General features: G+C 67.3%; 42 protein-coding genes (1 of these 42 cut by a window edge). 21 read left to right on the top strand and 21 right to left on the bottom strand.

Going from position 1 to position 50,475, the window contains the following annotated elements; all coding sequences use genetic code 11:
• Positions 1-133 precede the first annotated feature (133 nt).
• Positions 134-322 (top strand): hypothetical protein, encoded by a 189-nt coding sequence (locus ACFWP0_RS15950; protein ID WP_377843607.1) that lies wholly within the window; start codon positions 134-136, stop codon positions 320-322.
• A gap of 341 nt (positions 323-663) precedes the next feature.
• Here the strand turns inward: ACFWP0_RS15950 and gspE are convergent, their stop codons facing one another.
• Both gspE and gspD read right to left on the bottom strand, forming a co-directional pair.
• Positions 664-2,091 carry a type II secretion system ATPase GspE gene (gspE, locus tag ACFWP0_RS15945; protein ID WP_377843605.1) on the bottom strand — a complete coding sequence of 476 codons (1,428 nt, stop codon included), beginning with the start codon at positions 2,089-2,091 and terminating at the stop codon, positions 664-666.
• Positions 2,088-4,457, bottom strand: a complete 2,370-nt coding sequence (gene gspD, locus ACFWP0_RS15940; protein ID WP_377843603.1) for a type II secretion system secretin GspD — start codon at positions 4,455-4,457, stop codon at positions 2,088-2,090. The genes gspE and gspD overlap by 4 nt, the downstream gene beginning before the upstream one ends.
• A gap of 176 nt (positions 4,458-4,633) precedes the next feature.
• Between gspD and gspF the strand changes: the two genes are divergently transcribed.
• Positions 4,634-5,839, top strand: coding sequence for a type II secretion system inner membrane protein GspF (gspF, locus tag ACFWP0_RS15935; RefSeq protein WP_377843602.1), 1,206 nt, complete (start codon positions 4,634-4,636; stop codon positions 5,837-5,839).
• 67 nt (positions 5,840-5,906) lie between these two features.
• Here the strand turns inward: gspF and ACFWP0_RS15930 are convergent, their stop codons facing one another.
• The 3 genes from ACFWP0_RS15930 to ACFWP0_RS15920 all read right to left on the bottom strand — a co-directional run bounded on the left by ACFWP0_RS15930 (position 5,907) and on the right by ACFWP0_RS15920 (position 9,996).
• On the bottom strand, positions 5,907-6,245 hold the full coding sequence (locus ACFWP0_RS15930; RefSeq protein ID WP_050449738.1) for a P-II family nitrogen regulator: 339 nt from the start codon (positions 6,243-6,245) through the stop codon (positions 5,907-5,909).
• Positions 6,246-6,496: 251 nt separating this feature from the next.
• On the bottom strand, positions 6,497-8,566 hold the full coding sequence (locus tag ACFWP0_RS15925) for an NAD(+) synthase (RefSeq protein WP_377843600.1): 2,070 nt from the start codon (positions 8,564-8,566) through the stop codon (positions 6,497-6,499).
• A 62-nt stretch (positions 8,567-8,628) separates the two neighbouring features.
• A complete protein-coding gene (locus tag ACFWP0_RS15920; RefSeq protein WP_377843598.1) occupies positions 8,629-9,996 on the bottom strand; it encodes a mechanosensitive ion channel family protein in 1,368 nt (455 codons plus the stop codon).
• A 136-nt stretch (positions 9,997-10,132) separates the two neighbouring features.
• Here ACFWP0_RS15920 and argH point away from each other — a divergent pair, with 136 nt between their 5' ends.
• Positions 10,133-11,554, top strand: a complete 1,422-nt coding sequence (gene argH / locus ACFWP0_RS15915; protein WP_377843596.1) for an argininosuccinate lyase — start codon at positions 10,133-10,135, stop codon at positions 11,552-11,554.
• Positions 11,555-11,723: 169 nt separating this feature from the next.
• On the opposite strand, the gene ACFWP0_RS15910 is transcribed toward argH, so the two are convergent.
• Together ACFWP0_RS15910 and ACFWP0_RS15905 are read right to left on the bottom strand one after the other, a co-directional pair.
• On the bottom strand, positions 11,724-12,884 hold the full coding sequence (locus ACFWP0_RS15910) for a CaiB/BaiF CoA transferase family protein (protein WP_377843594.1): 1,161 nt from the start codon (positions 12,882-12,884) through the stop codon (positions 11,724-11,726).
• A gap of 117 nt (positions 12,885-13,001) precedes the next feature.
• Positions 13,002-13,904, bottom strand: a complete 903-nt coding sequence (locus tag ACFWP0_RS15905; protein ID WP_377843760.1) for a LysR family transcriptional regulator — start codon at positions 13,902-13,904, stop codon at positions 13,002-13,004.
• Between the two features lie 214 nt (positions 13,905-14,118).
• On the opposite strand from ACFWP0_RS15905, the gene ACFWP0_RS15900 reads away from it, so the two are divergent.
• Both ACFWP0_RS15900 and ACFWP0_RS15895 read left to right on the top strand, forming a co-directional pair.
• Positions 14,119-15,108 carry a tripartite tricarboxylate transporter substrate binding protein gene (locus tag ACFWP0_RS15900; protein ID WP_377843592.1) on the top strand — a complete coding sequence of 330 codons (990 nt, stop codon included), beginning with the start codon at positions 14,119-14,121 and terminating at the stop codon, positions 15,106-15,108.
• Between the two features lie 59 nt (positions 15,109-15,167).
• Positions 15,168-15,689 (top strand): MaoC family dehydratase, encoded by a 522-nt coding sequence (locus tag ACFWP0_RS15895; RefSeq protein ID WP_377843591.1) that lies wholly within the window; start codon positions 15,168-15,170, stop codon positions 15,687-15,689.
• On the opposite strand, the gene lpdA is transcribed toward ACFWP0_RS15895, so the two are convergent.
• The 5 genes from lpdA to ACFWP0_RS15870 all read right to left on the bottom strand — a co-directional run bounded on the left by lpdA (position 15,658) and on the right by ACFWP0_RS15870 (position 22,072).
• A complete protein-coding gene (gene lpdA, locus ACFWP0_RS15890; RefSeq protein ID WP_377843590.1) occupies positions 15,658-17,061 on the bottom strand; it encodes a dihydrolipoyl dehydrogenase in 1,404 nt (467 codons plus the stop codon). The genes ACFWP0_RS15895 and lpdA overlap by 32 nt on opposite strands.
• 2 nt (positions 17,062-17,063) lie before the next feature.
• Positions 17,064-18,401, bottom strand: a complete 1,338-nt coding sequence (locus ACFWP0_RS15885; RefSeq protein ID WP_377843589.1) for a dihydrolipoamide acetyltransferase family protein — start codon at positions 18,399-18,401, stop codon at positions 17,064-17,066.
• 1 nt (position 18,402) lies between these two features.
• Positions 18,403-19,446, bottom strand: coding sequence for an alpha-ketoacid dehydrogenase subunit beta (locus ACFWP0_RS15880; RefSeq protein ID WP_377843588.1), 1,044 nt, complete (start codon positions 19,444-19,446; stop codon positions 18,403-18,405).
• 2 nt (positions 19,447-19,448) lie between these two features.
• Positions 19,449-20,681, bottom strand: a complete 1,233-nt coding sequence (locus tag ACFWP0_RS15875; RefSeq protein WP_377843586.1) for a 3-methyl-2-oxobutanoate dehydrogenase (2-methylpropanoyl-transferring) subunit alpha — start codon at positions 20,679-20,681, stop codon at positions 19,449-19,451.
• A gap of 206 nt (positions 20,682-20,887) precedes the next feature.
• Positions 20,888-22,072, bottom strand: coding sequence for an acyl-CoA dehydrogenase family protein (locus ACFWP0_RS15870; RefSeq protein ID WP_377843585.1), 1,185 nt, complete (start codon positions 22,070-22,072; stop codon positions 20,888-20,890).
• Positions 22,073-22,252: 180 nt separating this feature from the next.
• Between ACFWP0_RS15870 and ACFWP0_RS15865 the strand changes: the two genes are divergently transcribed.
• The 4 genes from ACFWP0_RS15865 (at position 22,253) to ACFWP0_RS15850 (ending at position 27,463) form a co-directional block, all read left to right on the top strand.
• A complete protein-coding gene (locus ACFWP0_RS15865) occupies positions 22,253-24,025 on the top strand; it encodes a TetR family transcriptional regulator (RefSeq protein WP_377843584.1) in 1,773 nt (590 codons plus the stop codon).
• Complete coding sequence (locus ACFWP0_RS15860) at positions 24,022-25,131, top strand: hypothetical protein (RefSeq protein ID WP_377843582.1); 1,110 nt, start codon at positions 24,022-24,024, stop codon at positions 25,129-25,131. Before ACFWP0_RS15865 ends, ACFWP0_RS15860 begins: the two co-directional genes overlap by 4 nt.
• Positions 25,128-26,333, top strand: a complete 1,206-nt coding sequence (locus tag ACFWP0_RS15855; RefSeq protein WP_377843581.1) for a CaiB/BaiF CoA transferase family protein — start codon at positions 25,128-25,130, stop codon at positions 26,331-26,333. Before ACFWP0_RS15860 ends, ACFWP0_RS15855 begins: the two co-directional genes overlap by 4 nt.
• A 167-nt stretch (positions 26,334-26,500) precedes the next feature.
• The gene (locus ACFWP0_RS15850) at positions 26,501-27,463 is read left to right on the top strand and encodes a Bug family tripartite tricarboxylate transporter substrate binding protein (RefSeq protein ID WP_377843579.1); all 963 of its coding nucleotides are present in this window, start codon (positions 26,501-26,503) and stop codon (positions 27,461-27,463) included.
• A 12-nt stretch (positions 27,464-27,475) separates the two neighbouring features.
• On the opposite strand, the gene ACFWP0_RS15845 is transcribed toward ACFWP0_RS15850, so the two are convergent.
• The gene (locus ACFWP0_RS15845) at positions 27,476-28,069 is read right to left on the bottom strand and encodes a nitroreductase (protein ID WP_377843577.1); all 594 of its coding nucleotides are present in this window, start codon (positions 28,067-28,069) and stop codon (positions 27,476-27,478) included.
• Positions 28,070-28,182: 113 nt separating this feature from the next.
• Positions 28,183-28,617, bottom strand: a complete 435-nt coding sequence (gene cadR, locus ACFWP0_RS15840; protein WP_377843576.1) for a Cd(II)/Pb(II)-responsive transcriptional regulator — start codon at positions 28,615-28,617, stop codon at positions 28,183-28,185.
• A gap of 99 nt (positions 28,618-28,716) precedes the next feature.
• On the opposite strand from cadR, the gene ACFWP0_RS15835 reads away from it, so the two are divergent.
• From ACFWP0_RS15835 to ACFWP0_RS15815, 5 genes are all read left to right on the top strand, one after another.
• Positions 28,717-31,104, top strand: a complete 2,388-nt coding sequence (locus tag ACFWP0_RS15835) for a heavy metal translocating P-type ATPase (protein ID WP_377843574.1) — start codon at positions 28,717-28,719, stop codon at positions 31,102-31,104.
• A gap of 120 nt (positions 31,105-31,224) precedes the next feature.
• On the top strand, positions 31,225-32,124 hold the full coding sequence (locus ACFWP0_RS15830; RefSeq protein WP_377843573.1) for a helix-turn-helix domain-containing protein: 900 nt from the start codon (positions 31,225-31,227) through the stop codon (positions 32,122-32,124).
• A gap of 130 nt (positions 32,125-32,254) precedes the next feature.
• Positions 32,255-33,940, top strand: a complete 1,686-nt coding sequence (locus ACFWP0_RS15825; protein ID WP_377843571.1) for a thiamine pyrophosphate-binding protein — start codon at positions 32,255-32,257, stop codon at positions 33,938-33,940.
• Positions 33,941-33,994: 54 nt separating this feature from the next.
• On the top strand, positions 33,995-34,984 hold the full coding sequence (locus ACFWP0_RS15820) for a tripartite tricarboxylate transporter substrate binding protein (protein ID WP_377843570.1): 990 nt from the start codon (positions 33,995-33,997) through the stop codon (positions 34,982-34,984).
• 33 nt (positions 34,985-35,017) lie between these two features.
• Positions 35,018-35,335, top strand: a complete 318-nt coding sequence (locus ACFWP0_RS15815; protein ID WP_057286563.1) for an NIPSNAP family protein — start codon at positions 35,018-35,020, stop codon at positions 35,333-35,335.
• A gap of 3 nt (positions 35,336-35,338) precedes the next feature.
• Here ACFWP0_RS15815 and speG read toward each other — a convergent pair whose 3' ends face one another.
• Together speG and ACFWP0_RS15805 are read right to left on the bottom strand one after the other, a co-directional pair.
• Positions 35,339-35,923 (bottom strand): spermidine N1-acetyltransferase, encoded by a 585-nt coding sequence (gene speG, locus ACFWP0_RS15810; protein ID WP_377843569.1) that lies wholly within the window; start codon positions 35,921-35,923, stop codon positions 35,339-35,341.
• 20 nt (positions 35,924-35,943) lie between these two features.
• Positions 35,944-36,864 carry a LysR family transcriptional regulator gene (locus ACFWP0_RS15805; protein WP_377843567.1) on the bottom strand — a complete coding sequence of 307 codons (921 nt, stop codon included), beginning with the start codon at positions 36,862-36,864 and terminating at the stop codon, positions 35,944-35,946.
• 201 nt (positions 36,865-37,065) lie between these two features.
• Here ACFWP0_RS15805 and ACFWP0_RS15800 point away from each other — a divergent pair, with 201 nt between their 5' ends.
• Both ACFWP0_RS15800 and ACFWP0_RS15795 read left to right on the top strand, forming a co-directional pair.
• A complete protein-coding gene (locus ACFWP0_RS15800; RefSeq protein WP_377843565.1) occupies positions 37,066-38,367 on the top strand; it encodes an MFS transporter in 1,302 nt (433 codons plus the stop codon).
• Between the two features lie 23 nt (positions 38,368-38,390).
• The gene (locus tag ACFWP0_RS15795; protein ID WP_377843564.1) at positions 38,391-39,887 is read left to right on the top strand and encodes a M81 family metallopeptidase; all 1,497 of its coding nucleotides are present in this window, start codon (positions 38,391-38,393) and stop codon (positions 39,885-39,887) included.
• Positions 39,888-39,906: 19 nt separating this feature from the next.
• Here ACFWP0_RS15795 and ACFWP0_RS15790 read toward each other — a convergent pair whose 3' ends face one another.
• Positions 39,907-40,611: a riboflavin synthase subunit alpha gene (locus ACFWP0_RS15790; RefSeq protein WP_377843562.1), complete on the bottom strand. Its 705-nt coding sequence runs from the start codon at positions 40,609-40,611 to the stop codon at positions 39,907-39,909.
• A 92-nt stretch (positions 40,612-40,703) separates the two neighbouring features.
• The gene (locus tag ACFWP0_RS15785) at positions 40,704-42,140 is read right to left on the bottom strand and encodes an aldehyde dehydrogenase family protein (RefSeq protein ID WP_377843759.1); all 1,437 of its coding nucleotides are present in this window, start codon (positions 42,138-42,140) and stop codon (positions 40,704-40,706) included.
• Positions 42,141-42,433: 293 nt separating this feature from the next.
• Between ACFWP0_RS15785 and ACFWP0_RS15780 the strand changes: the two genes are divergently transcribed.
• The 3 genes from ACFWP0_RS15780 (at position 42,434) to ACFWP0_RS15770 (ending at position 45,883) form a co-directional block, all read left to right on the top strand.
• Positions 42,434-43,237: a FadR/GntR family transcriptional regulator gene (locus tag ACFWP0_RS15780; protein ID WP_377843561.1), complete on the top strand. Its 804-nt coding sequence runs from the start codon at positions 42,434-42,436 to the stop codon at positions 43,235-43,237.
• Between the two features lie 18 nt (positions 43,238-43,255).
• Positions 43,256-44,038 (top strand): 3-oxoacyl-ACP reductase, encoded by a 783-nt coding sequence (locus ACFWP0_RS15775; protein ID WP_377843559.1) that lies wholly within the window; start codon positions 43,256-43,258, stop codon positions 44,036-44,038.
• 375 nt (positions 44,039-44,413) lie between these two features.
• Positions 44,414-45,883, top strand: a complete 1,470-nt coding sequence (locus ACFWP0_RS15770) for a Na+/H+ antiporter NhaC family protein (RefSeq protein ID WP_377843558.1) — start codon at positions 44,414-44,416, stop codon at positions 45,881-45,883.
• An 84-nt stretch (positions 45,884-45,967) separates the two neighbouring features.
• Here ACFWP0_RS15770 and ACFWP0_RS15765 read toward each other — a convergent pair whose 3' ends face one another.
• On the bottom strand, positions 45,968-47,224 hold the full coding sequence (locus tag ACFWP0_RS15765; RefSeq protein ID WP_377843556.1) for an iron-containing alcohol dehydrogenase: 1,257 nt from the start codon (positions 47,222-47,224) through the stop codon (positions 45,968-45,970).
• Positions 47,221-47,955 (bottom strand): alpha/beta fold hydrolase, encoded by a 735-nt coding sequence (locus ACFWP0_RS15760; protein WP_377843555.1) that lies wholly within the window; start codon positions 47,953-47,955, stop codon positions 47,221-47,223. The genes ACFWP0_RS15765 and ACFWP0_RS15760 overlap by 4 nt, the downstream gene beginning before the upstream one ends.
• A 153-nt stretch (positions 47,956-48,108) precedes the next feature.
• Here ACFWP0_RS15760 and ACFWP0_RS15755 point away from each other — a divergent pair, with 153 nt between their 5' ends.
• Entirely contained in the window at positions 48,109-48,780 is a 672-nt protein-coding gene (locus ACFWP0_RS15755) for a GntR family transcriptional regulator (protein WP_377843757.1), read from the top strand.
• 54 nt (positions 48,781-48,834) lie between these two features.
• On the opposite strand, the gene ACFWP0_RS15750 is transcribed toward ACFWP0_RS15755, so the two are convergent.
• On the bottom strand, positions 48,835-49,644 hold the full coding sequence (locus ACFWP0_RS15750) for a sterol desaturase family protein (RefSeq protein ID WP_377843553.1): 810 nt from the start codon (positions 49,642-49,644) through the stop codon (positions 48,835-48,837).
• A 145-nt stretch (positions 49,645-49,789) separates the two neighbouring features.
• Between ACFWP0_RS15750 and ACFWP0_RS15745 the strand changes: the two genes are divergently transcribed.
• On the top strand, positions 49,790-50,475 hold the beginning of the coding sequence (locus ACFWP0_RS15745) for an MFS transporter (protein ID WP_377843552.1). The gene runs 694 nt beyond the window's last position; 686 of the gene's 1,380 nt are visible here — the first part of the coding sequence; it begins with the start codon at positions 49,790-49,792; its stop codon lies off the right edge, out of view.

Genomic DNA, 50,475 nt, shown 5'->3' with positions numbered 1-50,475 from the left:
ACGGAGAGGTGTCTGCGGAGGGAGAGGTGTCTGACACCCCTGAAACACCCGTACAGGCTGAAGACCGTCTCCCGCGGGTGTCAGACACCTGTGGCGGGTACAGGGCGGCGGCAAGGCGGGCGCGACGCTGGCCTTGAGCACGGAAAGCGGACTATTGAGCGTGACGGGCCAGGGCAGCCTGAGCAGCCGCGGCCTGAACTTCCAGGGCCAGGCCACCTACGCCGCGTCCGCCAGCGAGGCGGACCGCGCGGCCCTGGACGGCCTGCTGTCCAACCTGGGCCGCCGCTCGGACGACACCGTGACGTTCGGGACGGGGAAGTAAGGGCTGGCGGGGGGAGATGGTGTGACGGAGAGGTGTCTGCGGAGGGAGAGGTGTCTGACACCCCTGAAACACCCGTACAGGCTGAAGACCGTCTCCCGCGGGTGTCAGACACCTGTGGCGACACCGTGACGTTCGGAACGGGGCAGTAAGGGCTGGCGGGGGGTGGTGTGACGGAGAGGTGTCTGCGGAGAGGTGTCTGACACCCCTGAGACACCCGAACAGACTGAAGACCGTCTCCCACGGGTGTCAGACACCTGTGGGACACCTGTGGCACGGGTGTCTGACACCTGTGGATGGTGTGACGGAGGGGTGTCTGACACCTGTGGCGTGAATGCCGGCTGCTACGCGTCCCGCGTCACGCGCACGATTTCCTCGGGCGAGGTCTGCCCGCCGTCCACCCAGCGCTGTCCGTCCTCGCGCATGGTGCGCATGCCGGAAGCCGCCGCGGCGCGGCGCAGCTCGCGCTCGTCGCGCCCTTCGTGGATCAGCCTGCGCGCCTCGTCGTCCACCGTGAACAGTTCATGGATGCCCGAGCGGCCGCTGTAGCCCGTATGGTTGCAGGCCTCGCAGCCCACGGGGTGGAACACCTGCGCGCCGTCCAGCATGGACGGCGCCTTGCAGGCCGGGCACAGCTTGCGCACCAGCCGCTGCGCAAGCACGCCCAGCAGGGACGACGCCAGCAGGAAGGGCTCGACCCCCATGTCCGTCAGCCGGGTCACGGCGGACACGGAATCGTTGGTGTGCAGCGTGGCCAGCACCAGATGGCCGGTCAGCGACGCCTGCACCGCGATCTGCGCGGTTTCCAGGTCCCGGATTTCGCCGATCATGATCACGTCGGGGTCCTGGCGCAGGATGGCGCGCAGGGCCAGCGCGAAGCTCATGTCGATCTTGGCGTTGACCTGCGTCTGGCTGATGCCGGGCAGGTCGTACTCGATCGGGTCTTCCACCGTCAGGATGTTGCTGGTGGAGGAGTCCAGCCGGCTCAGCGCCGCGTAGAGCGTCGTGGTCTTGCCGCTGCCGGTCGGCCCCGTCACCAGCACGATGCCGTGCGGCTGGCGGATCAGCCGGTCCAGCTGGACCAGCACGCCCGGGCTCATGCCCAGCCGCTCAAGCTGCAGGCGGCCGGCCTCTTTGTCCAGCAGGCGCAGCACCGCGCGCTCGCCATGGCCGGTCGGCAAGGTGGACACGCGCACGTCGATGGGCCGCCCGCCCACGCGCAAGGCGATGCGGCCGTCCTGCGGCAGGCGCTTTTCGGCGATGTCCAGGTGCGCCATGATCTTGATGCGCGAAATCAGCGCGGCGTGCAGCGCCTTGCGCGGCGACACCACGTCGCGCAGCGTGCCGTCCACCCGGTAGCGCACCACGGAATGGGTTTCGAAGGGCTCGATGTGGATATCGCTGGCGCCGTCGCGCGCGGCTTGCGCGAACAAGGCGTTGATCATGCGGATCACGGGCGCATCGTCCTGCGCGTCCAGCAGGTCCGCCACTTCGGGCATGTCCTGCAGCAGCCGATCCAGGTCGATCTCGTTCTCGGCCACGCCCATGACCGACGCGGCGTCCTCCGAATGGCTGTAGGCCGCCGTCAGGAGCGTCTCCAGTGCCTCGTCGTCCACCTGCGCCAGCGCGATGTCGCCGTGGCAGCGCCGGATCTCGCGCACCGCCCAATCGGGCGTGCGCGGGCTGACGGTCAACTGCGCCTTCCCCCCGCGCAGCGACAGCACCGCGCGCTGCGCGCGGGCCCAGGCATAGGGCAAGGGATGCGCGCTCATTGAAGCGACTCGGGGTCCACCGCCACGGTCGTCATGAGCGGCTTGGGCGCGCGGATCGGACCCGGGCCGCGCGCCGGCGGCATGCCGGGATACTGGCGCACCGCGAAGGTCTCCACCGTCGCGGGCGGCGGGCGGCGCATCGTGGCCTCCTGCTGCTCGGGCCGCAGGTCATAGGCGTTGTTCGACACCGAAGGCGCCGAGCCCGGCTGCGGCAGCATCGGCGCCTGCATGTCTGGCAGCACCCAATGCTTGCCCGGCTGCACGGCGCCCTGCGCGCGGCGCATGTAGTCGTAGCGGTCCATGGTGACGCTGGCGCTGCGGTTCGCGTCGCGCACCACGTAGGGACGCAGGAACACCATCAGGTTGGTCTTGGTGCGCTTGCGGCTGTCGTAGCGGAACAGCGAGCCGATCACCGGAAGCGAGCCCAGGCCGGGCACGCTGTTGGAGGTGAGCGTCACATTGTCTTCCAGCAGGCCGCCCAGCACGATAATCTGGCCGTCGTCGATCAGCACGCTGGTGTCGATGGCGCGCTTGTTGGTCACGATGCCGGTGGTGGCGTTGGAGCGGCTCTCGTCGATGCTGCTGACCTCCTGGTAGATGTCCAGCTTCACCGCGCCGCCCTCGGAAATCTGCGGGCGGATATTCAGCTTCAGGCCGACGTCCTCGCGTTCGATCGTCTGGAAGGGGTTGGAACTGCCGTTGCTGCCGGAGGTCACGTACTGCCCGGTCACGAACGGCACCGTCTTGCCCACCAGGATGCTGGCCGACTGGTTGTCCAGCGTCAGCAGGTTCGGCGTGGACAGGATGTTGGCCTCGCCCGTGTTCTGCATGGCACGCGCCAGCACGCCCAGGTTGATGACCTGGTTGCCCAGCACATCGACCGTGCCCTTGACCACGCCCAGGCTCAGGCCGCCGCCCAGGGCGTCGATCGAGGTCGGGCCCGTGCCGGTGATGCCGCTGCCGCCCAGGTTCGTGCCGCCGATGAAGCTGGTGCCGTTGCCGTTGATGTTGCCCGCGCCGGTCATCCACTGGATGCCGAACTCGGCCGCCTTCTCTTCGCTCACTTCCACGATCAGGCTTTCCACCAGCACCTGCGCGCGGCGCTGGTCGAGCTGGTCGATCACTTCGCGCAGGCTGCGGTAGAGCGGCTCGGGCGCCGAGATGATCAGCGAATTGGTCGCCGGGTCCGCCTGGATGGTGGCGCCGCCCGCCGAGTACGACACCGCCTGCGAGGAATTGTCTTCGCGCGCGATGCGCTCCTGCTCGCCGGACAGCCCGCTCTTGGCCGAGCCCGACAGGTTGGACATGCCCTGCCCCGCCTGGCTCGCGGTGTTTGCCGGCGTGTTCTGCGCGCGCGCGCCGCCCTGAGCCGCGCCGGTGCTGCTGCTGGCGCCCGGGGCCGCGCCGGGCGCGGAATTGGCCTGGCCCGTCAGCAGCCCGCCCAGCACTTCGGCGATGCGCGTGGCCTGCGCGTTGCGCATGTAGACCACGTGCAGGTTGCCCGCGCGGTTCTGCTGCGCGTCCAGCTTCAGGATCAGGTCGCGGGCCAGGCGCGTGCGCGCCGGGCTGCCCGAACGCACCAGCACGCTGTTGCTGCGCGGATCGGCCACGACGGCGATGCGCTGCGTCGGGTCGCTGCTCTGCGTGTCCAGCAGTTGCGAGGCCAGGATGGCGATGTCGGTCGCGATGCCCGACTGCACCTGCACCACGTCCGTGTCGATGGAGCTGGGCACGTCGATGCGCGCGATGACCGCCGCGATCCGCTCCAGGTTGTCCGCATAGTCCGTCACGACCAGCGTGTTGTTGCCCGGATAGGCGTTGATCGGGTTGTTCGGCGGCACCATGGGGCGCAGCACCGGCACCAGGTTCGCGGCGTTCTCGTACTTCAGGGGGAACACGCGGGTCAGCATTTCGCCGCTGCTGCCTCCCGTGCCCTTGGCGAAGGCCGCCACGGGCACCGGCGCCCTGCCGGCAGCCGCCGGCGCGCCGGACGCGGGCCTGGGACCGCCCACCACCGCGCTGCCCTGAAGCTTGGCGTCGGCCTCGGGCACCACGCGCGTCACGCCGTCCACGTCGACGATGGCAAAGCCCTGCAGGCGCAACGCGCCCGTCAGCATGGCCAGCGCCTGACCGCTGTCGACGGGCCGGTCCGACACCAGCGTCAGCTTGCCCTTCACCCGGGGGTCCACCAGGAAGTTGCGCTGCGTGAACAGCGACAGCGCGCGCAACACGGCGGGGATGTCGGTGTCGACGAAATTCAGGCTGACGCGATTGTCCGCCTGTTGAGCGTGGGCCGTGCTGGCCGCCGGTCCGAGTTGGCTTGCCGCAAGCAAGACCGCTAGGCTGAATTGCGCGATGTGACGCATGACGGGTATAGGAGCCTGGAACGTGAAAGCGTGTGAAAAAACGTGAAAGCGGTCGGAGTATACGGGGTGTGACTGCAACACTACGGTCACATTCCGAAGGCAAGGTGACGGGCTGGAAACCCTTTAAATTCGGGGCTCTTGGCGGTTCAAGCCGACGCGCGCCCTTTATGACAACCATGCCTTCATTCCGCTACGAAGCCACTGACGCGCTCGGAAAAATCGTGCGGGGCACGATCGATGCCGACTCCGAACGCGGCGCCCGCAATCAGTTGCGCGGACGCGGTCTGCTGCCGCTCTCCACGTCGCTCGCGGCGCGCGCCGAAGGCTTGGGCGGGGCATTGCGCACGCGCCTGTCCGATGCCGACCTGGCATGGCTGACGCGCCAGCTCGCCAGCCTGCTGGCCGCGCGCCTGCCCCTTGACGCCGCGCTGAGCGCCACGCTGGAACAGGCCGAGAAAAAACACATCGCCGCGACCTTGGGCGGCGTGCGCGACGACGTGCGCGCCGGTCATCGCCTGTCGGCCGCGCTGGCCGCGCGGCCGCGCGACTTTCCCGAGATCTATCGCGCGCTGATCGGCGCGGGCGAGGAATCCGGCGACCTGGCGCAGGTGATGGAAAAGCTGGCGGACTACATCGAGGAACGCAACGCGCTGCGCAGCAAGGTCTTGACGGCGTTCATCTATCCGGCCGTGGTGGCCAGCGTGTCGGTGATCATCGTGATCTTCCTCTTGGGCTATGTGGTGCCGCAGGTCGTGTCCGCCTTCAGCCAGGCCAAGCAGCAGCTGCCGCTCCTGACCCGCGTCATGCTGGCCCTGTCGGACTACGTGCGCGAATGGGGCGCGGCGACCGGCGTCGCCATCGTGCTGGCGATCGTGCTGTGGCGCTACACGCTGCGCGCGCCCGCGGCGCGGCGCGCCTGGCATGCGCGCGTGCTGCGCCTGCCCCTGGCCGGGCGCTTCGTGCTGGGCGTGAACGCGGCGCGCTTCGCGTCCACGCTGGCGATTCTCTGCGGCAGCGGCGTGGCGCTCCTGACGGCGCTGGAGGCGGCGCGCCGCACGCTGGGCAATGATGTGCTGCGCCTGGCCGTGGACGAGGCGTCGGCGCGCGTGCGCGAAGGCGCGGCGCTATCGGCCTCGCTTGGCGCGCAAAAGGTGTTCCCCTCGCTGCTGGTGCATCTGATCGCCAGCGGCGAGAAGACGGGCCGCCTGCCCGAGCTGCTGGACCGGGGCGCGCAGAACCTGTCGCGCGACCTGGAGCGGCGCGCGATGGCGATGACCGCCCTGCTGGAGCCTGCGCTGATACTGCTGATGGGGGGATTTGTCCTGCTGATCGTGCTGGCGGTGATGATGCCGATCCTGGAGATGAACCAGTTGATCAGGTAGGGACGGTGGCTGGCGCGCCATGGAAACGGGCCGCGTCAGGACGCGGCCCGAAGCATGCGCAAAACGATCAGAGCGCCTCTTCGTCGCTCTCGCCCGTGCGGATGCGGATGGCCTGCTCCACCGGGCTCACGAAGATCTTGCCGTCGCCGATCTTGCCGGTGCGGGCGGCCTTGACCACGGCCTCGATGGCGGCTTCGACCTGGCTGTCGGGCAGCACGACTTCAACGCGGATCTTGGGCAGGAAGTCCACCACGTATTCGGCGCCGCGATAGAGTTCGGTGTGGCCTTTCTGGCGGCCGAAACCCTTGACTTCGGTGACCGTCAGGCCGCTGACGCCGACTTCGGCCAGCGCCTCGCGGACTTCGTCGAGCTTGAAGGGTTTGATGATGGCGGTGACTTGTTTCACGTTGGTCGTCCTGGTTTTTTGATCTGTTGCGGCGCCCCGCCCCGGCATCCGGTGCCAGGCAAGGCGCAATGAATAAGAGAATACCACCGGAGGAAGGAAGCTCCCACGCCGCGCTTGCCGCCTCGTCTTGGGTCTGCCAGGCGTCGGGACGCCCGCCGAGCGGTGTCTGACACCCGCCGCACCCGCCGAAGCTGCACGGGCGTTTCCCGGGTGTCAGACACCTTGGCCGGGCGCCCGGCAGGAAACCGCGGTCAGTCCCCCGGCGCCTCGTCCGGGATGCCGTCGGCTTCGCGCAGCCACACCACCGATTCGGAGTCGCTGGGCGCGCGCCAGTCGCCGCGCGGGGACAGCGAACCGCCCGAACCGACCTTCGGCGCATTGGGAACGCAGGTGCGCTTGAACTGGCTGAGGCGGAAGAACCGGTCCAGGAAGATCTTCAGGTTGCGCTTGATGGCGGCCAGGTCGTACTGGTTGCGCGCCACATGCCCGCCCTCCGGCCAGGCGCCGGCCTCGCGGTCGCGCCAGGCCGCCAGCGCCAGGAAGGCGACCTTGGTCGGCGCAAAGCCGTAGCGCAGCGTGTAGTACAGGTTGAAGTCCTGCAGCTCGTAGGGGCCGATGGAATCTTCGCTTTTCTGGACGGGCTTGTTGTCGTCCGCGCCGCCCGGCACCAGCTCGGGGCTGACATCCGTCCCCAGCACGTCCAGCAGCACCTCTGCCCCGTCCTCGCCCAGGCGGCCGGACTCGGCCACCCAGCGCACCAGATGCGTGATGAGCGTCTTGGGCACGCTGGCGTTGACGCTGTAGTGCGACATGTGGTCGCCCACGCCATACGTGCACCAACCCAGTGCAAGCTCGCTCAGGTCGCCCGTGCCGATGACGATGGCGTTGCTGAAATTCGCGATGCGGAACAGGTGGTTGGTGCGTTCGCCGGCCTGCACGTTCTCGAACGTGATGTCGTAGACCGGCTTGCCGTCCGCATAGGGATGGCCCAGGTCCTTGAGCATCTGCAGGCAGCTGGGCCGGATATCGATTTCGGAGGCCGTGCAGCCCACCACCGCCATCAGCCGGCGCGCCTGCTGCAGCGTGCGGGTGCTGGTGGCAAAGCCAGGCATGGTAATGGCCAGGATGTTCGAGCGCGGCAGGTCCAGGGAATCCATGGCCTTGGCGCAGACCAGCAGCGCGTGGGTGGAATCCAGCCCGCCCGAGATGCCGATGACGACCTTGGACATGCCGCTGGCCGACAGGCGCTGGGCCAGCGCCTGCACCTGGATGTTGTAGACCTCCTTGCATCGGGCGTCGCGGCGCTGCGGGTCGGCCGGCACATAGGGAAAGCGCGCCACGCGCCGCTCCAGCGGCAGCTCGGCGTCTTCCAGCGGCGGATTCACGGGGACCGCCACGTGGCGGAACTTGCGGACCTCGTCCTGGTGGCGGCGCACGGACTGGCCGAACGTGCTCTGGCGCATGCGCTCGCGCGACAGGCGTTCGATGTCCACGTCCGAGAACAGCAGGTGGGAGTGCCCGAGGAAACGCTCGGACTCGGCCAGCAGCTCCCCGTTTTCGTAGATCAGCGCCTGGCCGTCCCAGGCCATGTCCGTGGAGGACTCGCCCCGGCCGGCCGACGTGTACATATAGGCCGACAGGCAACGCGCCGACTGCTGCGAGACCAGCTGGTGGCGGTATTCGGCCTTGCCGACGACGATATTGGAGGCGGACAGGTTGACCAGCACCGTGGCCCCGGCCAGCGCCGCAAAGGACGACGGCGGGATGGGCACCCAGACGTCTTCGCAGATTTCGACATGGAACTGGAAAAGCGGCAGCTTTTCCATCTGGAACAGCAGCTCGGACCCGAAGGGCACGGTCTGGCCCAGCAGGCGGATCTCGGTGGCGGCCGCGCAATCGGCCGCGCTGAACTGGCGCGCTTCGTAGAATTCGCCGTAGTTGGGCAGGTAGCTCTTGGGCACCACGCCCAGCACGCGGCCGCCGGCCGCCACCACGGCGCAGTTGAACAGCTGGTGGGCCACGCGCAGCGGCGCGCCCACGATGATGGCGATATCCAGCCCGGCCGTGGCTTCGACCACCTGCGCCAGCGCCGCCTCGCAGGCGTCCAGCAGGGCCTTCTGGTGGAACAGGTCGTCGCAGGTGTAGGCCGACAGGCCCAGCTCGGGAAACGCCGCCAGTACGGCGCCGCCCTGGGCGGCCTGCTCGGCCAGCGCGATCGTCTGCGCCGCGTTGAACGCCGGGTCGGCGACCCGGCATTCGGGCACGCCGACCGCGACCCGGGCGAAGCCGTGGGAATACAGGTTGAAGAACGGGTTCGACATCGGGTCTATCGCCTAGGCTGCAACGGTTGGGATTATCTCACGGCCCCCGGGGCCGGCACGCCCTAGCGCGGCATCTTGCCGTCGGTCAGGCCGCGCTCGGGAGGCATGGCTGGCTCGGCCTGCAGGACGGGCCCCTGCCGGTCGCGCTCCACGGCCAGCGCCGTCTGGATGGCGTTCTCGCGCAGGTAGCCGCCCATGGCGCCGATGTCGGCGCCGGACGGCTGCTGGTACAGGCGCAGGCCCAGTTCCGGCAGGATCGCCAGCAGATGGTCGAAGACGTCGCCCTGGATGCGCTCGTACTCCACCCAGGCGGTCACGGCGGTAAAGCAGTAGACCTCGACCGGGATGCCCTCGGAGGTGGGCTCCATCATGCGGACCATCATCGCCATATCCTGGCGGATTTCCGGATTCTGCTTCAGGAACGCCAGCGCGTAGGCCCGCAAGGTGCCGATATTGGTCAGGCGGCGGCGGTTGGCCGGCACGCTGGCCAGCTCGCCCATGGTCTGGTTGGCCTGGGCGATGTCCTCGGTCTTGGCCCGCAGATAATCGTGCAGCAGGCGGAAACGCATCAGGCGCTGCGCTTCCTCGTCGGTCAGGAAACGCACGCTGGCCGCGTCGATGCGCAGGGTGCGCTTGATGCGCCGGCCGCCCGACTCGAACATGTGCCGGTAATTGCGGTAGCTTTCCGAGAACAGCTTGTACGTGGGCACGGTGGTGACGGTGTTGTCCCAGTTCTGCACCTTGACCGTATGCAGCGCGATGTCCTTGACGAAGCCGTCGGCGTTGGACTGCGGCATCTCGATCCAGTCGCCGATGCGCAGCATGTCGTTGCTGGTCAGCTGGGTGCTGGCCACGAGCGACAGCAGCGTGTCCTTGAACACCAGCAGCAGCACCGCCGACAGCGCGCCCAGGCCGGAGATCATCCACAGCGGCGACCGGTCGATCAGGATGGAAAGCACCAGGACGGTGCATATCGCCATCAGGATCAGCTTGCCGATCTGGATATAGCCCTTGATGGACCGGGTCTGCGCCCGCGTGGTGGCCGAATACGTGTCCTGCCAGGCGCTCAGCACCCCAGAGACCGCGATGAATACGCAGATCCAGGCGCCCGCATGCGCCAGCCGCCCCACGATCGAGACGGCCCGCTCGGCGTGCGGCACCAGGTCTATGCCCATCGACACCACGGCGAACGGCACCGCGTACCAGAGATTCCGGTAGGCGCGGCGGCGCTGCAGGGCCTGGTCCCAATCCCCGCGACCGCTCACCACCAGCAGCCGGTGCGCCACCAGCAGCACGATCCGGGCGACGACCCACTGCACGAACAGCGCCGTCAGGATCAGCACGCCGATCCCGATCAGCGTCTGCGCCCAGGCCTCCCGCGGCATGTGGGTGTCAAGTTGGGTGACTAGCTCTTCCCATTCCAGGGGCATAAGGTGTCTGCTCTGTCTAAGTTCTTGAAACTAACCGTGGATTATCCGACAAGTCGCGCCCGCGCGAGGTTCCGGCCCCGCAAAACCGGGGCCGGCTTCGCCCGCCGCCGCGCGAGGCCCTATAATTCCGCCCATCATGGCAAACACTCCCTCCTCCGATCAAAACCAGTTCGCCAATAAGGCGCAGGCCTGGTCCGCCCGGTTCTCGGAACCGGTTTCCGAACTCGTCAAACGCTACACGGCGTCCGTGGATTTCGACAAGCGCCTGGCGCGCCACGACATCCAGGGCTCGCTCGCGCATGCGGACATGCTGGCCGCCCAGGGCATCATCGGCGCCCAGGACCTGGCCGACATCCAGCGCGGCATGACGCAGATCCTGTCCGAAATCGATGCCGGCAGCTTCCAATGGCTGCTGGATCTGGAAGACGTCCACCTGAACATCGAAAAGCGCCTGGTGGAACTGGTGGGCGACGCGGGCAAGCGCCTGCACACCGGCCGTTCGCGCAACGACCAGGTCGCCACCGACATCCGCCTGTGGCTGCGCGATGAAATCGACAACCTGCAAGACCTGCTGCGCCAGCTGCGCCACGCGCTGGCCACGGTCGCGCTGGAAAACGCCGGCACCATCATGCCGGGCTTCACGCACCTGCAGGTCGCCCAGCCCGTCACGTTCGGCCATCACCTGCTGGCCTACGCCGAAATGTTCGGCCGCGACGCCGAGCGCCTGGCCGACTGCCGCCGCCGCGTGAACCGCCTGCCGCTGGGCGCCGCCGCCCTGGCCGGCACCTCGTTCCCGATCGACCGCGAACGCGTGGCCAAGACCCTGGGCTTTGACGGCGTGTGCCGCAATTCGCTGGACGCCGTCTCCGACCGCGACTTCGCCATCGAGTTCTGCGCCGCCGGCGCCCTGATCATGACGCACGTCTCGCGCCTGTCCGAAGAGCTGGTGCTCTGGATGAGCCCGCGCGTGGGCTTCATCGACCTGGCCGACCGCTTCTGCACCGGCAGCTCGATCATGCCGCAAAAGAAAAACCCCGACGTGCCCGAGCTGGCCCGCGGCAAGACCGGCCGCGTCAACGGCAACCTGGTCGCCCTGCTGACCCTGATGAAAGGCCAGCCCCTGGCCTACAACAAGGACAACCAGGAAGACAAGGAAGGCCTGTTCGACACGGTGGACACCGTGCGCGACACGCTGACGATCTTCGCGGACATGGCCGGCGGCATCAAGGTGAAGGCCGAGAACATGCGCGCCGCCGCCCTGCAGGGCTTTGCCACCGCCACCGACCTGGCCGACTACCTGGTCAAGCAGGGCGTGCCCTTCCGCGACGCCCACGAAGTCGTGGCCCACGCCGTGCGCGACTGCGAACAGCGCGGCTGCGACCTGGCCGACCTGTCGACCGCCGACCTCAAGGCCTACCACGCCAGCATCGGCGAAGACGTCCACCAGGTCCTCACCCTGGAAGGTTCGGTCGCCGCGCGCAAGCACGTGGGCGGCACCGCCCCCGAGCGCGTCGCTGAAGAAGCCCGCCGCATCCTGGCCGAGACGGCCGAAGGCTGATTCCGGCCCACGCCAGAAGCGCCCGTTCAAGGCCCCCGAAAGGGGGCCTTGTTGTTGCCTGCACTGCCGGAGGCGTGCGCGACGAGCCGACCGAAGGCGCCCGGCAGGTGCCGAACGACGCGCGGGTCGCGAGCCCGGCACTGCGCCGACGCAAGCCGGCAGCCGGATCTCACGCCGCCGGGTCGATGCCCAATTCGGCCAGGATCGCCCCGGTGTGCTGGCCCAGCGCCGGCACGTCGCCCATGGCCGCCTCCGTGCCCGACAGCGTGGCGGGCGGCAGCAGGGCCCGGATCGGCCCCGCAGGCGTGGCCACATCCCGCCAGCGGCTGCGCGCGGCCAATTGCGGATGCTCCCAGACCTCGTGCATGGAATTCAGCGCGGAATTGGCGATGCCTCCCTCGTCCAGCCTGCGCAGCACCTCCTCGCGCGTGAGCGGCGCAAAACACTCCGCGATCAGCGCATCCAGCGCCTGGCGATTGGCGACGCGCAGGACGTTGGATGAAAAGCGCTCGTCCCCCGCGACGGCCGGATCGCGCAGCACGTCCTCGCAGAAGCGCGCCCATTCCCGGTCGTTCTGCAATCCGAAAATGATGTCTTTGCCGTCGCCCGCCTGATACTGCCCATAGGGCGCGATGGCCGGATGCGCCACGCCGTTGCGGGCAGGCGGCGAACCGCCGTAATGGGCAAAATTCAAGGGGTAGGACATCCACTCGGCCAGCGCCTCCAGCATGGTGACCTCGACGCGCAGCCCGGCGCCCGTGCGCGCCCGCTGCAGCAGCGCGGTCAGCACGCCGGAATACGCATACATGCCCGCGGAGATATCGGCGATCGATATGCCGGTGCGCGCGGGCGCGTCGGGCGCGCCGGTCACCGAAATCAGGCCGGCCGCGGCCTGGATGAGCAGGTCGTAGGCCTTCTTCCGATGGAATGGGCCGCTGTCGCCGTAGCCGGAGATATCGCACACGATCAGCTTGGGGAACTGGGCATGCAAGGCGGGAAAGTCCAGCCCCTTGCGCTTTGCCGCCCCGGGAGCCAGGTTCTGGATGAAGACGTCGGCCCGCTCCAGCAGCCGCTGCAGCACGGCGCGCTCGGCCGGCTGCTCCAGATCCAGGCACAGGCTTTCCTTGCCCCGGTTGGCCCACACGAAAAACGAAGAGAGGCCGTGTACCGTCGCGTCATAGCCCCGCGCAAAGTCGCCCACGCCGGGGCGCTCGATCTTGATCACGCGGGCCCCCAGGTCCGCGAGCTGGCGGCTGGCAAAGGGCGCAGCCACGGCGTGTTCAAGCGCGACGACAGTGACGCCGTCCAAGGGTTTCAAAGCTGCGGTCATAGCGTCCTGGTGATCGGAGGTGGCGGCCGGCCCGGCAGGCGCCTGGCCATGAAAAATTATAGGAACGCCACCCGGACCGCGGCCAGTCGATAATTTCTAACCGCCCTTCAAGATTCTCTAATCGCTGTGTTCCTCGGGCGTCAGCTGCGTGACGTAGCCGACGAAATCGCGCGCATAGACAGGCAGCGCATCCATGCTGCGCATCACCACGCGCTGTTCGCGCACCGCCCACGCTTCCTCGATCTCAACGCATTCGACCTTGCCCTGGGCAAGCGCGCCCGCGGCGACGGAGCGCGGCACCAGCGAAATGCCCGCGCCCTCCTGGACGCAACGCAGCACCGCGTCGAAATTCGGCGCATGCACGCGCACGCGCGGCTTGATGCCCAACTGCTCGGCCATCTGCTGAAGGTAAAGAAAGTTGCTGCTCTTGCGTCCGATCGCGACCACATCGTGCGCCAGCGCGGCTTCCAGCGACACGCGCCGATGCAGGCCCAGGGGGTGGCGAGGCGGAATGATGAACAGCAATTCGTCCTTGCCGTAGGTGATGAACTCCAGTCCGCGCATTTCTATGGCCCCCGCCACCAGACCCACGTCCGCATGCCCGTCCAGCACCGCCTTGACCGTTTCGGCGCTGAGACGTTCTTCCAGGTCGACGTTGACGTTCGGGTAGGCCGCCAGGAACCGGCTCAGCGCGGCCGGCAGGCTGCTCATGGTGCTGCTGTTCGCAAATACGCGGATATGCCCCTCGATGCCGTCGGTATGGCGGCGCATCTCGCCCTGCAAGCGCTCGACATTGCCAAGTATGGTCTGCGCATAGCGCAGCACGGTCATGCCGGCCGGCGTCAGCGACATGCCTTTCTGCGTGCGCACGAACAGCGGAACGCCCATTGCCTGTTCCAGGTTCTTCAGCCGATAGCTGGCCGATGGCGCGGTCAGATGGAGGTCGGACGCGCCGCCAGTCAGGCTCTTGGCCTCGGCGATGGCCATGAAAACACGCAGGTCGGTCAGTTCGTAGCGCAACGCAATCACCCCGAAAACCCCGTCGCACCGCCCGGGGCAAGCCACTGTTAGAAAGGTTCTAAGCCGAGGAAAAAACATTCGACTGTTCGCCCCGCATCATCGTCTTTATATTTTGCCGCAGCCAGGGAGCAAACCCGGAGCCGCCCGCCGCCGCCGCAGAACAACCGCACCGCCTGACGGCAAGCGGCAGGCAAAACAATGAACGGAGACACCGATGAACAAACGATTTCCCTGGCCCGCGCTGGCGCGCAAGCTGACCGCCGCCATCTGCCTGCTGGCCGCAACTCCTCTGGCCTGGGCCGGGCCAGGTTTCCCGGAACGGCCCGTGAAACTGGTGGTGCCCTATGCGGCCGGAGGCCCCACGGATACCTTCGCGCGCGCGCTGGCCGAAAGCTGGGGCCGCCAGACGGGCGCCACGTTCATCGTGGAAAACCGCAGCGGCGCAGGCACGATGGTCGGCACGGAAATGGTTGCCAAGGCCCCGCCCGACGGCTATACGCTGCTCCTCACCACGGTGGCGCACGCGGTCAATCCGAGCATTCACGCGGCCCTGCCCTATCGCACGGTCGAGGACTTCGCGCCGGTGGGCCTGGCCGCCAAGGCGCCCCTGGTGCTCGTCGTCAACAAGTCCATGCCGGTGCAGAGCCTGCCGGAGTTCCTGGCCTACCTGAAGTCCCGCCCGGGCAAGATCAACTATGGTTCGGCCGGCATCGGCAGCGCGCCGCACCTGGGCGCCGAACTGGTCAATTACCTGGCCGGGACCCGCGCCATGCACGTGCCCTATCGCGGCAGCGCCCCCGCCATGGCCGACGTCATCGGCGGACATCTGGATTTCATGATCGACAGCGCGCCTACCGGCCTGGCCCAGGTGCATGCCGGCACGGTGCGCCTGCTGGCGACATCGATGCAGCAGCGGCTGCCGCAGACGCCGGACACGCCCGCCATCGCGGAAGCCATCCCGGGCTACGAAGCCTACACCTGGAACGCCGTGTTCGCGCCGGCCGGCACGCCGGCTCCGCTGCTCAAGACGCTGACCTCCTCCCTGCGGGCCGCGCTGCACGACGAGGCGCTGAAACGGCGGGCCTACGACATGGGCCTGGTCCTGGAAACGGAGCCCACGCCGGCCGCCCTGGCCAGCTTCCTGGATAGCGAACTGAAGAAATGGAGCGAAGTCGCCAAGGCGGCCAACATGAGCGCGAACTAAAGCCCGGACCCGGCAGGCCGGACGCGACTCAACCTGCCGCCCAAGAACAGGATCCCCGCATGATCAAGCATCAGATGTGCGCGCAGCGCTACTTCGAAGACTTCCAGATTGGCGAGATTTTCAATCTGCCGTCCCGCACCATGACCGAAGCGCTGTTCGCGGCCTTTCAACTGGCCAGCGGCGACAACCATCCCGTGCACTACGACGTGGAATACTGCCGCGCCCACGGCATGCCCCACATGCTGGCGCACGGTTTCCAGGTGGCCATCCAGACCGCCGCCGGCGCCGGCCTGTTCCCGCATATGGTGGAGGATTCGCTCAAGGCCTTCCTGGAGCAGAGCAGCCGTTTCCTCAAGCCGGTCTACGTGGGCGACACCCTGTATGCCTCCCTGCGGGTGACTGAGCTGGAACCCGGGCGCAGCACCGGCGTACTCGTCATGCGCAGCGAAGTGCGCAACCAGCAGGACGCGCTGGTGATGGACGGCATGCAGAAGTACCTACTGCGCAAGCGCCCCGGCTGCCCGGGACGCTGCGCCGGCCTCGGGCGGACTAGATGTGCAGTGCGTGCCCCAGCGCCTTGAGCGCCGCTTCCTGCACGGCTTCGCCCAGGGTGGGATGCGCATGGATGGCGCCGGCCACGTCTTCCAGCGTGGCGCCCATCTCCAGCGACTGGCCGAACGCCGTGGACAGCTCCGACACGCCGCGCCCCACCGCCTGCCATCCGACGATCAGGTGATTGTCGCGGCGGGCCACGACGCGCACGAACCCGTCGGTGGATTCCAGCGTCATGGCGCGGCCGTTGGCCGCGAACGGGAACGACGCCGTCAGGCAGTCCAGCCCCGCGCTTTCGGCCTCGAGCGGCGACAGGCCCGCCACCACGACCTCGGGGTCGGTGAAGCAGACGGCGGGTATGGAGGCCGGCTGGAAGTGGCGGCGCTTGCCCGCCACCAGTTCAGCCACCATCTCGCCCTGCGCCATTGCGCGATGCGCCAGCATGGGTTCGCCGGCGATGTCGCCGATGGCCCAGACGTCGCGCATGGACGTGCGGCACTGGTCGTCGATGCGCAGCGCGTTGCCCCTGCGATCGAGCTGCAGGCTTTCCAGCCCCCAATCCTGGGTGCGCGGTCGGCGCCCCACCGAGATCAGCACGCGGTCGGCGGGCAGCAGGGTCTCGGCGCCGCTGGCGTCCTGCACCCGCACCGCGTTGCCCGCGCCGTTCAGCCCCAGCACCTTGCGCCCCAGGTGCAGCGCCACGCCCATTTTGGCCAGGGCGGCGGCCACGGGCTTGGTGAGTTCGGCGTCGTAGGTCGGCAGGATGCGGTCCTGCGCTTCCACCACCGCCACTTCCGCGCCCAGCTTGCGGTACACGGTGCCCAGCTCCAGGCCGATGTAGCCGCCGCCGACCACCACCAGCTGCTTCGGAATGCTGGTGGGCGACAGCGCTTCGGTGGACGACACCACCATCCCGCCAAACGGCATGGACGCAAGCGGCGTGGGCTCGGAGCCGGCCGCCAGCAGCAGGTGTTCGCACTGGATGCGGATGCGGCCCGCATCGGGCGTGTCCACTTCCGCTGTCTTGCCGTCCATCAGCGTGGCCCAGCCCTGCACCACTTCCACGCCGTTCTTCTTGAGCAGCGCGCCGACGCCGCCCGTCAGCTTGCCGACGATGCCGTCCTTCCACGCCACGGTCCGCGCGATATCGATGCGGGGCGCGTCCACGGAAATGCCCAGCGCGGACTGGTCCGCATAGTGGCGCGCCTTGTCGAATTCCTCGGCCGCGTGGATCAGGGCCTTGGAGGGAATGCAGCCGATGTTCAGGCAGGTGCCGCCCAGCTGCGCGCCTTCGACCAGGATGGTCGGCACGCCCAGCTGCCCGGCGCGGATGGCGGCCACGTAGCCGCCGGGCCCGCCGCCGATCACCAGCAAGGTCGTTGTCTTTGTGATCTGGCTCATGCTTACTCCACGAAAAGCAGCGCGGGTTGTTCCAGCAGCGCGCGCACCGCCTGGATGAAGCGCGCCGCGTCCATGCCGTCCACCACGCGGTGGTCGAAGGACGACGACAGGTTCATCAGCTTGCGCGCCACCACGGCGCCGTTGCGGATGGCGGGGCGCTCGACAATGCGGTTCACGCCCACGATGCCGACCTCGGGGTGGTTGATCACCGGCGTGGTGACGATGCCGCCCAAGGGGCCCAGGCTGGTGATGGTGATGGTGGAGCCGGACAGCTCGTCGCGCCCGGCGCTGCCGCTGCGCACCGCCTGCGCCAGCCGCCCGATCTCGGCCGCCATGGACCAGAGGTCGCGCGCCTCGGCGTGGCGCAACACCGGCACCATCAGGCCGCCGTCGCTTTGCGTGGCGACGCCGATGTGCACGGCGCCGTAGCGCGTCACCACGCCGGCCTCGTCGTCGTAGCGCGCGTTGATCTGCGGGAAGTCGCGCAGCGCCACGACCATGGCGCGCGCCAGAAGCGGCAGCAGCGTCAGCTTGCCGCGCGACTCGCCCCACTTCAGGTTGAGCTGCGCGCGCAGGTCCTCCAGCTCGGTCACGTCGATTTCCTCGACGTAGCTGAAGTGCGGAATGCGGCGCTTGGATTCCGCCATCTTCTGCGCGATCTTTCTGCGCAGGCCGATGACGGGCACCGCCTCTTCGTCGTTGCGCTCGGCGTAGGCCGACGCGGCGCGCGCGCCGCTGGCCGATCCTTGCGCCTGCAGATAGGCGTCCAGGTCCTCGTGCATGATGCGCCCGGCCGGGCCGCTGCCCTGCACATAGCGCAGTTCGACCCCCAGGTCCCAGGCGCGCTTGCGCACGGCGGGCGAGGCCAGCGGCTTCTCGCCGGGCTGGCGGGCCGCGGCGGGCGCGGCGGCGCCCGCGCGCCTGGCCTGCGCCAGAGTGGCGCCCGGCGCCACCGAAGCCGCGATCTGGCCCGCGAGGCCTGCCGGCTTTTCTGTCTTCTCGGCCTTCTCCGCCTTGGCGGGCGCGGCGGCTTCGGCGGGCTCCTGCGCCTTGCGCGGCGCGGCGGGCACGGCAGCGCCCGCCTTCACGTTGCCCTCGCCTTCGACTTCCAGGCGGATCAATTCCCCGCCCACGGCCATCACCTGGCCGACGTCGCCGCCCAGCGCCACGACCTTGCCGACCACCGGAGACGGGATCTCCACCGTGGCCTTGTCGGTCATCACGTCGGCCAGCGGCTGGTCCTCGGCGACGGTGTCGCCCACCTTGACGTGCCAGCCCACCAGCTCGACCTCGGCAATGCCTTCGCCGATGTCGGGCATCTTGATGATATGAATCCCCATCTCACACCTCCATCGCGCGTTTAAACGCTTCGCCGACCCGGCGCGGGCCGGGGAAGTACGCCCATTCCTGCGCATGCGGATAGGGGGTATCCCAGCCGGTCACGCGCTCGACGGGCGCCTCCAGATGATGGAAGCAGTGTTCCTGCACCAGGGAAATCAGTTCCGCGCCGAAGCCGCAGGTGCGCGTGGCTTCATGCACCACCACGCAGCGGCCCGTCTTCTTCACCGAGTTCACGATGGCGTCCAGGTCCAGCGGCCACAGGCTGCGCAGGTCGATGATCTCGGCGTCGATGCCGGTCTCTTCGGCCGCGGTCAGGGATACGTGCACCGTGGTGCCGTAGGTCAGCACCGTCAGTTCCGAACCCGGCCGCACAATGGCCGCCGACTCCAGCGGCACGGTGTAGTAGCCGGTGGGCACGATGCTGCCCGGACGTCCGGTCCAGGGCGTCACCGGGCGGTCATGGTGGCCGTCGAACGGGCCGTTGTAGAGCCGCTTGGGCTCCAGGAAGATCACCGGATCGTCGTTCTCGATGGCGGCGATCAGCAGCCCCTTGGCGTCATACGGGTTGGACGGCATCACCGTGCGCAGCCCGCAGACCTGGGTGAACATCGCCTCGGGGCTCTGGCTGTGCGTCTGTCCGCCGTAGATGCCGCCGCCGCAAGGCATGCGGATCGTCATGGGCGCGATGAATTCGCCCACCGAGCGGTAGCGCAGGCGCGCGGCCTCGGACACGATCTGGTCGGAGGCCGGATAGAAATAGTCGGCGAACTGGATCTCGCACACGGGGCGCAGGCCATAGGCGCCCATGCCCACCGCCACGCCGACGATGCCGCCTTCGGAGATCGGGGTGTCGAACACGCGCGAGCTGCCGTACTTGGTCTGCAGGCCCTCGGTGCACCGGAACACGCCGCCGAAATAGCCGACGTCCTGCCCGAACACCACCACGTTGTTGTCGCGCTCCAGCATCACATCCATGGCCGAGCGCAAAGCCTGGATCATGGTCATCGGCGCCGAGGCCGGACCAGCGTTGTTATCGATTGCCATGGTCAGACTCCGAGCTGCTGGCGCTGCCGGCGCAGATGCTCCGGCATGTCCTTGTAGACATCTTCAAAAATGCTGGCGGCGCTGGGGACGTGGCCGTCCACCAGGGTGCCGTGGCTTTCCGCTTCCTTCTGGGCCGCCAGGATCTCGGCGTCGAGCTCTGCGCGCACGGCGTCGTGCTCGGCGTCGGACCAGATGCCCAGCAGGATCAGGTGCTTCTTGAAGCGCTCGATCGGGTCGCCCAGCGGGAAGTGGCTCCAGTCGTCGCCGGGGCGGTACTTGGTGGGATCGTCGGAGGTGGAGTGCGGACCGGCGCGGTACGTCACCCACTCGATCAGGGTCGGCCCCAGGTTGCGGCGGGCGCGCTCGGCGGCCCAGCACGACGCGGAATAGACCGCCAGGAAATCGTTGCCGTCCACCCGCAGCGACGCGATGCCGCAGCCCACGCCGCGCCCCGCGAAGGTCGCGCCCTCGCCGCCGGCGATCGCCTGGAAGGTGGAAATGGCCCACTGGTTATTGACCACGTTCAGGATGACCGGCGCGCGGTACACATGCGCGAAGGTCAGCGCGGTGTGGAAGTCCGCTTCGGCGGTGGCGCCGTCGCCGATCCAGGCCGACGCGATGCGCGTGTCGCCCTTGATGGCCGACGCCATGGCCCAGCCCACCGCCTGGATGAACTGCGTGGCCAGATTGCCGGAAATGGTGAAGAAGCCGTTCTCGCGGTCGGAGTACATCACCGGCAGCTGGCGGCCCTTGAGCGGGTCGCGCTCATTGGACATGAGCTGGCACATCATGGTCACCAGCGACACGTCGCGCGACAGCAGGATGCTCTGCTGGCGATAGGTCGGAAAACACATGTCGCCCTGCTCCAGCGCCAGCGCGTGCGCCGTGCCGATGGCTTCCTCGCCCAGGCTCTGCATGTAGAACGAGATCTTCTTCTTGCGCTGCGCGGTCAGCATGCGCCCGTCGAAGATGCGGGTCTTCAGCATGGCGCGCATGCCCGCGCGCAGCAGATCGTTGCTGATTTCCGGCGCCCAGGGCCCGACCGCGCGGCCGTCGTCGTCCAGCACCCGGACCAGGCTGTAGGCCAGTCCGCCGGTATCGACCGCGGCAACATCAATGGGGGGTTTGGGCACCTCGCCGGGCGGCGACAGATGCAGATAGGAAAAGTCGGTCTTGCAACCCGGGCGTCCTGTCGGCTCGGGGACGTGCAACTTCAGCGGCCCATATTGGCTCATGTATTGTCTCCACGCTTGATCGTGTCACGCGTTTCTTATTCAACAAGGGCGCAGCCCGAGGAGGTAACCCAAGGCATTGCCATCGTCGGCGCGGGATCGGGATGGCAGTCCCCCGCCGGTCGAACGAGATTAGCATAAGGCGGGTGCGCGCAGCTCACCCGCCGGGCTGGCGGACAGGGATACTTGGACCAGGCCGCAAGGCCGATTTACTGACGCAGCACATCCCGCGCAATGATGAGTTTCTGGACTTCGCTTGCGCCTTCGTAGATGCGCAGGGCGCGGATCTCACGGTACAGGCTTTCCATGATTCCGCCCGCCTGCAGGCCGCGCGCGCCGAACAGCTGCAGCGCCGAATCCACCACGGCCTGCGCGTTCTCGGTGGCGACAAGCTTGGCCATCGCCGCCTCGCGCGTGGTGGGCAGGCGCTGCACGTCCCGGCGCCACGCCGCGCGGTAGGTCAGCAACGCCGCGCTGTCTATCAGCGCGGCCATCTCCCCCAGCTTGCCCTGGGTCAGCTGCAGGTCCGCCAGCGTTCCCCCGAACATGCGGCGGTCCCGCGCATGCATCACCGCTTCGTCGAACGCCCGCCGCGCGAATCCCAGCGCGGCTCCGGCCACCGACACGCGAAAGATGTCCAAGGTGCGCATGGCCAGCTTGAAGCCCTCGCCGGGCGCGCCCAGCAGGCGCGTGGCGGGGATGCGCAAATCCGAAAAGCGCAAGGTCGCCAGCGGATGCGGCGCCATCACGTCGATGCGCTCGGCGATGGAGAAGCCGGGGTCGTCGGGATACACGACAAAGGCCGAGATCCCGCGCGTGCCGGGCACGTCCTCGCTGCGCGCGAACAGGGTGTAGACGTCGGCGATGCCGCCGTTGGAGATCCAGGTTTTCTCGCCGTTGATGATGTAGTGGTCGCCGTCTTTCCGCGCGCGGCAGGTCATGGCGGCCACATCCGAGCCCGCTTCTTTCTCGGACAGCGCGAAGGCCGGAATGAGGGTTCCGTCGGCGACCCGAGGCAGGATCTTGGCCTTGAGCTGCTCGGACCCCGCAAGCCCGATGGCGCCGCTGCCCAGCCCCTGCATGGCGAAGGCGAAGTCCGCCAGGCCGTGGCGATAGGCCAGCGCCTCGCGCGCCAGCGCCAGGCCGCGGGATTCGATTTCGGGCGTATCGCCCCCGTGCGATGCCGGGACGCTGGCGCGCAGCAAGCCGGCGGCGCCCATCGCGCGGACCAGTCCGCGGCAGCCATCGTCGACATTGCCGGGCGTTGCCGCCGCGAACTCCTGGCTGTCGGCGAATTGCTCGACCCGGCGCAAGTACTCGCGGTGTCTCGCGTCAAAAAATGGCAGTTCCATCAGTTCGCGCAGGTGCAACGGGGTCGACTCGATTCTGGCCATCGGGATGCTCCGGTAGTCGTAATGGGATCATCAGTCTATTGAAATACCAGCAAGTATGTAATGCCGGATACCTCAGGGTTTACCTATATAAATCAACGCATGAAAGCGATTGACCGAAGCCTTGATGAGCCATAACCTACGCACTGGTATGGAACAGCTGTACGCATCAGGATGCACCTAATGGACATGATCTGGTCCCCTCCTCCCGACGATGCCGATCCCTGGCGGTCGCATGCCTCCCGGCTTGCCGCGCAGCCCTGCGAAAGCGGCGACGACGCACAGGCATGGCGCGACAGCGGCCTGGCCGCGCTGCTGGGCGGCGAGCCCTCGGCCGTTGCCGTCCTGACCGCCCTGGAGGGCATTGCCGCCGCCCGCCCCCGCTTGTCGCTCATGCTTGCGGGCGCATGGGCCGGAGCGGCCGCGCTTATCCAGCCTAGCCCCAAAAAGAAAGGCCGGCGCGCGGCGACAAGCGCCGCCACGGCGTTTCCTGTCTGCCCCGTGGATGCGTTTGATCCGGCGACGGGCCTGCCGGCCTTCACGATCACCGCGGAAGGCCGGGCCTGGCGATTGCGCGGCTCGGCGAATTGCCTGGGACCGGCCGCCGATCCCGGCGCCGCGCTGCTCATCTATGCCCACCATGCCGACGCCCCCGGCAGCGTGTCCTGCGCGCTGCTGCCGGCGGCAAGCGCCGGCATGGCAGGCGCCGGCCCCAAGGACGCGCCGGGCGGCCAGGTCCACATCGACACGCTGATCGGCGCCAGCCTGTGGCTCGGCCCCGTCCGCGGCGCGCAGGCCGCCATGCGCCGCACCAACGCATTGCGCCGCATCGCCGCCGCGGCGCAAGCCTGCGGCGTCGGCCTGGCCGCCTACGAAGGGGCGCGGCTGGCCTTGCCGGCCAGCGGTTCCGGCGCCGTCCCCGCACGCGCCGCGCTGGAGCTCGCGGGCTGCGCCAGCGCGCTATCGGCGGCCCGCATGATGCTGTACGAAGCCGCCCGCGCCGCGCAGGCCAACAAGGACATTCACCTTTTAAGCGCCATGGCGCTGCTCTCGGCCGGCGAATGCGCCGAACGATTGCTGGCATCCGCCTTCAAGATCGCCGCCGAACAGACGCGAGCCGACCCGCAGCCGCTGCAGGCCCTGCTGCAAGCGCGCCAGCAGCATCTGGCCACCGCGGGCCCGCTGGATGCGCAAGCCGCGCTGCTGGCCCGCGCGATCGCGCCGCCCCCCCTCCATCCGCCCCTGGGAGTCCACAGCAACATGCGCAACCCCACCACTTCCGCCATCCGGCCCGACATGCCCCCTGGGCGCGTCGCGGAAATCCTGGACGCCGCGGCCACCGCCTTCACCCAGCAAAGCTACGACTCCACCACGCTGGACCAGATCGGCGATGTGCTGGGCGTCACCAAGGGCACCATCTATCACCACTATCGCAGCAAGGCGCACCTGTTCGCCGCGGTGTACCAGCGCGCGATGGAAATGAACATAGAGACCATCACCCCCATCGCCACCCAGGACGGCGTGCGCGCGGTGGACAGGCTGTATCGCATGGCCTACGCGCACTCGATGCAAGTGATGAGGCATCTGTCGTATCAGCGCATCGCGGTGCAGGGGCTGGAATCGCACCTGATGGGCCGGGTCAGCGAAGACCAGCGCGCACGGCTGGCCGAAGTCATCAGCCTGCGCGACCACTACGAGGAATTGTTCGTGAACGTCATGGCGCAGGCCATGGAGGCGGGCGAACTGCCTCGGCAGAACCCCCGCCTGGCGGTCAAGCCGCTATTCGGGGCGATCAACTGGACCACCATGTGGTACCAGCCGCGGCCCGGCGAAACCGCCGCGGACCGCGACCGTCTCGCGACCCATCTCGCCACCTTTGTGCTGTCCGGCCTCACGCAGGCGCATCAGCCAGCGGAGCCGCCCGTACTGGCATCGAACCAGGAGCAGCAAGCATGACCATTAGCGCCCATCCCCCTGCCGCCGCCGGCAGCGAAGCCGCCCGCTGGTCCGCCGTGGCCGAGTGGTATCACGCCTATTTCACCGGGCTGGTAATGACCATGGTGACCCGGCGCGGCAGCCGCGAAGCCGCCGAGCTCGTGTTCCATATCTTCCGCCGCCAGCACCTGGAGCGCTTCCTGCCCGGGCTCGAGAAGCTTGGCCTGCAAGGATTGCCGCCCGCCGTGGCGGCCGCGCGCTATCACTACCTGTCGAACGCCATCGGCGGCGTCCGGGTCGAATACGTCGAAGCTACGCCGAAGAAGGTCTGGGTGCGGTATCCGCCGCCCCGGTGGGCCTGGCACGGGACCGCCATCTGCGCCATTCCCGGCGAAGTATCGCGCGCGGTGCTGCGCGGCTGGCATGCGCACAACGGCGTATCGCTGGGCACCCGCAGGCTGGGCTTTGTCTGCACCAAGCAGACCATGGACGGCCAGCCGGGGCTGGAAGGCTATTACTGCGAATACGAGCACGACATCGCCGAGGACGATCGCCTGCGCTTCGCGCGCGGCGAGGAGGCGCCCGACTTCGATCCCGCCCTGGCGCCGACCCTGCCCACCGCCAACTGGCCCGCCGAACGCCTGCAGAAGGCAAAGCGGAACTACGCGATGGAGTATGTGCGCACCGCCATCCCGGAACTGATCGGACTGCACGGCCCGCACGAGGCCGCGTGGCTGGCGGGGATCACGGGGCGGCTGATCGGGATGCAGTTCTACAGCGATACGGCCCATGCCATGGCCCTGCCCGACCAGGGCAACGCCTGGGACTTCGCACATTTCCTGGTGGCGCTGGCCCGCGCGCAGGGCGACGACGCCGAGCTCATCGACGACGGCGGCGCGCCCGGCGTGCGCCAGAAAAGCTGGAAGCTCATGGCGGGCCTGCCGCAACTGCACCACGCCGCGTTCGATGCCTGGAACTGCCTGCTGGACGGCGCGCTGTCGGCGCACAACCGCCGGCTTGAACTGAAGGTAGTCCGCCGCCTGGACCAAGGCGACGCCGCCTTTGAATGGCGCGTGGCGCCGCGCGGCGTCCATGTCCAGGCGCAGGCCGGCGGGATCCCCGCATGAGCGCCGGCAGCCTGAGCGGCCTGCGCGTGATCGACGCCTCGCGGGTGCTGGCCGGCCCCTACTGCGGGCAGGCATTGGGCGACCTGGGCGCCGATGTCGTCAAGATCGAACCGCCCGACGGCGACGAGACCCGGACCTTCGGCCCCGCCGTCAACGCGGGCGGCGCGGCGTACTTCCAGGCGCTCAACCGCAACAAGCGCGGCATGCGGCTCGACCTGAACCTGCCGGCCGCGCGGGAAGTGCTGTGGCATCTGCTGGAAGATGCCGACGTGCTGATCGAGAACTTCAAGGCCAGCACGCTGCGGGCATGGGGCATCGCCGACCCCGCCCAGCTATGCGAGCGGTTTCCGCGGCTGGTGCATTGCCGCATCACCGGCTTCGGCGACGACGGCCCGCTGGGCGGCATGCCCGGCTATGACGCCGCGATCCAGGCGGCCTCGGGGCTGATGAGCGTGAACGGCGAACCCGACGGCCCCGCGCTGCGGCTCGGAATCCCGGTGGTCGACCTGGCCACCGGCATGCAAGCCGCCATCGCGGTGCTCGCCGCCCTGCAGGAGCGCGTCCGCTCCGGCCGCGGCCAGCTTTGCGACGTGGCGCTGCACGACTGCGCGCTGGGCATTGCCCACCCTCACCTGGCCAACTATCTCTGGAGCGGCAAGGAGCAGCCCCGCTCCGGCAACGGCCATCCCAACATCTCGCCTTACGACTCCTTCGAAACCGCGACGACGCCGATATACATCGCCGTCGGCAACGAACGCCAGTTCGCCACCCTGTGCGCGGAACTGGAATGCCCGGAGCTGGCGCGGGACCCCCGTTTTCACCGCAACCTGGACCGCATCGCCAATCGCGCCGCATTGCGCGATGCGTTGCTGCAAGCGCTGGCCCGGCACGACGGAGCCGTCCTCGCCGATCGTCTCATGGCGGCGGGCGTACCGGCCGCGCCCATCCGAAGCGTGGCCCAGGGCGCCTCCACCCCGCATGCCGCGCACCGCGCAATGGTGCTTGAACAAGACGGCTATCACGGCGTGGGATTTCCCATCAAGCTGCGCCGCACGCCCGCCAGCTTGCGCGCCCTGCCTCCGTTGCCGGGGCAGCACAACCAGGAAATCCTGCGCGCGGCGGGGTACAGCGAATCGGAAATCGCCCGTCTGCTTGAGACCGGCGCGTTAGGGCCTGTCCAGGCCGCGCCAGGCCCTTCCTGACACGGCGGGCAAGGAGCATCGCAGCACCAAGCCGCAACATAGCGGCCACCGGCAACACCACAATCCAGGCCGCGCCAGGCCCTTCCTGACACGGCGGGCAAGGAGCATCGCAGCACCAAGCCGCAACATAGCGGCCACCGGCAACACCACAATCAAGGGAGACAACCATGAAATTGCGGCACCTGCCTTTGCTGGCGGCACTCCTTGCCAGCCCAGCCGTCCAAGCGTCGGATGATTTTCCCAAACAGCCCGTGCGCATCGTCGTCCCGCATCAGGCGGGGTCCACCACCGAAACCTTCGGGCGCATGCTGACGCCGGAAATGAGCACGCTGCTGGGCAAGCCCATCGTCATCGAATCGCGCGCGGGCGCCGCAGGCACCATCGGCGCCCGCGACGTGGCGGTCAGCAAGCCCGATGGCTATACCGGACTGATGAACGCGTCGATCCAGGTCATGTACCCGGGCATCTTCAAGGTCCTGCACTTCGATCCGATGAAGGACTTCACGCCCGTGGGCGTGTTCGGCTTCGCCCCCATGGTCGCCGTGGTGCGGACGCAATCGGCCATCACCAGTTTCAAGGACCTGCTCGAAACCGCGCGCGCCAAACCCGGAACCCTGACGTTCGCCTCCGGCGGCCTGGGCTCGCTGCCGCACCTGGTGGGCGAACTGGTCAACCTGCGCACAGGAACGCGGATCTCGCATGTTCCCTATAACGGCACGGGCCAGGCGCTGACCGATGTGATGGGGGGGCATGTGGATGTGCTGTACGCCTCGGTCGCAAGCGCCATCCCGCTGATCAAGGGCGGCAAGCTGCGGGCCCTGGCGGTCACGTCGGCATCGCGGATCGACCTGCTGCCGGACGTGCCCACCATTGCCGAATCCGGCATCGCGGATTTCGACGTGACGTCCTGGTACGGGTACTGGGTGCCCCGCGGCACGCCGCCAGCGGTCGTCGCGAAGCTGAACCAGGCGATGCAGGACGCTTCAGCGATGGAGCCCGTGCGCAAGCGGCTGGCCGGCGAAGGCATCATCCCGAGCCGCATGACGGCCGATGAATTCGCCACGTTCGCGGCGGCGGAAAACGTCAAATGGCTGGACGTCATGAAACAGGCGAACGTCCAGCCCAACTGAACCGCGCGCCGGTCAGACCGGGCCGGTCCACTCCGTGACGAAGTCGCGGTAGTCCGGACGGTTGGCCGGCGGCACGGCGCAGGCCGGGGTGCCCACGGCCAGGAAGCCCAGGAAACGGTAGTCCAGGGAATCCAGGCCCAGCGCGTTTTGCACGTCTTCGACGTAGGTGCCCATGCCCGTGCTCCAGAACGCGCCATAGCCCAGCATGTGGACGGCGTTCAGCATGTTCATGGTGGCGCAGCCGGCGGCCAGCAGCTGCTCCTGTTCCGGAATCTTGGTGTTGTCGTGCGCGATCTTCTGCGCCAGGCCGATGAACAGCGGCACGGCCGCCATCCATTCGCGCACCGATTTTTCCTTTTCCGGCGTCATGCGCGGATCGCCGCTGCGCTTGACGGCCTCCAGCGCCACGTCCGCCAGCTTGCCGATGGCCTCGCCCCGGATCACGACGAAACGCCATGGGCGCAGCGCGCCGTGATCGGGCGCCGACATGGCGGCCTGCAGGATCTGTTCGAGTTCGTCGGGCTTGGGCGCCGGCGCCCGCAGGAATTTGAAGGAACGGCGCGTGGTCAGGGCGTGCAGCGGAGTGGCGGTCTGGGTTACGGTCATTGATTCAGGCGCAAATGGGAAAGAAACAGATTCTCATATTAAGCGATCGCGGCGGCTGTAGCGGGTATCCCCCGGCCTGCAGCAAGGGCATCTGGCCGATTGCGCCGCGGCCGTCAGCCCAGATGCGTGTGCCGTTCCTGCCGCTCTTCGACCTGCATTTCGCTCAGGCCATGCAGGATGCCGCAGTCTTCCGCGTCGGGCCGGGCCGACAGGCAGCGCTGGCGCAATTCGCTCAGTTGGGATTTCAGCTGCGTGAGTTCGGCGATGCGCGCGTCGACGTGCGAGATATGCTCGTCGAACAGCTCGTTAATGGGGCCGCACCCCGTCTGGTGATTGTCCGCCAGCGACAGAATGGCGCGGATTTCGTCCTGCGTCATGTCCAGCGCCCGGCAATTGCGGATCAGTCGCAGGCGCTCCAGATGGGGCTGCCCGTAGCTGCGGTAGTTGTTCAGGCCCCGGTCCGGGGCGGGCAACAGCCCTTCCTTTTCGTAATACCTGACGGTTTCGACCGTGGTGCCGGCCGCCGAGGCCAATTCGCCGATACGCATCGCTGCCTCCCGGATCAGATCCGAATGATTTAAGGGGTTGACCCTATAGTAACTCCAAGGTGTTCAATTGCGTCATCAGCTTATTTGAAGGCTAGGACGATGTCTTTACCTACGGTCAAACAACACGAACATCCGCCCTCGGGGCACGGCGACGCCTGCTGCGGCGGCGGACACGCGCAGGACCCGAAGAAGCACGACCACGCAGAACCTGCCGGCGCGGCGCATGGCCACGGCCATAGCCACAGTCACGCCCATGTCCACGCGCCCGCCCCTGCGCACGCCGACGCGGCCTGCTGCGGTCACGAGCACGGCGCACAAGACTTCCGCCTCTCGGACGCCGGCGCGGCAACGCTTGCCGCCGGCCCCGGCCAGGTGCTGGCGCGCCTGCGCATCGGCCAGATGGACTGCCCCACCGAGGAAACGCTGATCCGCAAGAAGCTCGACGGCGTGGACGGCGTGCATGCGCTGGACTTCAACCTGATGCAGCGCGTCCTGACGGTGGTGCATGCCGAAGGCGCGCTGGACCGCATCGTCGCCGCCATCAAGTCGCTGGACATGACGCCCGAACCGCTGGCCGACGGCGCGCCGGGCACGCCCGCCCCCGCGGCCAAGCCCGTGAACTGGTGGCTGATCGGCGGCGCTGGCGCGCTGGCGGCGGTATCCGAGTTCTCGCATTTCGCCGGCTGGCCGCTGGCCCTCACCGCCGCGCTGGCCCTGGCGGCCATCCTGGCTTGCGGCGTGAGCACCTACCGCAAGGGCTGGATTGCCGTGCGCAACGGCAACCTGAACATCAACGCCTTGATGAGCATCGCCGTCACCGGCGCGGTGCTCATCGGCCAATGGCCCGAAGCGGCCATGGTGATGTTCCTGTTCAACGTGGCCGAGCTGATCGAAGCGCGCTCGCTGGACCGCGCGCGCAACGCCGTGCGCGGCTTGCTGGACCTGGCGCCGGAAACCGCCACGGTGCGCCAGGCCGACGGCAACTGGACCGAAGTGCCCGCCGCGCGCCTGCAGGCGGGCGACATCGTGCGTGTGCGCCCCGGCGAACGCATCGCCGCGGACGGCATCATCGTGAGCGGCAGTTCGGCCGTGGACCAGTCCCCCATCACCGGCGAAAGCCTGCCCGTCGAAAAGGCCCAGGACGATCCCGTCTACGCCGCCACCGTGAACGCTGCCGGCTCCTTCGAATACCGCGTCACCGCGGCGGCCGGCAACACCACGCTGGCGCGCATCATCCACGCGGTGGAGCAGGCGCAGGGCGCGCGCGCGCCTACCCAGCGCTTCATCGACCGCTTCTCGCGCATCTACACGCCCACCGTGGTAGGCGTCGCGCTGCTGGTGGCCGTCGTCCCGCCGCTGCTGTGGGGCCAGCCCTGGTTCGACGCCATCTACCGCGCGCTGGCGCTGCTGATCATCGCCTGCCCGTGCGCCCTGGTGATCTCCACCCCGGTCAGCATTGTCAGCGGCCTGACCGCGGCATCGCGCCGCGGCATCCTGGTCAAGGGCGGCGTCTACCTGGAAGAAGGCCGCAACCTGAAGTGGCTGGCGCTGGACAAGACCGGCACGCTGACGCACGGCAAGCCGGTGCAGACCGACCTGCAGGATTGGGATGCGCCGCGGCAACCCGGCCATCCCGCCGCCCTGATCGCGGCCAGCCTGGCGGCCCGGTCCGACCACCCCGTGTCGCTCGCCGTGGCCAACGCCGCGCGCGAAGCCGGCCACGCGCTGCTGGACGTGCAGGCCTTTACCGCCCTGCCCGGCCGCGGCGTCAGCGGCCAGGTAGACGGCGCGACCTTCCAACTGGGCAACCGCCGCCTGATGCGCGAACTTGGCGTCTCCACCGACCGGCTGGAGGCCCGCCTGGACGAACTGGAACGCCAGGGCAAGAGCGCCATCGCGCTGACCGACGGCAGCCGCGTGCTGGCGCTGGCCGCGGTGGCCGATACGGTCAAGCCGACCAGCGCCGCGGCCGTCGCCGATCTGCACGCCCTGGGCGTGCGCACGCTGATGCTGACGGGCGACAACACGCCCACGGCGCAGGCCATCGCGCAACAGGTCGGCATCGACGAAGCCCGCGGCGACCAGTTGCCAGAAGACAAGCTGGCCGCCATCGAAAGCAAGCTGGCCCCGGGCGCCCGGGTCGGCATGGTGGGCGACGGCATCAATGACGCGCCTGCGCTTGCCCGCGCCGACATCGGCTTCGCCATGGGCGCGGCCGGCACCGGCACCGCCATCGAGACGGCCGACGTGGCTCTCATGGACGACGACCTGCGCAAGATAGGCACGTTCCTGCGCCTGTCGCACGCCACGCATCGCGTGCTGATCCAGAACATCGTGCTGGCCCTGGGCATCAAGGCGGTGTTCCTGGCCCTGGCCATGACGGGCAACGCGACCCTCTGGATGGCCGTGTTCGCCGACGTGGGCGCCAGCCTGCTGGTGGTGGCCAACGGATTGCGCCTCTTGCGGGCGGCGCCGGCAAGCCACTGAGGCGGCCGGCGCGCGGTTGCGGGGTTTGCCGGGTTTGCGGGGTTTGCGGGGTTTGCCGGGGTTTGCCTTTATCATGGCGAAAAATAGAGCCGCCCCGCGCGCCGTCAAGGAGACTCCCGCTTGTCCGCAGGCACGAATTCGCCCTACCCGGCGCCGTTCCCCACCTTCGAATCATCCGATTTTTCGGGGGAAGGCTCGTTCTACTTCGACCTCGTGCGCCTGCAGGACCGCGACGATATCCCCCGTGGCTTCCTGCACCGGCACAACTACTACCACCTGCTCTGGATGAGCGAGGCGCGCGGCACGCACATGCTGGATTTCGAGCAGCACGAGGTGCGCGACCACTCGGTCTTCTTCCTGTCGCCCGGCCAGATCCACGCCTGGACATCCTCCGTCAAGCCGCGCGGCTATGTGCTGAACATCAGCACGGACTTCTTCGCGCACATGTTTCCGCGGGCGGACGACATCGCCAAGTTTCCCTTCTTCCACCTGGCGGGCGGGTCGCCGGCCATTTACCTCTCGCGCGAGCAGCATGACGGCATGCTGCCGCTGCTCAATGAAATCGAACGCGAAACGCGCGACCGCCAGACCGGGCGCTTCGACGTGGTGCGTTCGTACCTGCTGATACTGCTGACGCAGCTGCGCCGCCTTTATCCGGCCGACGAGCGCGAGGCCGCCGCCGGCCCCAGCTATTCGCTGGCCAAGCGCTTCACCATGCTGATCGAGGAGCGCTATCTGGATTTCGGCGCCATCCGGCAATACGCCGACGCGCTATGCGTCAGCGAACGCCAGCTCAACGAGGCGGTCAAGCGCAGCGTCGGGCGCACCGCCAGCCAGCTGGTGCAGGAGCGCATCGCGCTTGAGGCCAAGCGCCTGCTCAGCAATACGGCCCTGGGCGTCGCCGAAATCGCGTTCCAGCTGAACTTCGAGGACCCCGCCTACTTCGCCCGCTTCTTCAAGAAGCGCACCGGCTGCACGCCGGGCGATTTCCGCAAGAAATACTACCGCCCCGCCGATTGACGGCCGCGCCGGGCGGATCCGCGAAAAAGTGCAACACAAGCTCTGATCTGTCCTAACGCGTCCGGCTCCGGGCTGCGTAAAGTTCATCCGGACTCAACCCCCGCCGCCTTGCGGCCTGATTGAAACTGCGATGAACGACACTCCCAAATTGATGACGGGCGGCCAGCATGTGGTGCGCGCGCTGCTGGAACACGGCGTGGACACCGTTTTCGGCGTTCCCGGCGAAAGCTATCTGGACGTGCTGGATGCGCTCTACGCCGAACAGGAACGGATCCGCCTGGTGTCCTGCCGCCATGAGGGCGCCGCCGCCTTCATGGCCGAAGCGCACGGCAAGCTGACGGGCCGCCCGGGCATCTGCATGGTCACGCGCGGGCCCGGAGCCACCAACGCCAGCATCGGCGTGCAGACGGCGTTTCAGGATTCCACGCCGCTTATCGTGCTGGTGGGCCAGGTCGGCAGCGACATGGTGGAGCGCGAGGCGTTTCAGGAAATCGACTACCGCCGCATGTTCGGGCAGTTCACCAAATGGGTGGCGCAGATCGACAGCGCCGCGCGCGTCACCGAGTACATGAACCGCGCCTTCTCGGTGGCGATGTCCGGCCGGCCCGGCCCTGTCGTGCTGGCGCTGCCCGAGGACATGCTGACCGAATCGGCCTTTCCGCAGGCCTGCGGGACGATCCAGGTTCCCGAGGCGCATCCGGCGCCCGATGCGCTGGCCAGCATGCGCGCCTTGCTGGCCGGCGCGCGGCGGCCGCTGATGATCGTGGGCGGCTCGGGCTGGACCGGCGCGGGGCTGGACAGCCTGAACCGCTACGCCAGCCGGAACGGCCTGCCCGTGGCGTGCTCGTTCCGCCGCCAGGACCTGTTCGACAACCATCATCCGCAGTACGTGGGCGAGGTGGGCATAGGCGTGAATCCGGAGCTGGCCGAGGCCGTGCGCAGCGCCGACGTGATCCTGGCGGTGGGCGCGCGCCTGGGCGAGATGGTGACCGGCGGCTATACGCTGCTGCAATCTCCCGTGCCCAAACAGACGCTGGTCCATGTGCTGGCCAGCCCGGAAGAGCTCGGCCGCGTGTACCAGCCCGCCCTGAAGATACAGTCGGGCCTGAACGCCTTCGCCGGCATGGCCGCCGGACTCGATCCGCTGGACGCGGCGCCGTGGCGCGGCTGGCTCGATGGGCTGCGGCAGAGCTACCTGCGCTACGCGGAACCGCCCGCGGCCGACCTGCGCATGGACCCCGCGCGCGTCATCGTCGCCCTGCGCGAGCGGCTGGATCCGCGCGCCATCCTCACCAACGGCGCGGGCAATTACAGCGCCTGGGCGCACCGCTACTACCGCTTCAGCCACCCCGGCACCCAACTTGCGCCCACCAGCGGCGCCATGGGCTACGGCGTGCCCGCCGCGATTGCGGCGAAGCTGCGCCACCCCGGCCGGCAGGTGGTCTGCCTGGCCGGCGACGGTTGCTTCCTAATGACCTCGCAGGAGCTGGCCACCGTCAGGCAGCACCGCCTGGCCATCGTCTTCATCGTGTTCAACAACGGCATGTACGGCACGATCCGCATGCACCAGGAAGTGAACTACCCGGGCCGCGCCATCGGCACGGACCTGTGCAACCCCGACTTCGTGGCCTACGCGGAATCGTTCGGGGTGTCCGCCGAACGCGTGGCCCGCCACGAGGATTTCGCGCCCGCCCTGGCGCGCGCGCTGGACAGCGGTTCGCCCTATCTGATTGAACTCACGCTGGACCCCGAGGTGATTACGCCTCGGGCCACCCTGACAAGCCTGCGCGAAAAGGCGCGCCTTGCCGCATCCTGAAATCCAGGATCGGATTTGCCCACATAAAAAATATCCAACACTGGAGAGAGAGACATGAATACCCCCTTGCGCCCCCTGCGGCGGCTGGCCGCGGCTGCGATGCTGGCCGCGGCATCCCTGAGCGCGGCTGCGCCCGCCGCCGCCTCCGGCTACCCCGAACGCCCCTTGCGCATCATCGTCCCCTTCGCCGCGGGCGGCGCCACCGACGTGATCGCGCGCACCGTGGCGCAAGCCATGTCCTCCCGCCTGGGCCAGCCCGTGGTGGTGGAAAACAAGGCGGGCGCCAATGGCAACATCGGCGCCGTCATGGCGGCGCGGTCCGAGCCCGACGGCTATACCTTGCTGATGGCCACCTCCAGCCACGCCATCAATGCCACGCTGTATCACAAGCTGGACTACAGCCTCACGCGCGACTTCGCGGGTCTGTCGAACCTGGCGTCGGTGCCGTTGCTGCTGGTGGTGAACCCGTCCGTGCCGGCCAGGACGCCGCAAGAGCTGGCCGCCTACGCCAAGGCCAACGGCAACCGCGTGAACTATGCCTCGGGCGGCACCGGCACCGCATCGCACCTGGCGGGCGCCCAGTTCAACTCGCTGGCCGGCGCGCAGATGACGCACGTGCCCTACAAGGGAGGCTCGCAAGCGCTCAATGACCTCATGGGCGGCCAGGTCCAGATCATGTTCGCCAACCTGCCCGAAGTGCTGTCGCAAGTGCAGGCCGGCCGCCTGACGCCCATCGCCGTCACCGGCACGCAGCGCCACGCTTCCCTGCCCGATGTGCCGGCGTTTTCCGAGACGCCCTACCCGGCCATGAACGCCCGTTCGTGGTTCGGCCTCTTCGTGCCCGCCGCCACGCCGGCGCCCGTGGTGGAAAAGCTGTCGCAAGCCATCACGCAAGGCGTGGCCGATCCCGCCGTGCAGGACAAGCTGAAGGGACTGGGCGCCGATCCCGTCGGCGACGGCCATGCCGCCTTCCAGCAATACGTGAACCAGGAAGTGGCGCGCTGGAGCGCACTGGTGAAACAGTCCGGCGCCACGGCCGACTAACTATTTTTCCGCAACGCCAATCAAGGATTCACCATGCTTTACGACGTACGCACCTACACCTGCCGCGCAGGCACCATCAAGAAGCACCTGGCGCTCTATGCGGAGCACGGCTACGAGGTGCAAAGCCGCCACCTGGGCAAGCCCCTGGCCTACATGCAGACCGAGACGGGCAACGTCAACAGCTACATGCACATCTGGGTCTACGACAGCGCCGCCGACCGCGACGCCAAGCGCCGGGCGCTGCAGCAGGACCCCGCCTGGGCGGGCTACCTGGCAAAAAGCGCGGACGCCGGCTACCTGATCAGCCAGGAAAACCGGCTCATGACGCCCACGGCGTTCTTCAAGCCCTGATCCTCAGCCCGTCTGTTCTTCCTGCGGCCAGTCGCGCAGCACGGGCGCGTCCGGCGCGCCCGGCCCGACATCGCGCAAGTGGTCGTGCTGCAGCAAGGCCATGCGGTAGGCGTCGCGATAGTCGCCGTTGGAAAAGAACTCTTGCTTCAGCAGGCCTTCGATCTGGAAGCCGCAGCGTTCGTACACGTGCACGGCGGCGGTGTTGTCCTTGTCCACCACCAGATAGACCTTGTGCAGGTTCAGCACGCGGAACGCGTAGCCCACCGCGATGCGGGTCGCCGCCTTGGCGTAGCCCCGCCCCTGGTAGCTGGGCGCGATGATGATCTGGAATTCGGCGCGGCGGTGGATGTAGTCGATTTCCACCAGCTCGACCAGGCCGGCGGGCTGCCCGGTGTCGTGCTCGATGATGAAGCGCCGCTCGTTCTGGTCGTGCAAGTGGCGGTCATACAGGGCGACCAGTTCGTCGTAGGCCTCGTAAGGCTCTTCGAACCAATAACGCATGATGACGTCGTTATTGTTGATCTTGTGCACGAAGTGCAGGTCGCCGCGCTCCAGGGGGCGTATTTTGATATCGGATATTACCGACATAGTTACCTCCGAAAGTGTGCTCATTGTATGCCGGGCGAGAACGCCGGCAGCCGCAGTTCGATCCGCCGTATCAGCTCGTCGGCGGCCGACGACAGGGGCCGCCCCAGGCGCAGCAGCGCCTGGCACTCCGGCGCGCTCAGAATCGGGTGCGCGATCTCCAGCGCCACGAGTTCGCCGCTGGCGAGCTCATGGTGCACGCCCAGGTTGGGCATCAGCGTGACGCCCGCCCCGCTGAGCGCATATTGCTTGAGCACCCGCAGCGAATTCGTCGTCAGGCTGGGCGTCAGGTGGATGCGCTCGGTGAACTCCAGCAAATCCACCGCCTGGCGCAGCCCGTAGGGCGCGGACATCAGCGCAAACGGATACGGCAGGATGTCCGCGATGGTGAGCGGCGCGCCCCGTCTGGCCAGCGCGTGGCCGGGGGCCGCCAGCAGGCAGACCGGATGCTTGCGGCTCACGCGGCAGCGTAGCCGCGGGTCCACGGGCGGGTTGTAGGCCAGCCCGATATGCGCGGCGTCGGTCGCCACGGCTTCCACCACTTCGTTCACCGATCCCACGTTGACGCTGATGTTGATCTGCGGATACTCGATGCAAAACGGCCCGATCACATGCTCCATGAGGCTGTCGATAAAGCCTTCGCTGATCATCAGGTGCACGTTGCCGCGCTGCATGCCCCGCAATTCCTGCAGGCGCGCATTCAGGTGCTCCTGGTGCGCGCGGCAGCCCCGGTGGTATTCCAGCAGCATGTCGGCCGCCTCGGTGGGCGTCAGCCCGCGCGAGCGGCGCTCGAACAACTGCACCCCCAGCTCCTTTTCCAGCAGCTGGATCTGGCGGCTGATGACGGAAGCCGCCGTGTCGAGCTTGTCGGCGGCGCCCCGTATCGATCCGCAGGCCATGACCTCGTGGAAGTACTTCAGGCGGACCTGGCTGATTTCCTGCATATCCCGTGTTCCTCTTGCGCGCGCCGGTTCGGCCGCTGGTCGGTGCGTGGCGCGGGCGTTGCCCGCAAGGCAACGATAATTATCGCGCAGGTCATTGTTTGGCACACCACAGTCTTCCAATAATGGCGGCGACCGGAAACGCCAGCCGTTCCGGCGCCATTCAAAGCCACCGCGGGCATCGGACCCGCGCAGGAGACATGCATGCCCCATACGACCTCGCCGGGCGCCGACCCGCGCTTGGCCCCGCTTTATCGCAAGATCACGTGGCGCCTCTTGCCCTTCTTGCTGCTCTGTTACGTCTTTGCCTACCTGGACCGCATCAACATCGGCTTCGCCAAGCTGCAGATGCAGCAGGACATCGGCATCTCCGACGCGGTCTACGGCCTGGGCGCGGGCATCTTCTTCCTGGGCTACGTCATGTTCGAAGTGCCCAGCAATCTCTTGCTGACGCGCATCGGCGCGCGCCGCACCATCAGCCGCATCATGGTGCTATGGGGCCTGACCTCGGCATCGATGCTGTTCGTGCAGGGCGAATGGAGCTTCTACATCCTGCGCTTCATGCTGGGCGTGTTCGAAGCGGGCTTCGCCCCCGGCATGATCTTCTACCTGACCTACTGGTACTCGCAGTCCCGCATGGCGGGCGTGATGGCGGTGGTGATGCTGGCCGGCCCCATCGGCGGCATCGTCGGCGGCCCGGCGTCGGCGTGGATCATGACGGCCTTCTCGGGCGCGCACGGCCTGGAAGGCTGGCAATGGATGTTCCTGCTGGAAGGCCTGCCCTGCGTGCTGCTGGGCGTGGTGGCGTTCTATTTCCTGGACGACAAGCCCGCCGAGGCCCGCTGGCTCAGCGCCGGGGAAAAAGCGCTGCTGGCGGCCGACCTGGAATCGCGCGGCGCGCAGAAAAAGCACGCCTTCGCGCAGGTGCTGCGCGACCCGGCCATCTACGGCATGGCCCTCACCTACTTCTGCCTGATCTGCGGCATCTACGCCGTCAGCTTCTGGCTGCCCACGCTGCTCAAGATTGCCGGCGTCCAGAGCACGATGGAGATCGGCCTGTACTCCGCCATTCCCTACGTCGCCGCGGCCATCTTCATGCTGTGGTTCGCGCGCAGTTCGGACCGGATGCAGGAACGGCGCTGGCATACGCTGGCGCCGGCGCTGCTGGCGGGCATATCCCTGTGCGTGGCCACCGCCGCTCCGACGCAATTCGCGTTGTCCCTGACGGCCATCACGCTGGCCACGGGGTTCATGTGGGCCGCATACACGGTATTCTGGGCCATCCCTTCGCAGTACCTGCAAGGGGAAGCGGCGGCGGGCGGCATCGCCCTCATCAACAGCATCGGCCTGCTGGGCGGATTTCTCAGCCCTTCGATCATCGGCTGGTCCAAGCAAGCCACGGGGTCGCTGGCCAGCGGCCTGTACGTGATTTCGGCCTTGCTGGTGGCGGGCGCCCTGCTCCTGCTCGTCAACCGCCCCCCCCAACCCGCGCCGGCGCGCGCCTGACATCCGACCCACAGGAAACAATCATGCATATTCTGGTTGCTGGTTTCCAGCACGAGACCAACACTTTCGCGCCGTCCAAGGCCGGGTACGAGAATTTCGTCCGCGGCGAGGGCTTTCCCGCCATGGTGCGCGGCGAGGACATGCTGGCGCTGCGCGAGGTCAACATCCCGGCGGGCGGCTTCATCAATGCCGTGATGGCGCAGGGCCATACCGTGAAGACGGTGATCTGGGCGGGGGCCAGCCCCTCTGCCCACGTCACCCGCGACGCCTACGAGCGCATCGCCGGCGAAATCCTGGACGCGGCAAAGGCCGGCGCCTACGACGCCATCTACCTGGACCTGCACGGCGCGATGGTCGCCGAACACCTGGACGACGGCGAAGGCGAACTGCTAGCCCGCGTGCGCAAGATCGCCGGCCCCCACGTGCCGGTCGTCGCCAGCCTGGACCTGCACGCCAACGTCACCGCCGAAATGCTGCAAGAGGCCGACGGCCTGGTCGCGTTCCGCACCTATCCGCACGTGGACATGGCCGACACCGGCGAGCAGGCCGCGCGCCTGCTGCTGGCGCGCATCCAGGCGGGCGGGCAATGGGTGCGCCGCGAACGGCGCCTGCCCTTCCTGATTCCGATCAACGGCATGTGCACCATGCTGCAGCCTTCGCAAAGCGTGTACGACATGCTCGCGGGCCTGGAGCAGACGCCGGGCGTCGCGTCCATCTCGTTCGCGCCGGGCTTTCCGGCGGCGGATTTTCCGGAATGCGGGCCGGTGGCGTGGGCGTATGGCACGGATGCCGAGGCGGTCGAGCGCGTGACGGAAATGCTGTATGCCCGCGTGCTGGAGCTGGAACCGGAATGGTCGCCCGACTTCCTTGAACCCGCCGAGGCCGTGCGCCGCGCGCAAACCCTGGCCGCGGGCGCCGCGCGCCCGGTGGTCATCGCCGACACGCAGGACAATCCGGGCGCGGGCGGCGACGCCAACACCACGGGCATGCTGCGCGCGCTGGTGGCCGCGGATGCGCAGAACGCGGCGCTGGGCCTCTTCTATGATCCGGACGCCGTGCGCCAGGCCACGGCCGCGGGCGTGGGCGCCACCGTGAAGCTGAGCCTGGGCGGCCAGTCCGGCGTGGCGGGGGATTCCGCCTTCGAAGGCGAGTTTGTGGTCGAGACCCTGTCGCCCGGCAAGCTGCGCTTTGACGGCCCGATGATGCACGGCATGGATGTGGACCTGGGCGCCGTCGCGGGCTTGCGGATCGGCGGGGTGCGGGTCGTGGTCAGCGCCAGCAAGGCGCAGATGCTGGACCGCAACCTGTTCCGCGTGGGCGGCGTGCAGCCCGAGGAAATGGGGATACTGGTGGTGAAGAGCTCGGTGCACTTTCGCGCGGACTTCCAGCCCATCGCGCATGAGGTGCTGGTGGCCAAGGCGCCGGGCCCCATGCAGGCCGATCCCGCCGACCTGCCCTGGACCCGCCTGCAGCCCGGAATCCGGGTGCGGCCGCTGGGGCAGCCGTTCGCCGCGAAGTGAACGCGGGGACCCCGGCCCCTTACTTCAGCTTGCCCTGGGGGCTGACGAAATCTTCAAGCGTCAGCCCCTTTTCCTTGAGGATGGCCTCCAGCAGGGGCTGCAGCTTGCCCAGGGATTCCTGGACGGTTTCGCGCACCGTGTCGACCACGACCTGGGTGCTGCGTTCGATCTCGATATTGACGAAATCGCCCGCCTGCTTGTCCTCGAAGACCGTCATGCGGCGCGTTTCGGGGATCAGCCAGACCTCGAACCAGCCCTCGGCGCGGTTGACTTCCGACACGGTCAGGCTGGCGCCGTTGATGGCGATGTAGCCCTTGGCGAACACATACTTGCGAAAGGCCTCGGGGATGCTGAAGCGCATCAGGCGGTTGGTGTCGGACGACTTCACCATGACCACTTCGGACGTGAAGTCCACATGGCCAGACAAGGGGTGCCCGCCGATCTCGGCGCCGTCCTTGGCCGCGCGCTCGACGTTGGCGCGGTCGCCCTCGGCGTAGCTGCCCAGCGTGGTGATGGCCAGGCTTTGCAGCATGACGTCGAACGTCGCCTGGTTCTCCGGCAGGATTTCCGTGACCGTCAGGCAGACGCCGTCGGTGGACACGCTGGCGCCGATGGCCAGGTCAATGCAGAAACCAGGGGGAAATTCCAGCGTGAAGGTGCGCAGCCCTTCGCGATCGGCGATCTTCGCGATCTTCGCGGTGCCTTGAACAATACCGGTGAACATACGGATCCTGAATGCGGGGCGGCAGGCCCCAAAAAAGCAAAACATCAACGTTAACCGATATTCTGCCAGGGACCGCGCCGCCCGCCCGTCGTTCAATGACGGATGGCGATGGTCTTCAGGGTGGTGAAGCCGTACAGCGCTTCAAAACCCTTCTCGCGGCCGTAGCCCGACTGGCGCGAACCGCCGAACGGCAGTTCCACGCCGCCGCCCGCGCCGTAGTTGTTGACGAACACCTGTCCGGCGCGCAGCTTGCGGGCCAGGCGCATCTGGCGGCCGCCGTCGCGGGTCCAGACGCCGGCCACCAGGCCATACAGCGTGCCGTTGGCGATTTCCAGCGCCTCTTCCTCGGTGTCGAACACCATCGCGGCCAGCACCGGGCCGAAGACCTCTTCCTGCGCCAGGCGGCTGTCGGGCGGCACGTCGCGAAACAGCACGGGCGGCTGGTAGAAGCCGGCCTCGGGCGCGCCTTCCTTCAGCTTGCCGCGCGCGGCGACCTTCAGGCCCTGGCCTTCCGCTTCCGCCAGGAAGCCGCGCACGCGGTCGTGCTGGCGAGCGTTGATCAGGGGGCCGACGTCCAGGTCGGCGGCGGCCGGGCCGGTGACCGTGGCCGAAAACGCGTCCGACAGGCGCTTGAGCACGGTTTCATACACGCCGCGCTGGATCAGCACGCGGCTGCCGGCCGAGCACGTCTGGCCGGCGTTCTGGATGATGGCGGCCAGCAGCACCGGCATGGCGGCGTCCAGGTCGGCGTCGTCGAACACGATCTGCGGCGACTTGCCGCCCAGTTCCAGCGTGACGGGCACGTGGTTCTCGGCGGCGGCGTGGGCCACCATCTTGCCCGTCTGCGGCGAACCGGTGAACGAGATGTGGTCGATGCCGGGGTGCGCGGACAAGGCGGCGCCCGCTTCGTGGCCGTAGCCCGTGCAGATGTTCAGGGCGCCGGCGGGCAGGCCCGCCTCGGCGGCGATCTCGGCCAGCTTCAGGAGCGACAGGCAGGCGTCCTCGGCGGGCTTGACCACGCAGGCGTTGCCCGCGGCCAGCGCCGCGCCGACGCTGCGGCCGAAGATCTGCAAGGGGTAGTTCCAGGGCACGATGTGGCCGGTCACGCCATGCGCCTCGCGCACGGTCAGCACGGTGAAGCCCGGGGTGTAGGGAATGGTCTCGCCGTGCAGCTTGTCCACCGCGCCGGCGTAGAACTCGAAATAGCGCGCCACGGCGGCGGCGTCGGCGCGGGCCTGCTTGATGGGCTTGCCCGTGTCGGCCGATTCCAGCTGCGCCAGCTCTTCCTGGCGGTCCAGCAGGGCAAAGGCGATCTTCATGAGCAAGCGGCTGCGCGTGGCGGGCGCCATCTGGCCCCACTCGCCCTCGAATGCCGCGCGGGCGGCCTGGACGGCGCGGTCCACGTCGGCTTGGCCCGAGCGCGCGATCGCCTCGAAAGGCTTGCCATCGGACGGGTTCAGGACGGGAATGGTTTCACCGGTGGCCGCGGCCACCCATTGGTTGGCGATAAAGTTCTTCTGAGTCACGATGTGCGGAGTAAAGTAGCGGCCGGACGGCCGGTTGGCGGGAACAAGCGGGTCTCCAGGCGCCGCCGGCGGCATGGCCGGTTGCGCCGCCGGCGCGTCATGCGCGCGGGCGTTGTGGTGTGGTGTCAAGGTACGGGAGCCTCCCGGAACTTGTCAATTCGATTGACAGCTTTTGTCCCAAGCTTCAGGATATTTTCCTGGCAGCCCGGGTTATCCCTAACATTTCAGGGCCTTATGGTCCTGGCCGGCTTGTCAGCACGACTGACAAGCCGTCCCTATCGACAAGGAGCGCGCCGATGAGCGATGTGCGTGACCCGCAGCTGGAATCGCTGCTTGCCGCCGCGGCCCGCCCCCGCCCGGAGCTGGACGTGCTGGCCGAAGTGGCCTCGGGGCTGGGATATGTGCGCGCCGAGCGTTTTGCCGAGCGCGTCTACGAGAGCCTGTTCTACGCGATCGCCACCGGCAAGATCGCGCCGGGCAACAAGCTGCCCACGGAACTGGAGCTGGCCGCGCTGTTCGAGGTATCGCGCCCCGTGGTGCGCCAGGCGCTGGACCGGCTGCGCGAAGACCAGCTGGTGGACTCCATCCGCGGGTCCGGCACGTACGTGCGGGCCAAGCCCGACCTGATGGGCGGCATGCCCGCGGTGGACCCGGCGCGTCGGGTCGGCCACATCCTCGAAGGCCTGGAACTGCGAATGGTGATCGAGCCGGAGTGCGCCTACCTGGCCGCCCTGCGCCGAACCAGCGAAGACCTGCAGGAAATGGACCGCATGCTGACCGGCTACGAAGAGGCCGACGCCTCCGGCGCCATCGCCCACCACCACGACTACGGCTTTCACCGCGCCATCGCCGCGGCCACCAGCAACCAGCGCTTCGTGCAGGTGCTGAAGTCGCTGGAGTACGACGTGAGCCACGCCGTGAACGTCATGCGCCACCTGGTCCACAGCGAACCCTGGAAGCGCACCCGCGCCGCCATCGACGAACACCGCCATATCTACAAACTGATCCAGGATCAGGACGCCGAGGGCGCGCGCAACGTGATGCGCGCCCACATCGAGAAAGCCCGCAGCCGCATGCTGAACAGCGGCTCGGAACATTGAGCAGGAAGCCGTTTATTCATGTCATCGCAACGCCCGCATTTGAATCTGGACCAGCAACTCGTCATCGTCACCGGCGCCAGCCGCGGCCTGGGCGCCGCCATCGCGCAGGCCTTCCTGCGTGAAGGCGCCAAGGTCGTCATCAACTACCTGAACAGCGCCGAACGCGCCCAGGCGCTGGCGGCCACCGCGCCCGGCCGCGCCCTGGCGGTGCAGGCCGACGTGCGCGACCCCGCCGCCGTGGCCGCGATGTTCGCGCAGGCCAGCCAGCACTTCGGCCAGCCGGCCAGCACCGTCGTCAACAACGCCCTGCCCGCCTTCCAGTTCAACGGCGACGCCCGGCCCCACGCCGACACGCTGGACTGGGCCCAGATGAACGCGCAGCTCGAAGGCAGCGTGCGCGCCGCGCTCAACACCACCCAGGCCGCCCTGCCCGGCATGCGCGCCGCCGGCGGCGGACGCATCATCAACGTGGGCACCAACCTGGTCCAGAACCCGGTGGTGCCCTACCACGACTACACCGCCGCCAAGGCCGCGCTGCTGGCCTTCACCCGCACCCTCTCGCATGAGCTGGGCGCGGACGGCATCACTGTCAACATGGTGTCGGGCGGCCTGCTGCGCACGACCGACGCGTCCGCCGCCACGCCGGACGCGGTCTTCGACATGATCGCCGCCGGCACCCCGCTGCGCGAAGTCACCACGCCGGAGCAATTCGCCGACGCGGTGCTGTTCTTCGCCAGCCCCTGGTCGCGCGCCGTGACCGGGCAGAACCTGATTGTTGATGGCGGGCTGGTGAAGGGCTGAGGGGCAGGATAAGAATGATCAGCAGCGAAGGACTAAAGAGGATCGTCAGAATCCTCTCGGTCAGTGCCTGGGCCGGATTGGGATTGGCAATCCGCCCTATCCATTTTCTAGCTGGCATTGCCTCCCACCGTGGAAGGCGTGTTCGCGGGCGGTGTCAAGAAATCAATAACGGCGAACAGCAAACAAGCTTGATAAGCGCACTTCCGCCGGCTCAAACAGGCAATGGCTTTTGCCTCTGACTATCCAGCTTCCGGGGTAAGTTAAGATTGTCGCCACTCAGTTCAATGAAATAATGAGCCTGATGCGCAGCTAGATCGCGTCGCCTGAATTGTCTCGGGCCATTCGACGAAGGCTCAGACGGGAGATTGACCAGATATGAGCACGGCACGCGAACCACAGCCACTCACGCTGGTTGAAGCGTTGATCCCTGTCTTCAGCCTCATTTTCCTGATCGCGTTATCGTTTTATCTCTTCGGCGATGCTGCAGCAGCCGGACCGACTCAGATTGCGCTCGTCGTATCGAGCCTGATCGCCGTGGTGATCGCATGGCGGCGCGGCCATTCGCTCGGCTCGCTGCACGCGGCCGCGATCGAAAGCGTCAGCTCTGGAATCGGCGCCATCTTCATTCTCCTCGCAGTAGGATCACTAATAGGAACCTGGGCGCTCAGCGGTACGCTGATGGCGATGGTCTATTACGGCATGCAACTGCTGAGTCCCGCTTACTTCTACGTAACCGCGGCCGCGATTTGCGCCGTCGTGTCATTTTGCATAGGTAGTTCGTGGACGGTGGTCGGCACCATTGGCATCGGCCTCATGGGCATTGCGCTGAATATCGAGATGGACCCGGCCATCACCGCCGGGGCGGTGATATCTGGCGCCTATTTCGGAGACACGGTTTCGCCGCTCTCGGACTCAGCGAACCTGGCTGCAGGCGCAGCCGGTGTCGATCTTTACGTACATGTCCGTGAAACGGCTCTGACCTCCACCATAGCCTTGGCGATCGCGCTTGCAGTGTTCTGGTTGCTAGGCGGCTCCGGCGATTTCGACACAAGCAGCAAGGCTGCCGCCATCCAGGCCTCGTTCGATATGTCGCTGCTGTTGTTCTTGCCACTCGTCGTTGTCGTGGTTCTGGCGCTCCTGAAACTTCCTCCATTTACGACGATCTTCGCGGGAGCATTGGTGGCGGGTGTGCTCGCCGCGATCATGTCCCCGGAACGCGTGGCGACCTTTGCCCAGGTTGTGGGCCGTGACGAATTGCCGATGTGGCTGGCATGCATCAAGGGCGTTTGGCTGGCTCTGGCGAGCGGGTATGTGTCAACCACTGGCTACCCCGAGCTGGACCAGCTCCTGTCGCGCGGTGGCATGTCCAGCATGCTGGACACGGTATGGCTGATCGTCACCGCCCTTGCCTTCGGTGGCGTGGTCGAGAAGGCGGGTGTCCTGGATAAGCTCATCACGCCGATTATCGAGAGAATAAAATCGCCTGGCGGACTTATCACGTCCATGGTCGGCACCGTGTTTGCGACCAACGTCGTGACGGCCGATCAATATATCGCCATCGTTCTACCAGGCAGGATGTTCAAGACGACTTTCGCGCAGCGCGGTTTTGCGCCCGTCGTATTGTCACGCACCGTGGGCGCTGCAGCGACACCGACCTCGGCATTGGTTCCATGGAACAGTTGCGGCGCCTATATGGCCGCCACGCTTGGAGTTACAACCGCCAGCTACGCACCATACGCGCTCTTTAGCCTGTTGAGTCCGGTGCTCGTAATCGCCGTCGCTCTTGTCGGCCTGCGCATCCAGCGCAACCCGGACACCTTGGTGCAACCGCCTGAAGACTCTTAATAGAGACCATTTTGGTTCAGCGGCGCAGTTTTCGGTTTATCCACCGAGTTTCTGGCCCAGGCCATGGACGCCAAAGCTATCTGATCAGACGATCGAGAGCTCGTGGTCGCCAGCCAGCGAGCCCCGCCACGCGTTGTCGATGATGCCTTCATATGCCGCCGCGATGTCAGCCACCGGAAAGGCCTTGGCCAGGCGGGCAACGCCCAGTGCGTCGCGCAGCAGCGCATCCCGCGATGCCTCTTCGATGCCGAAGCTGCGCAGGTCGGTAGGGATGCCCAGCCGCGCGACCAGGGCGCGCAGTTCGACAGGCAGCCGGCGAACCGCGGCGTATCCGTCGGGCTCGGTGATGCCGAAGATTCGAGCGACTTCCAGAAGCTCCGGGAACCGCACATCGCGCAGCGCATCGATCACGTACGGCAGTATCACGGCGTTGGTGCTGCCATGGCTCTTGTGCGTCTGCCCCGCGATCGCGTAGGCAATCCCGTGGCCCGCGTTCAGGCCCGCGCTTCCGTATGAAAGCGCCGCGTAGATGCTTGCGTAAGACATGCCGATGCGCGCCTGCGTATCGTCGCCGCGGGTATAGGCGCGTTCCAGCCATGCCGCGCACAGGCGCATCGATTCCCTGGCGAACATCATGGTCAGCGACGAACGGCCGCTGTAGCCGGGATCCACACAGGAACCGCGCTCATAGAGCGCGCTATCGAGCGTGACGAAGGATTCGATAGCGTGGGTCAACGCGTCGATTCCGGCGTCCGCCGTGACTCGGGGAGGACATGTGTAGGTGAACTCCGGGTCGACAAGGGCAAGCAGAGGACGCAGGGCGTTGTCCATCACCGCGACCTTGGTGGCATTGTCCGGATCCAGCAGGATCGCGCCAGGCGTTGCCTCCGATCCCGTGCCTGATGTCGTGGGCAGGGCAATCAGCGGCAGCGGCTTGCAACCTGCCAGGTCCCCGATGAAGTCCTGCACGGGCCTGCCCCGAGGCAGGGTAAGGCAGAGGGCCTTCGCAAGATCTATGTTGCTGCCGCCTCCCAGCGCGATGACGTGGTCGGGCATCTGGCCATCGAGCGCCCGCAGGACGCTTGCGGTGGCCTCGTTGCACAGCGTGGTTGTCGGGTCCGGCTCGCCGCCGTCGAACACAAAGTACCGAATGCCCAGCGCCCTGGACGCGTCGACGAGCTCTCGCACCCAGGGCGTGTTGTTGACGAAATAGCTGTCGGTTACCACCACGCCACGCCGATAACCCAGGCGTTCGAGCAGCGCAGGCAACTCGCGGCGCGCGCCGCAGCCGATGATCAGGCGACCAGGAGCACAGAAGTGGACGAGGTCTTCAGGTCTCATTTGACGGTCTCCGGATTATGGGTGGCGGCAGGCGATATCGAATCCAGGAAGCGCCGGATCTGGTCCGAGACCTCCGCGGTGTTCTCGGTGAGCACTCCGTGGCCCGCGCCCGCAATAATGTGCCGCGATGCTTGCTGCAGCCCGCTGGCGAGCCGCAGGCCGTGCGCCACGGGTGAGTCAGGATCGTCGCTGCCATGGATGACGATGGCCGGCTCTGGAATTGCCGCAAGCGAACCGCGATGGTCAAGCTTGCGTATACACCGCCAGGTGCCTGCAACGGCCGCATGGTCAGCCGCCTCGCGCAGCCCCAGCCGCCGCTCGCGATCCGCTGCCTCGCGCAGCAGTTGCTCGCCGTCGCTCTTGAACCAGGACGTTTGCGCGAGGCAGTCTGTTCCCGAAGCCAGAACCAGTCCGGCGGGCCGCGGTGCGCCCTGGCGGCGCAGGTACTCCAGGATCACCGAGACGCCCATGCTCCAGCCGGCGAGTACGAACGTGGCGTCCATGCAGCATGCGCGTATCGCGGCCTCGAGGTCGTCGGCGTAACGACCCAGCGCATAGTCCCGGGCATCTCTCGGAACGATGGAGCCTCCCCTGCCGCGCAGGTTCGGCAGCACCCAGGTCGCGGCGTCGGCCAATGTTTCGACCACGGGCATCCACGAACTTCGCGTGCCCTGGATGCCATGTATGGCCACCACGCGCAGCGGCCCGGTTCCTCTTGTTTCGATGTCCACTATCTGCACCCGTATCGTAATGTACAGCTTATATATCTTAAGGCGATGACTGATGTTTTGCTATCCTTTCACCGTCGATGACGAAGGAGAAATGGATTGGCCAGAGCAGCAAGTTCCAGGAACGTGACCCCGGCGCGCAAGGGTGGCTCTCTCCTGCCCGATACCGCGCTGCTGGAGTCGAAGTCCAAACTCAACGACGTGGCCTACCAGCTTCTGGAAGAGGCCATCGTGACGCTGAGAATCCCTCCCGGCGCGCTGGTTTCGGAGCAGAGGCTCAGCGAAATGACCGGAGTCGGGCGCACTCCGCTGCGCGAGGCGGTACAGCGGCTGGCGCGGGAACACTTGATCGTGGTGATGCCGCAGCGCGGCTTGCAGATCCCCACGATAGACATCGGCAAGCAGCTTCGTCTGCTGGAGACCCGGCGGGAGATTGAACGGCTCATCTGCCGAAGCGCGGCCAAGCGTGCGACGCCGGCCGAGCGCAAGAGCTTCGAGCGGCTGGCCAGCGAATTCAGCGCGGCGGGTGTCAAGAACAACGATGTCGCGTTCATGCGTTCCGACCGGGAGTTCAATGAACTGTGCCTGGTCGTGGCGCGCAACGAATTCGCAGAGAGCGCAATGCGGGCCCTGCACGGCCTCTCGCGGCGCTTCTGGTATCTGCATTACAAGCAGGCTGCGGACCTGCCCGAGATGGCGCGCCTGCATTCGGCGGTCGCGTCCGCCATTGCGCGCGGAGACGTCGCCGGGGCGGGCGAGGCGCTGGACCGGCTGGTGGACAATGTCGAAACATTCACCAAGGCCACGGTCACGCTCGATCAGATCTGAAGCGCCGCGCACGCCCCCCGCCGCGGCGCCTTTGCCCGATAGCGGAACCGACATCTAGCGCGCCTGCATCGCGGCCGCCTCTTCATCCGAAAGCTGCGGACCGTCCAGCGTGACGCGGGAGTGGTCGCTACGAAACCGCGCGATCACCGGCCGGAGCTCATCCTTCACGTACTTCTCGCTGTAGCCGTTGAAGAGGTGCCCGATGAGCCCCCGACGCAGATCCGTGGTGCCCATGAACCAATCGGCGATGGGAAACGTCAGGTTCATGTTGTATTTCATCATGATCCCCAAGTTGTGGTGAGCAGTGTGATGCCGGCGGATCGTATTGATGAAGGGCATGTTGCGCACGAACCAGTTGTCGTGCACGTGGCAGCAGTAGTGAAAGGTCTCATAGACCATGTAGAGCCCCACCATCGTCAAGAAGACGATGTAGCCGGCATTTGCATTGAAGATCAACGAGGCGGCATACCCCAGGCAGGTCCCGGCTACCCCCAGCGTAATCAGCACGCGCCAAGGAAAGAAAACGATCCGAAATTCCTTGGTGGTGTCGATCGTGGGCTCAAGGTCCGTGAAGTACTGGTGATGCTGCCGCGTGTGCCGCTCGTAGATGGCCCGCAAGGCGAAGACATCGATGCGGCGGTGCATCACATAACGGTGCATGAACCACTCGACGAAATTTCCCGCCAGGAATACCGGGACGATCAGGAACCACTCCCAGGTCGCGCCCTGGATCTGCCGCAGGCAATACCAGACTGCCGCGGCGCCGACCCCGTACATGACGCCGATGTGCAGCAGCCCGTTGTACAGCGGGCTGATATCCGCCTTGTACTGCTCGCGAAATTTGCGTTGCCGTTCCGTCATCATGGCTGCACCCCTGTATTACACAACTTATATATTAGTTGAATCCAAAAGCGCGGACCTCAGTACAAACCCGCCTAAGATATTTATTGAACTCAACTAATATATAAGTTGAACAACAAGACCGCACAACCAGGACTGGAGACAAACCATGGATATTTCCGTGCGCGCGTTGGCTTCACGCGCAAGTGTTGCTGCACGCCTCGAGCGCCTCCCGATGACGCACTATCAGAGGCGCCTGTTCGCAATCATTGCGACCGCCTGGTTCTTCGATTCGATGGACCTCGGCATCATGACCTTCGTCCTGGGCTCGATCAAGGCCGAGTTCGGCCTGACGGCGGCGCAGACAGGCCTGCTGGCCAGCTCCAGTTTCCTCGGCATGTTTCTTGGCGCCGCGATCGCCGGGCTGCTTGCGGACAGGTACGGCCGCAAGCCGGTGTTCCAGGTGAGCATGATCTTCTGGGGGGTGGGCAGCCTGATGTGCGGCTTCGCCCAGGACGTGAACACTCTGATGGCGTTCCGCGTGCTGCTCGGCTTCGGCATGGGCATGGAGTTTCCAATCGGCCTGTCGATGGTCTCCGAGATCGTTCCCGCCAAGAGCCGCGGACGATACGTGGCGGTTCTGGAAGGGTTCTGGCCGATCGGCTTCATCGCCGCGGGCATCGTGGCCTACCTCTGCCTGCCGCTGATTGGATGGCGCGGGATCTTCATTGCCCTGGCTATCCCCGCCGTGTTCGTCTTTGTCGTGCGCCGCTATGTGCCGGAGTCGCCACGCTGGCTTGAAGACGCCGGGCGCACGGAGGAGGCAGATGCGGTAACTGGCCGATTCGAGCATGC

This window comes from Achromobacter sp. NPDC058515, assembly GCF_042721735.1.
Classification (GTDB): Bacteria; Pseudomonadota; Gammaproteobacteria; order Burkholderiales; family Burkholderiaceae_B; genus Achromobacter.
The sequence above is the reverse complement of the archived record's forward strand: the minus strand, read 5'-3'. Positions and strand labels throughout refer to the sequence as shown.

Excerpts from the sequence above, each read along its gene's own strand:
- gspE (WP_377843605.1), bottom strand. The coding sequence starts at position 2,091 with ATGAGCGCGCATCCCTTGCCCTATGCCTGGGCCCGCGCGCAGCGCGCG.
- gspD (WP_377843603.1), bottom strand. The coding sequence starts at position 4,457 with ATGCGTCACATCGCGCAATTCAGCCTAGCGGTCTTGCTTGCGGCAAGC.
- gspF (WP_377843602.1), top strand. The coding sequence starts at position 4,634 with ATGCCTTCATTCCGCTACGAAGCCACTGACGCGCTCGGAAAAATCGTG.
- ACFWP0_RS15925 (WP_377843600.1), bottom strand. The coding sequence starts at position 8,566 with ATGTCGAACCCGTTCTTCAACCTGTATTCCCACGGCTTCGCCCGGGTC.
- ACFWP0_RS15920 (WP_377843598.1), bottom strand. The coding sequence starts at position 9,996 with ATGCCCCTGGAATGGGAAGAGCTAGTCACCCAACTTGACACCCACATG.
- argH (WP_377843596.1), top strand. The coding sequence starts at position 10,133 with ATGGCAAACACTCCCTCCTCCGATCAAAACCAGTTCGCCAATAAGGCG.
- ACFWP0_RS15910 (WP_377843594.1), bottom strand. The coding sequence starts at position 12,884 with ATGACCGCAGCTTTGAAACCCTTGGACGGCGTCACTGTCGTCGCGCTT.
- ACFWP0_RS15900 (WP_377843592.1), top strand. The coding sequence starts at position 14,119 with ATGAACAAACGATTTCCCTGGCCCGCGCTGGCGCGCAAGCTGACCGCC.
- ACFWP0_RS15895 (WP_377843591.1), top strand. The coding sequence starts at position 15,168 with ATGATCAAGCATCAGATGTGCGCGCAGCGCTACTTCGAAGACTTCCAG.
- lpdA (WP_377843590.1), bottom strand. The coding sequence starts at position 17,061 with ATGAGCCAGATCACAAAGACAACGACCTTGCTGGTGATCGGCGGCGGG.
- ACFWP0_RS15885 (WP_377843589.1), bottom strand. The coding sequence starts at position 18,401 with ATGGGGATTCATATCATCAAGATGCCCGACATCGGCGAAGGCATTGCC.
- ACFWP0_RS15880 (WP_377843588.1), bottom strand. The coding sequence starts at position 19,446 with ATGGCAATCGATAACAACGCTGGTCCGGCCTCGGCGCCGATGACCATG.
- ACFWP0_RS15875 (WP_377843586.1), bottom strand. The coding sequence starts at position 20,681 with ATGAGCCAATATGGGCCGCTGAAGTTGCACGTCCCCGAGCCGACAGGA.
- ACFWP0_RS15870 (WP_377843585.1), bottom strand. The coding sequence starts at position 22,072 with ATGGCCAGAATCGAGTCGACCCCGTTGCACCTGCGCGAACTGATGGAA.
- ACFWP0_RS15865 (WP_377843584.1), top strand. The coding sequence starts at position 22,253 with ATGGACATGATCTGGTCCCCTCCTCCCGACGATGCCGATCCCTGGCGG.
- ACFWP0_RS15860 (WP_377843582.1), top strand. The coding sequence starts at position 24,022 with ATGACCATTAGCGCCCATCCCCCTGCCGCCGCCGGCAGCGAAGCCGCC.
- ACFWP0_RS15855 (WP_377843581.1), top strand. The coding sequence starts at position 25,128 with ATGAGCGCCGGCAGCCTGAGCGGCCTGCGCGTGATCGACGCCTCGCGG.
- ACFWP0_RS15850 (WP_377843579.1), top strand. The coding sequence starts at position 26,501 with ATGAAATTGCGGCACCTGCCTTTGCTGGCGGCACTCCTTGCCAGCCCA.
- ACFWP0_RS15845 (WP_377843577.1), bottom strand. The coding sequence starts at position 28,069 with ATGACCGTAACCCAGACCGCCACTCCGCTGCACGCCCTGACCACGCGC.
- cadR (WP_377843576.1), bottom strand. The coding sequence starts at position 28,617 with ATGCGTATCGGCGAATTGGCCTCGGCGGCCGGCACCACGGTCGAAACC.
- ACFWP0_RS15835 (WP_377843574.1), top strand. The coding sequence starts at position 28,717 with ATGTCTTTACCTACGGTCAAACAACACGAACATCCGCCCTCGGGGCAC.
- ACFWP0_RS15825 (WP_377843571.1), top strand. The coding sequence starts at position 32,255 with ATGAACGACACTCCCAAATTGATGACGGGCGGCCAGCATGTGGTGCGC.
- ACFWP0_RS15820 (WP_377843570.1), top strand. The coding sequence starts at position 33,995 with ATGAATACCCCCTTGCGCCCCCTGCGGCGGCTGGCCGCGGCTGCGATG.
- ACFWP0_RS15815 (WP_057286563.1), top strand. The coding sequence starts at position 35,018 with ATGCTTTACGACGTACGCACCTACACCTGCCGCGCAGGCACCATCAAG.
- speG (WP_377843569.1), bottom strand. The coding sequence starts at position 35,923 with ATGTCGGTAATATCCGATATCAAAATACGCCCCCTGGAGCGCGGCGAC.
- ACFWP0_RS15805 (WP_377843567.1), bottom strand. The coding sequence starts at position 36,864 with ATGCAGGAAATCAGCCAGGTCCGCCTGAAGTACTTCCACGAGGTCATG.
- ACFWP0_RS15800 (WP_377843565.1), top strand. The coding sequence starts at position 37,066 with ATGCCCCATACGACCTCGCCGGGCGCCGACCCGCGCTTGGCCCCGCTT.
- ACFWP0_RS15795 (WP_377843564.1), top strand. The coding sequence starts at position 38,391 with ATGCATATTCTGGTTGCTGGTTTCCAGCACGAGACCAACACTTTCGCG.
- ACFWP0_RS15790 (WP_377843562.1), bottom strand. The coding sequence starts at position 40,611 with ATGTTCACCGGTATTGTTCAAGGCACCGCGAAGATCGCGAAGATCGCC.
- ACFWP0_RS15780 (WP_377843561.1), top strand. The coding sequence starts at position 42,434 with ATGAGCGATGTGCGTGACCCGCAGCTGGAATCGCTGCTTGCCGCCGCG.
- ACFWP0_RS15775 (WP_377843559.1), top strand. The coding sequence starts at position 43,256 with ATGTCATCGCAACGCCCGCATTTGAATCTGGACCAGCAACTCGTCATC.
- ACFWP0_RS15770 (WP_377843558.1), top strand. The coding sequence starts at position 44,414 with ATGAGCACGGCACGCGAACCACAGCCACTCACGCTGGTTGAAGCGTTG.
- ACFWP0_RS15765 (WP_377843556.1), bottom strand. The coding sequence starts at position 47,224 with ATGAGACCTGAAGACCTCGTCCACTTCTGTGCTCCTGGTCGCCTGATC.
- ACFWP0_RS15750 (WP_377843553.1), bottom strand. The coding sequence starts at position 49,644 with ATGATGACGGAACGGCAACGCAAATTTCGCGAGCAGTACAAGGCGGAT.